Genomic DNA, 57,671 nt, shown 5'->3' on the forward strand with positions numbered 1-57,671 from the left:
GCAGGGAGGCATGGCTGCGGGAGTAGTTTCTCTCATGATTGCGATCGCTTTAAATAATAATGCTCAAGTCTCTTAACTAAAGCATTCTACCTTATTTTTAACGTCAAAATTGTTTAAGTCCCGTTAAAAACACTTCTGACTTCTGACTTCTGACTTCTGACTTCTTGAACTGTGTAGTGGGCAAGATGAGAAATATGGGAGAGTAATACTGATGTTTTTTTCTTTCTGCTTCCCACCTCCCCTGTGCAACGAAATAAAATTTATTTCTTCATTGATTCTTCATTTTTGCTCTCTAGCTTAAAGATAGAGATAAATTAATGAAGGATAAAAAAATGAATTCCCAGTTTGTACCAGATCTGCATCAAACTACCACAGAGCAATTTGAGTTGCAGCGTAGGCAAATGGTAGAATATCAAATACGCGATCGCGAGATTAAAGATGAACGAGTTTTAGCAGCTATGTCTCAAGTACCTCGTCATCAATTTGTTGATTCATGTTGCAGAGATTTAGCCTACAGCGATCGCCCATTAACCATCGGTCATCATCAAACTATCTCGCAACCTTACATCGTGGCTTACATGACCCAAGCTGCCGAGATTGATTCTAATGATAAGGTGTTAGAAATTGGAACTGGCTGTGGGTATCAAGCAGCAATACTAGGAGAGATAGCTAAACAAGTCTATTCCATCGAGATTATCCCCCAACTGGCGGAAAGAGCGAATCGAACCCTCAATCAACTGGGTTACGAAAACATTGAAGTAAAAACTGGTGATGGCTATCAAGGCTGGACAGAACACGCTCCTTACGATGCAATTATCGTCACTGCTGCTCCAGAAAACATTCCTCACGCCTTAATCGAACAGCTAGCAATTAAGGGAAAAATGGTGATTCCTGTGGGTACATGGCATCAAGACATAGTTGTGCTGACTAAAACAGAAGAGACAATAATCAAGAAAAAAACTATTCCCGTTCGTTTTGTCCCGATGACAAGAAAATCCTAGGGATTTGTCTAGATGAGTTTAATTCATGCCAAACTGAACCGACACAACTGCGGTAATATCTTTCTCTAAAGAAGATGTGTCATAAATGCCATAATTGCTCACATCCGTTGAGTTGCGAGACGTAATTTGAAATACCCCCGTCTTGGCACTTCGTACCGCACCGACCTGATTTTCCGCGCTACTGGCGATCGCTTCAGCCCTGGCTTTGGCATCTTTGGTTGCTTCGGCTACCATCTCGACTCGTAGTTTATTTAGTTGGGTGTAAAGATATTCAGGGGGTTCAGAAACCAAGTTAATTCCTTCGTTGATTAGTTCGGTCGATTGCTGAGATAGTTCTGCATATTGCTCTACCTCATCTGAGCGAATTTCTATGGTTTGACTCAAACGATAGGCTAATATTTGACCAGTCTCACGTCCATTGGCAGTCACCTCTGGGAGCGCATTAGTTCGGATGGCACTCAAAGTGATGGCATCATCAGGCACTTGTTTTTCTGCCAAATAGTCTTGTACTAACTCTATCTGACGTTCCAGGTTTTGGTAAGCAGTTTTAGCGGTTGCTTCTTGGCTAGATACAGAGAGACGTAAAATGATGTAGTCTGACTTAATGGGTCGTTTGGCAGAGCCAGTTACTACAAGAACATCATTGGCTTGTTTGAATTCACTAATTGCCTTGGCGAAAATGAAAGAACTAGCAACCAAGGAAAGAGATAGTACAGTTAATCCAGCAAATAGAGACGGAGTACGCTCCAATGAAGAAGGATCTTTCATCTGTTTTTTCTTCTATAAAAGGTTATCTAAATTTAATGACCCTTGCTCCACGAGCTAAGTTCCTCTTCTCTAAATACTTGGTAACAATACTTGGTAAAATTATCTAAAAATTTCTGTTATGGCTGTTTATCAAAATCGAGAAGCATTTATCCCTCATACTCGACAAGCTTTAATCGCTCTTTGTTTATCCGAGAATAAATTAACTGTTAAAGAAAAAAAGCAATTTGAAGAGTTTTGTCAAATTTTAGCTGCTTATTATCATTTTAAATTTCATAGCTACCTAGAAAATATTAAGCATAATTATACTCTTTTTAATCCCGATCGCAGTGGGGAAGTTGCCACTCAATATGATTTAGCCAGCCAAAAAAGTATGACAGAAAATCTCATCCAAGATTTTACTACTATTCTGCAAAAAGCTAACTATTATCCATTGTCTAAAGGAGTTTTAAGAAGGGCATTAACAGATGATTCTTTATTTGATTTAAAAACAGAAGTAGATTTTACTGACTTTGAGGAAATGCTTTGTTACTGTCAGGGAGATATTTACAAAAATATTAAAATTAAAAAATTTTGGCGAACCCAAGAAAAAAGAGTCGATATTTTTGAACGAGTTGTTTTGCTAATTAAGTTTAAAGAAGAAAAACATTTTAGAAATAAGCCTACTCCTCAAGAAAAACTCGATTTCAAGCCTGGATCTGTTTATATTTATCTCTACAAAAATTTATCTAAACTAGATATTGAATTTATTTTTCCTAATGTGCAAATGAGTATGAACTGGAAAGATAGGTTACTTTTTGGGATTCCAGCTATTGGTGCAAGTATTTCTTTAATATTCAGAGTTTTACCACAACTGTTATTAATTGCTGCTGTATTTTTTTATGTATTTCTAGGAGATATCCCCACTTCAGTCATACCAGTAAAAGAAGAAGAAGTTAGAGAAATAACCCCTTTACTCGTAACGACACTTTCTTTATTGGTTACCTTGGGCGGATTTGCTTTTAAACAATATACTCGCTATAAAAGTAAGCAAATCAAATTTCAAAAAAATATTACCGAAACTCTCTTTTTTCGGAATATAGCAAATAATGTAGGAGTATTTCAGTATCTCATTGATGCAGCAGAAGAAGAGGAATGCAAAGAGATTATTTTAGTATACTATCATTTATTAACTAGCAATACATTACTGAATTCAGAACAATTAGACAGTAGTATTGAGTTATGGATGGAAGAAAGAATCGGTAAGAAAATCAATTTTGATATAAATGAGACTATTAAAAATATGGAAGAAATCCGAGGTAAAATCAATATAAATTCAGAGGATAACCCAGAAACAACAGAGGTTTATTTACTCAAACAAGATGAGCATAACTATTTACAAGTATTACCTTTAGAGTTAGCAATGAAGGTCATCGATTATGTTTGGGATAATGCTTTTAGATATGTCTAGATATTAAGTAATCTCAATCTGATAAATGTTTGCTACACATAAATTAGCTCTAAAGGGAGGGTGGGCAATGCACTAAAGTACTAGCTTTGCGTCGCCCACCCTACAATTCATCTGTTGCATTCTTTCTTCCAATTGATATAAGCGGATTTAATTAAATAGACAATGGTTGGGTTAGGTAATAGCGGTGCGACACTGCTGCATCATCAAAGTGAAGTTTTTTGCCAAATAACTGAATATCGCCAGAACAAATGTTTGGTAATTTTCGCGCCCTTGAAATAACTTGTATAAATTTGTTTGACTTGAGATAAAGTCAAATACTCATCCGTATGCAGATGCTCTTTCATTGCTTTGATCGCTTCAGGAGACTGCTTAATGCGACCATTTTTTGTCAATGAAAATATCCAGTTTAGCGGAACAGCAATAATATCGCTTGAGCTATCTTGTAGATTTTCGTGCTTGAGTAAGTCCAAAATCGCAAGAGTTCCCCCAGGTTTTAAACTAGCTTTCAAATTAGCTAGTAATTCTGGTTCTGGGACATGATGAAGGGTTGCAATAGAAACAATTGCATCAAAATACTCTCTAGGAAATTCATAATTTAAAATGTTAGCAATCTGAAAATTTATGTTTTTATACTCTTGGGAATTTGCAAGTGCAATTTCAATTGTTTTGGGTGATAAATCGATCACAACCACCTTTTGAGTCTGTTTAGCTAAAAGACGAGAAAATTCTCCTGTTCCACAGCCAATATCGAGAACATTTTCGCAGTGGGATGGTAATTGTTTGAGTAAGAATTGATGATAGTGATTGTTGTGATTCCATTTTGGTTGTTCGTATAAAGCAATGCGATCAAAATCATGCTTAATTTTTTGAATCACGCTCTTATCCATATAATTTTCAACCTAATCTTATTGATTTGGGTAGTAGTTAGTAGTTAATAGTTTAAGAAATATTACAAAAAGCCAAAATTTTGCGTAGCCTTCGTGTTTGACTCTGAGAGGTTAATAGGAAATTAATCAAATAAACCTCTTAAAAGGAGATCGAACAATGGCTGAAACAATTAATGTTTCCACTTACGAACTTTTAGTTAAGCCTATAATCACCCGTGATCAATCCCCCAATCGTACTGTTATTCAGGGTTACTTTTTGACAATCGCCAATCCTAGTTTTAGCAATCTAGAAATACGACTGACTTTTACAGCTTTAACACCCAGTTTTGATTCTAGTTCTTTTGCTGCTTTTTGGGATGTCAATGGTGACAATAATCCACTAGCACCAATACCAGTATTAATAGGCGAGTCAGAATTTTTACGAAGTTATGAAGTTAATCTTCCAGCATTAGATACAGGTTTATTTTTACTGCTACCAGATGTTCGAGAAGAAGAGGTTGTCGTTGGCAGAGACACAGAAATTCGTGGCTATGTCACATTGTCAATACCATCTGCTTCATTTACTGATGGAGATAATATGAGAACACTATTGCTTTCTGCTCAACAGCGAGGCACTTTCTTACCTCAAGGCGATATAGAACCCCCAGATATGGGTGATTTCGATCAGCTTTCCTATAGCTTACCACTGGCAAATGGAGGCTCCGAAGTGACTCTAGAAGCAGATGTTTTTGCCGTTCTTCCCCCTAGACAAGTAATATTAGATGCCATTGAAAAGAACCCTAGCTTGCTTAGTAGCATCAGCAGCGATCCTTTTGTTCAACAAATAAGCAAATTTAATGCTGATGAGCAACGTCAAATACTCAAAGTCTTATTAAAAAGAGTTGATGCTAGACAAGAGCAAATACAGTCAAGCTAAAAGCTTAATCAAGCCGATAAATCGCATTTTTTGATTGCTTGAAAAGCGAGTGTTTATAAGTCAAATTATGGCACTCGCCTTACTAAAGAAAAAACCTGGATTGAGACAAACGTGATTGTTAACTAATACCATTTTTCATCTATTAACAAGAGACGAATGTTTGGAAGCTCAAAGTCTTGATGTCACTGAGTTAGTATCAACAATAGTTTTAGTTTTTTTTTAAGAAAAAATAATGTACTATCTATCCAGTGCGCAAGAATTGGGATCAATAAGTAATTAAATTGTATTTAAAATGATTATCTTGAAAAAGACAGAAAAATACTTTCGTTTTCAACCTTTTCCCCATAGTTGGGTCGCTATTCATCCTAATCCTAAAGGAGTCATTCAGTTTGTTGGTAGCTTTTTCGTATTTGGTGCTTTGCCAACCGTATTTTATGATTCCCTTTTATAGATAAAATTTTTGATGAGCTTAAACAACGAATCTCTTAATCGAGTATACACAGGAGCGAGTTCCATGGGCTTTAGATGCTGCTGTGGATATTCGAGAATTTTGTATTTTCTCTGGTGTAAATTTGGATTCACGTCTACCAATTCGCCGTAAGTTAAGAGTTCATCAGACAGAAGATATATCTCAAGATTAAGAGCTAGCCTATCGACCAAACATCTTAGAGATTGGTGTTCAAAAATTTGCTTTCAAAATTGAGATTTTAAGTAAACTTATGTATCATTTTCTAGGTCTTGGAAAAGAAAGTGTTAAATTAGTAATTGAAGTTCAAAAGACTTCCCTGACAGAAACCACAGGTTTGTTCACATTCGATTAAGGAGAATAAAAAATCTGTTTGATTTAAGATCTGTCTCGTTAAATAAAAACACTAACACTCAACTAAAAAACTGATATTTCCTTAAATAGAAATGAGGGAGTTAATTTGCTGAAATACCCAACAGTAAAACTCCAGATTAAACTAATTTAAAGAGGAAGTCTCTCGGTAGTTTTAGCTTGAGTGTTTTTGTTTTGAGAAAAATACTTATAGCAGCACATCAATGGGTTAGAACATTTATGAAATTGACTTTCAAGATAATAGAAAACAGAAAATGTCTTAACCTCTACTGGTATTGCTATAATTAAAACCTATCCAGTTAGAGAAATAAAACGCAGATTACGAATTTCGCTCTCAAGGGAATGCATTACTTACCTTCAATATAAATGCGATACAAGTTCAGTTTCCGCTACCAGCGCAACCATACTCGCTCAGAATTACAATTACAGTGAACCTACCAGCAACAGCAAATCCTCCACATCTTCTCAATTTTGAATTGGGGACAATTACTTTTACCAGAATTGCCAGTCATATTTACGATCTGTCGCTGTCGAATCGCGATCGCAATTTTCACTTCTTAGGGCGCATTGAGCAAAAAAGCGATCGCCTTTGGGCAGTAACTTATATTGATTGCCAAACCTGTATGCCTGAATATTTTGATAACTGGCAGCAAGCCACTTTATTCTTGGCTAAGCTGGTGTTGAATTGCTAAAACCCATTTTATCTGCGACTAAATAACGTCAGTTCGGGTTAAGAAAATTAAACGGTTAGGGTAGCTATAAGCTATAAGCTATAAGCTATAAGCCCCTCAAAGATTTCGAGAGCGGATCGATTAAAAATTTAACTAGAAAAAGGAATTTTTAAGTTAACTAGTTAACTGCCTAACAAGGAGTTCAGCTGATCCCGAACTCAGGTTAAATAGCTCCACCTTGTCTTTGATTGACAATCTAGAATAATGCCTCAACCGGAAAAAGCAACTGCCTTTATTTCCTTCCTGCTGAATATTGCAACTGATAACTAAAGCTGAGCAACTTTAACCATAAACTGGGATATTTTTCTTCTAGCCAAGATTGAGAATCTTTAAGCCAAGCAGGAAACCAACTAATAAATAGTGATTTACGGGCAGAATCTAAAGTAAATGCCCAATAAGAGCCTAACCACTGCAATAAATCCCTGCTACCTGCCATTTGCCAGATCCACCATAGTAAAGTGGGGTTTTTTCTCGCAGCAACTAATGCAAGTCTGGTAAACATCCACCAGTTTGTACGATCTTTAATAAAGGTGTTGGCAACTTCGGGGGGTTGTTCTTCCAATAAACCGAAGAAGGTATTTAACATTGAGTTAACACGCTGAGGCGGTAGTACTTGATGGGTAGGTACCATCATTCCTTTAGAAAAGAGCCAAGTAACCGAAATATTACTTTGATAAGCACGAATTTGACTGAGATGTTCGGAGGTTAAAAGATCGTGTTTTAAAGCTGTATCCAGTAGAGTAGTGAGACGATCTAAGTTGCGTACTAATGAGCCAAAACCAGTAAAAATAAGGGGAGATTGTAAGGAAGCTGCATCCCCAATAGCTAGTATGCGATCGTAAGCTACATTGCGATCGCTACTACTGGTGCTAAAATGTCCTGGTATATAACCGAAGGTAGCTTTTTTCCAAACTAACTCATCCATATTACAACGACGGTATTCTGGCACTATAGTAAAAAAGTCTTCGTACATCTCTAATAGTGAACCAGGGTTGTCAGGATGGACTTGATGGTAGTGGAAGAGATAAAAAGTTAATTCTCCATTACCTGCGGGAAACAATTCCCATATTAGCTGTCTTCCTCTAGAGATATCACCGTGGGAGTTCAAGACATCCCCGTATTGTTCATCCCATACTTCGGGTGCAATCCCGCTTTCGATAACTGCGCCTACGGTGGGACATACGCTATCAAAGGCTCGTTTTCCGTTCAATTGCCAAGCTATAGGAGACGCTGTACCCATTGCATCCAATAATAGTCTTCCTGTGGCTTGTTTATGCTCTTTTGTAGGTAGATGAGTTAATTCCAAGCTAACTCCGTTGTGGGCAATATCAGCTTTGATAAATTCGGTTTCGTCCCAAATTTCCCCTCCAGCCGATAATAGTTTATCTCCGCAAAATTCAAGTAGTTTTTCGGCATCAATGGCAATATTTAATACTTCAGGAGTGTGTAAAACTTTTGCTTTGAGGTGTTCGGGATTGTAAGCATCAAAAAACTTATTAAAGCCATCTACGTATTCTGCTGCAATAACATTTTCAAATTCTTTAGGGGTAAACAAACCTAAGTTGATTAAACTTTGAAATTCATCACGAGAAATATTCCATTCTCGATTCATTCTGCCAAAAGGTAATCTTTCTAACAATAAAACACGATAACCTTTTTGTGCCATTACCGCAGCGTGTATTACTCCCAATGCACCACCAATATAAATTAAATCGTAATCTGGGGTAATACTTTGTTTTTCCTGATTGCTAAAAATAACCTTTTTGGGTTGCTGCGGGTTGTTAACACTTTCGCGCCATCTTTGTTCCCACCAATAAACCCGATTCAGATCGTATTCTCCGTTAGGAAATTTTTGGAAATATTTAACTGTCTGAGGATACTCCGCTACTAAAGCTTCAAATATTGATTGTTGAGATAGCTCTATTTTTGGAGGTACGGGATAGTTAGGAGGAAATGCTTGGCGAATATCGGCAACTAATCGATTTTTAATTTGAGAAATTGTATTTTTCGGTAGAGTATTTTTTTCTTCACAAGAATCCCACAAAAATATCTTAAGGTATGTTGTACGTTGTAATTGCCAAACAAAAATTGATAGTTCACCACTATGCTGTGGTGTAAATTGTAAGCGAATACCGTCAGGAGTTACTACTTTAGTGGTAGTGGGTTGCCATGTTTGCTGTAACCAGTCACGAACTCGATTGATGTGGGGAGTAGGAACTTCTAGATAGAAAATCTCTTGCATTGGGAATTATTAATATAACCTTAAGAAAAATCGATATTTGTGGAAATCAAGTTTAAGTCTACTGACTTAACTGATATTAATGTCAAGTCCTTTGATCTTAATCTACCAATATTCATGCAGCAGAAGATAAACATTGTTAATTTTAGAGTAAGAGCCAGTTTAAGATGAATTATCCCATCCCAGATAATCCAGAAGCAATTTCAGCTTTAGGGAAAAAGTCAATTACAGAAGAAATTATTGCAGTTGCAATTGCAGGAGTAGTCAAGATTGCTCGTCAACAAGGGCAATCTCTAGAAGATTTACAAGCTGAAATTTTACAGGATGACCGCATTTTAGATATTGTACAACGGCGTTGGTTAAAAGATTTAATTATAAAAGCCTGGGATATAGTATAATTGGACAGATATGAGTAGAAGAAACACTATCTATACGAGATATAGATAAAAATCTATACAAAATCCAAGAAAAATAGATATAATAGAATGTATAGTAAAGTTTTCTTCTACTGGGAAAATTTTACTTATGACCATAAAGACTTCTACAAAGAAGTTCTGGTTGCAATTTTATTCCTTCATAACAAGCCTACAGTTACCCGTATTACGGGTAACTTTATTTTTGGAAATTAGCTAGTTAAATTACCTACCTCAAAGCTTTACTTCTCAAAGTAGAAGAATAGAAGTTACGCAGTGAAACGAAAAATCGAGGTTTGAGGGAACGGAAAATAAGGAAATACGGACTTTTTAAAATTTTGGGTGCGTAAGTCTTAAAGAATTGCAAGGACTGTATTCTGGAAGTATGGCGATCGCAAATTGCCGAACATTTCGAGATCGCTATTTTTTAGTTGAACCTTTGTTGCTCAAGAAAAAACGAGCCAGATCTAACACCAGTAATTGAAAGAAGTAACTCTTGGATGGAAAGATGCAAAAGTTTGGTCAAGAATTTTGAGCGCGAGATCTGCGGAGGTTTCCGACTCTTGTATAATCGCGCTGTTAAAAGAACTCTTGACCATGCAAATACCAAGCTAAACTTTTATTTTGTGAGACTAATACTTAAAAGACTGGCTAATGCTTAGAAAGCTTCCACATAGGTTTTATACTACAAATTAGCTTCGGTTTTGGGCAACAGAACCAAATTTTATTCACTCTCTGGTTGGGATTGCTGCCTAAAAATTTAGTTATTTACAGAGTTTTTCTGTCGGTTAAAACTGTTTGCAACAGAACCCTTTAGCTGGTCATACTTCTGTTTTCTACTGAACTCATTTTTTTACCTGGGCAGTCACGATCGACTTAAGAAAAGGGATTGATTTCTTTCTGCAATATGGGAACAGTGCCGTTAGCCACTTTACCCTCGTCTGATGCTAGCCAAGCAATATATTTGCCAATCTCATCAGCAGTTAACCAACTAGGTTGTGCTTTATCTTGAGATGCGCGAGTATTAACGAAGCCATTTGCGATCGCCTGATTAATTCGTACTCCACTATCTGCCATCTCCTGCATGATCACTTTTGCCATCATTAATTGAGCAGCAGCAGGTATGCCAACGAGACTATAGTTAGGAATGGGAGTATTCGCTGCACCACCACCGAGAAAGGTATAGCTACTACCTTCAGTTTGAGCCAAAACTGGTAAGAAGGTTTTAGCCGTTACAAAATGAGTAGTGAGATTGGTAAAGAGGAACTTTTGCCATTCTTCCATTGATACTTCTGTCATGGGTACATTTCTATCCCAAGTACCACCAAGAGAAGCTACTACTGCATCAAGGCGGTCATATTTATCTAAAATTTTATCCCGCAACTTTTCTGCACTGGCAAGATCTCCCAAATCCGCCGTCATTGTCACCAGTTTCTCTGTTGAAGTATCTTTTAACAAATCTCGAAGCTGTTCGAGTTGATCGGCTTTACGAGAAGAGGTAATTACTGTCGCGCCTTCTTGAAGAAAAGCTCTAACAATTCCCTCGCCTACGTTTCCTGCTCCTCCAGCAATGTAGGCAATTTTTCCTTTTAATTTGTTCATAGTAAATTCTCCATACTATAGTTTTCTATTTTTGGCGTTGTGTATCTGCGTAGGAAATTTCTAAACTCCCTACTTGCTAATAGCTACGTCGTTTGATTCAGCAGTGGTTATTAAAGTAGAGTTATTATCAGTCCCCCAATAAACACCATCTTGAATTTTTTCAAGTGCATATCCCTTAAACGAATCGATTTAACTCCACGCTTTTGGACGTTTTGTTAAGCAATCTCCGATGGTTTTATAGCGAAACTATAGACATAGACTTAAATCATTTTTTGATTGCAAATACCGCTAATTCAGAATTTATCAAGAAGTGATTTGCTTTGGCTTCTCTATTATTGCTTTATTTTGTCTAAAATTGACTTATCTTAGACATATGAATTAGCTGAAATGTTTAGAATAGGCAATCTCAAAGGTTCTGTTGCAAAAAACTGAAGCGAATTTGTCGTATAAATTAAGTATAAATACTACAATCTTATTGCCAGTATTAGCAGAAGTCTTTTAATGTCAGTGCTCATTCTGGGCCTTTACTTCCACAAGACTACTTTCCCAAGAATATTGGTTCCCAATTCTTTGTATTAAATTATTTACTCTAATACTGTAAAGACTTTAATACTGTATATTTTGTGACATTGTGCAAATTCTAGCATCACTAACCATAAAATACCCTGACATTCAACAATACCTAAAATAACCTGAAGAATATTAACACCATAGAAAGATGGCACTAGTATTGCATAAGAAATAAACTGACTAAAAATCGCCTTCACCAGCAACGCATATATGACATTACAGTAACAAATCGCGATCTATTAGGAAAAACCTCAGATAATTGTGATTACTGCAACTGTGTTTGTCATTAGATAGTTGAGATATCCTGGTAAGGCGATTTCTAGTTTTTGTAGTCATATAGGGAGAATACATGACAGCAACCATTACAAAAGAAGCGGAATCCAATCAACCGCACTATCCATCCAATAAAATTGGTGTTCCTAAAGAAATATATGAAAATGAAGCCCGTGTTGCAGCAACCCCAGAAACAGTTAAAAAGCTGCAAAAATTAGGTTTTGAAATCTTAATTCAGTCTGGAGCAGGAGAATCCGCCAATTTTTCAGATGAAGCTTATGAAAAAGTTGGATGTAACATTATTACTGATGCCCGCAGTTTATGGGAACAGGCTAATATAATTCTTAAAGTGCGTGCGCCCCAAGGAGAAGAATTAGAAAATTTACCAGTCGGTAAAACTATTATTAGCTTTATTTGGCCTGCGCAAAACGAAGAATTATTAAATAAATTGGCTTCTCGTAACGCTACAGTATTAGCGATGGATGCGATTCCCCGTATTAGTCGCGCGCAAAAAATGGATGCGTTATCCTCAATGGCGAATATTGCAGGATATCGCTCTGTAATTGAGGCTGCTAACAACTTTGGGCGTTTCTTTACTGGGCAAATCACCGCAGCAGGTAAAGTACCCCCCGCTAAAGTAATGGTAATAGGTGCTGGGGTAGCTGGGTTGGCTGCTATTGGTGCTGCTAAAAGCTTAGGCGCAGTAGTGCGGGCTTTTGATACTCGCCCTGTGGTAAAAGAACAAGTAGAAAGCCTCGGTGCAGAATTCCTCGAATTAGAATTTGCCGAAGATGGTACTGGTGCTGGTGGTTACGCCAAGATAATGAGTAAAGAATTTATCGATGCGGAAATGGCATTGTTTAGAGAACAAGCTAAAGAAATTGATATTATTATTACTACCGCTTTGATTCCAGGAAGACCCGCACCCAAGTTAATCTTGACTGATATGGTGGAATCGATGAAAGAAGGTTCTGTCATTGTGGATTTAGCAGCCGAACAAGGTGGTAACTGCGAAGTTACTAAACCTAATGAGATTTATAATTATAAAGGTATTACTGTAATTGGTTTAACTGACTTACCTTCCCGTATGGCAGCCCAGTCTAGTCAACTCTATGGTACAAATCTCTGGCATTTACTCAAAGATATGGGTGGTGCAGAAGATTATAAAGTAGACTACGAAGATCAAGTAGTTAGAGGTGCGCTAGTCTTACATGAAGGTAAGATAACATGGCCTCCACCAAAAATTGAAAATCCTTCTCCTACTCCTCCACCGAAAAAAGCTGCGGTAGCTACTGCTGTTGTCGAAGAGAAAAAATCCTCTAATAGTGGTTTAGCTTGGATACTTTTAGCAGTTGGTGCATTAGTTGGTATTGGTGTGGGTGCGCCCGAATCTTTCCTATCTCACTTCACTGTTTTTGTACTCGCTTGCTTTGTGGGTTGGCAAGTTATCTGGAATGTCAGCCCCGCACTACATACACCATTAATGAGCGTTACCAATGCCATTAGCGGAATCATCATCTTAGGGGGAATGTTGCAAATATCGAGCGATCTTACCTCACCTACTGTTATTTTAGGCGCGATCGCGATTCTTGTGGGAACTATTAATATTTCTGGTGGTTTTTTGGTAACGCAACGGATGTTAAAGATGTTCCAAAAATAGCTTTCTGCTCTTAGCTCGTGGCAGGTAGGACGCTTCGCTGTAGGATGTGTTCTTTGTTAGTTATTAAATATTACTAAATCACGAACGATAACCTAAAAGAAGACACACAAAGAGCTACCAGCCACCTGCTACCTGCTCGTATATTCATCCCTCATAATTCATAATTCATCGTTTCAAATCTATGTCCAATAATCTCTTAACAGTAGCCTATATAGCTGCTAGTGCTTTATTTATCCTTAGCCTGGGAGGATTATCAAACCAGGAAACAGCCCGTCGCGGTAATATGTTTGGTATTGCAGGAATGGCAATTGCCTTTGTTGCCACAGCATTGAGTACCCAAGTTACAGGATACACTACTTTAGTAGCTGCGATCGTTCCTGGTGCCATTATCGGCTCAATCTTAGCTGCGAGAGTCGCCATGACTTCTATGCCCGAATTAGTGGCAATTTTGCATAGTTTTGTGGGTTTAGCTGCGGTATTAGTTGGTTTTGCTAACTATTTACAGCCCGAATCGGGTTTAGTTGGTGCAGAAGCCACCATCCACGAAATCGAAATCTACATCGGTATCTTTATCGGTGCTGTTACCTTTACAGGTTCAATTATTGCTTTTGGTAAGTTGAGTGCGATGATTGGTAGTAAGCCTTTGATGCTTCCTGCGCGTCATTTGCTCAATATCAGTATGTTAGTTGCTACCTTTGTCTTCGGCTGGCAATTCATGACAGTAGAGAATGGCTTACAACCCTTGCTTATCATGACAGGTATTGCTTGTGTGTTAGGGGTGCATTTAGTAATGGCGATCGGTGGTGCAGATATGCCTGTGGTAATATCTATGCTGAACAGCTATTCTGGTTGGGCTGCTGCTGCTGCTGGTTTTATGCTTTCTAATGATGTACTGATTATCACTGGTGCGTTAGTAGGAAGTAGTGGCGCAATCCTCAGCTACATTATGTGTGCTGCGATGAATCGCTCTTTCATCAGCGTTATCTTAGGTGGTTTTGGTGAAGGTAGTAGTAAAAAAGCTGCTAGTGGTGAGAAAAAATCCTACGGCGAAGCTACTACAACTACGGTGGAAGAAACTGTGGAGTTACTAAATGATGCGAAGTCTGTAGTCATCGTACCTGGTTACGGTATGGCAGTGGCTCAAGCACAGCACATGGTTTCTGACGTGACTAAAATCCTTCGTAAGCGTGGTAAAGAGGTACGTTTCGGGATTCACCCTGTAGCGGGAAGAATGCCTGGTCACATGAATGTATTACTTGCAGAGGCTAATGTACCCTACGACATCGTGTTAGAGATGGATGAAATTAACGACGATTTATCTAATACTGATGTGGTGTTGGTAGTAGGAGCTAATGATACTGTTAATCCTAGCGCATTAGACGATCCTGATAGCCCCATTGCAGGTATGCCAGTTATGGAAGTCTGGAATGCTCAAAATGTGGTGGTTATGAAGCGCAGTCTTGGTATTGGTTATGCAGGTGTGGATAATCCTTTGTTTTATAACGATAATACTTTGATGTTGTTGGGTGATGCGAAGACTAATGTTAGTGCGGTTTTGAATGAGTTATCGGCTAGCGAGAAGAAGGAGTTGGTGGCTGCTTAATTAATGTTTAATCCTCCTTTTTTTAGGGGGATTTTTTTTGTCTCGCGCAAAGTCGTTTGCCCAGAACACGAAGCTGGGTAAACGACTTTGCGCGATATTCAATCAGTTTTAGGTAAAATATAAAAATATTTCTATTGACAATAAAAATAGAGGCACATCAATTGATTGAAATTGAATACATTGATAGCAAACCACAAGTCATTATAAACAAAAAGAAAATTAAAACTTGGGATACCTTAGAAGAAGGTTGTGTTTATGCAGAAGTCGGAAATCAAAAAATTACAGTTCTCGATTTTGAACATATAAGATTAAATGCTATACCAAACAAACTAATAGCATTGATTTTCTTTACAGAAAAACGTAATCAAAATTATCATTTTAATTCTTTAATTATAAAAAAAAGAAATGATAATGATTTTTCTTTGACATTTTCTGGAGATATTAAATCAAGACAATGGAATATAAAATATTTTTATTCAATATTTAAGCAGCAGTTTGAAAAATTATCGGACAGAAGAACTAAAGCTTATTGTACTTATGATGATGATGACAATGTCTATCTTCACTTTTTGTTGTCTATCGATCAATACTGGAAATCTAAAACTATAAAAGAAGTTCTAGAACATTACAACAAAAAAACTGATTTAGTATATCAACAAACATTTGAAGAACTAAACTCACAAATCATAGATAAAATTTTATTGTCTGAAACAGTTTCTTTAAAGTTTAACTTTCCTAAGCATCTTAGAGATATCTGTAAACAATATCTATCTTACTTTGGTAAATTTTTATTCGATCAAAATATTGAATGTAACCTCAACTTAATTGATAGAGATGATATTACATATATGACAATCGATGTTGATGAATCACAGATAGATATTGAAGAATTAAAGCAAGCATTAGTTGGTTATTTTGCTTTGCCAATTGTTGCACAAGAAAATGTTAACTTTGATACTTATAACATTGCAACTCAACAACTGATTGCAAATATCGAACATCTTAAATCACAATTACGTCTAGCTAACCTGACAATTGCTCAGTACGAACATAACTCTTTAGCTAATTCTCAAAAACCTGTTGAGTATGTTTTAGTTGATTCATTGGAAGAAGATAGCAAATTAAAGCTGTATGATGGATTAATTCAAATTAGCAAGACTTTAAAAATAAAGTTTTTTGGTGTTGAAATAGAATTTAATATTCCTTTATTGATTGATAAGTTTACAAACAACTCAGAAGATATGGAAGATTTAGCGGTAGTCGCTGAAAGAAGAGACGAGCCAACTACTAGCCATGAAGATTTACTTGCTGAGTTAAAACAAGATGGCATCTTATAAAATTGAATGGAAAAAATCAGCTAAAAAAGAGCTTAAGAAGTTAGATAAGCAAATTATTATCAGAATTTTACAAGTAGTAGAAAAGCTAGCAACTAATCCTCATCCTTCAGGAAGTAAAAAACTGATGGGGAGTGAGTCCATTTATCGTATTCGCGTTGGAGATTACCGAGTTATTTATAATATTCAATCTTCAATTTTGACTATAGAAATAATCAAAGTTGGTCATCGTAGAGAAATTTATCGCAAATAGGTAATTTGTTGAATTTTAATTTTAAAAAAGCGACCGCTTTCTATCATAAAATCTGCGATCGCATTTTATAACCCAACTGACAAATATATATCAGCTTTTATTTTTTCAAAATTTATATCAAGTAGTACTATCAAGACGATCTATAACATAACAAATAATTAACCAGATACCTGCGCTAATAAAAATAGTGAGTAAAATTCTTAATATAAAGAGTTTAATATCAGATATATCTTGACTGAAATTATAGATTAAGGTAGCGTCTATTGCTGCTGTAAAAAAACCTAAGCCTTGTTTTAAGTTTTTATTAGAATTTTTTTTCATTGTTTTTTAAATTCTCTGTGTTAATTGCTTACTTATAATGCTGTAATATTATTGATTAAGTATTTTTGAATTAAATATTTTCAATTTGAGAAGTTAGTTAAACATTTGCTGACTTTACTAAATTTATTTCTTCCTAAGTTTTTAAAATTTAAAAATATTAATCGATCAAGTCGATCGGACTATTTTAAGACTAATGATAAAAGACTTATTTTATACTAGATTATTGACTATAACATCACCAAAATTAAGTTATGCGCCCTCAACCTATTAAACCCCAACCAGATCAAGAATCAGTGTGGGATTATCCCCGTCCTCCTCGTTTAGAGCGATCGCAAAAACAGGTCAAAATCATTTTTAATGGTGTTACTCTAGCAGATACTAATCGCGCTTATCGAGTACTAGAAACCAGTCATCCCCCTGTATATTACCTTCCTCCAGAAGATATTCAGATGCAGTATTTACAAGCTACAATTTCTGGAAGGTCTTTTTGTGAATGGAAAGGAGTTGCAAGCTATTACAGCGTCATAGTAGGTGATAAACAGGCTAATAATGCGGGTTGGTTTTATAGTAATCCCACACCTGATTTTGCGGATATTAAAGATTATGTGGCGTTTTATCCTGCTATGATGGACGCTTGCTATGTGGATGATGAGTTAGTACAACCACAGCCAGGAGAGTTTTACGGCGGTTGGGTTACTTCGGATATTGTAGGCCCATTTAAGGGTGAGGCTGGTAGTTGGGGATGGTGATTCTATAAAGATGAGGTTTATTAAGTAGCCAGTAGCAAGTATTTTTATTTTCTACACCCTGGCTTTTAAAGGATGAGGGATGAATTATGAATTATGAAGGATGAGCAAGTATTTTTATTCCTACACCCTGGCTTCTAATTGATTACTGAAAATATTAAATCTGGGTTATTTAGTGTTGCAGTTTTGTTTATTTTTATGGAGTTAAATTATGAAACTTGGATACATAGTTATCTATGTTGAAGATGTCCCACAGGTAATCAATTTTTATAAAAGTGCCTTTGGTTTTGAAACCAGATTTATCTACGAACAACAAGGAAATATTGATTATGGAGAACTAGAAACAGGAGATACTGTATTGGCTTTTGCTTCTCATCAATTGGGTGAAATGAATTTGCAGGGAAAATATGAGAAGGTATCGGCAAAGGGTAATCCTTTTGGCTATGAGTTGGCTTTTGTCTCTGATGATGTGAATGCAGCATATCAAAAAGCCATAGAAGCTGGTGCAATTTCCGTATCTGAACCGACAGAAAAACCTTGGGGACAAACTGTAGCTTATGTCAGAGCGCAAGAAGGAACTTTAATTGAAATTTGTAATCCTATTCCAAAATAAATCGGATAAAGAAATATGAAATCTTGGTTATTTAGTGTTGTAGTATTGTTTATTTTGGCGAAAACTTTTTTATGGTTCAGAGGATTTATCTTACCAGTACCGATTTATGTATTAGCAGGAGCATTTTTAGCGATCGCATCTAACTATGATAAGGGTATCATGAATTTGTTTCGACCAGAAGCAACAGAAACCAATGACGTAATTTCTCAAACCGCATCTTTAGTAGAAGAAGTAGCGATGTTGGAATCTAAAGATTAATGGTTAGTTGTTATGAGATTATCAATTATAAAAAATAAGCCTGAATTAATTTTTACTTGAAAAAAAGAGCAGCTAAAAGTTATTTTTTCTGAGTAAATCTGCTAAATGCCAAGTTGGAGATACTCGATTTACTACCTCTGGATTAATTAAAACTGCACGTCGGAAAGCTTCAATTGCTTGCTTGGGATCGGACTCGGCAAATGCTTTGGCGTAAAATAACCAATATTCTTCTGGTGTCGGTACTCGCTCAAAAACAGCAGAATCGATTTCCAGAGCTTTCAGAATGCCTTCTCGTGCTTTTTCTAAAAAACCAATCTCAGCATAAGCAAGTGCCGAACGAAGTTCTTTTAAAGCATCATCTTGTGTGATTTCAATGCCGACAAGCTTGGCGCATTCTTCTTTCATTGACGATAATCCGTAGGCGCGAAAAGTCCAGAACAAATTACCAATTGACCAAAGTTCATCCGTCATTAACATCTGACTCAAAACAAGATTTTGTAAATCTGTAAGTTCGGTTAATGGTTCGTTACGCTCCTCAAATGTTGCAGATAAAAGAGTGCGAACCAATGGCATGGTATCAAGAGAGCGTGCTTGTCTAAGACGCTGGCAAATTGCGGGAATCGCTTTTTGTTGAATCTGACGGGGTAAATAAGAAATAGAAAAAGCTGCATCATCTGTAGACTTACCACCAGCACCAAAAACATCCTGATATCCACTAATGGGTTGACTGACAAATTCCAACAGCGGTTCGATTAAACTCTCTTGAGGATTGATGCGTGCGAGTTGACAAACCGCCATACATTTAGCTGCGGAAAATTGTTCTCGATCTAGTATTTTAAGTAATTGAGTAGATGCACTAAGCTCTCCCAGAGCAAAAGCAATCCCAGCACGTACCCCACCAGATATTTCTCGGTCTAGTTGCGCTTCTAGTTTTGGCACGGTTGATTCTGCTATAGTGGGCAAACAGGCAAGTACCCATGCTGCACCTGCTCTGATACTAGAGTCATTATCGTTTAAAAGATTGACCAGTAACTCTTTTCCTTTCAGCGATTCTCGATAAATTTGATGCAACGCCTCACCATAAGTATTTTCTTCTTCTATTTTGTAAATCTCACCATATTCATGAATTTTTTCCCCGTCTCCCCAACAAGGGCGTTCTTGAATACTAAAATATCCAGTAATTAAGCTTCCCCAAAAGCCGAGTAGATCGCTGCGATTAGAAACTGATGGACTGGCACACATTTCGATTAAAAAAGGTACAACATAAGGCGTTGCTGGATACCGCGTGCCTTGGTGAAAGACATTACCGTATAGTTCGTCTAAAACACGAGAGCGTTCTTTCGAATTGGGATCGAGCAATCGACGCAAAAGATCGGGAACATCACTAGCCGAACCATAGGCGTGTTCTAAATCTTCCCAAGGAACAGCATCAAGACTATCTAACATAAGTAGAACTTTTATACTCTATATAAAGTTCTATATTACAAAAAACTCAACTAAAATCAAAAATTCTTTTCTTGGACAATTGTCATAATTAGAGTGGGGCATCGCCCCGCCCTAAAAAAAAATCCCACGTCGATTAAAACGCAGGATTAATATTATTACTAAAAAGTTAAAAGTTACTAAGCTTCTGTTTTCTTAGTGAAGTAATCATTTAAAGCTTCCGCGATAATCTGATTCATTGGTCTACCCTCGGTTTGGGCTGCTTCTTTTAAGCGAGGGAATAATTCATCAGGTACACTGACACGCTTTTGATTTTTGCGGAATTTGCGTTTGGGAGTAGTTTCTTCCATATAGCTACCTAGTTTGTAATCTGCGGAAAATTTACGAATAGCATCAAAGCCGACACGATTGCAGAAAACACCAAAGCTTTCTTTAGCTTTGCGATCGCGTTTGAAATAGACGAAAATAGGCTCAAAGAAGCTTTCTAGTTCATCTATAGGCATTTTTTGCTCGTAGGGTTGCGCTAACTCTGTCTGATCGGGCGTTCCTCCTAGCCATATTTGATATTTGCCAGGCGCACTACCAACAAAGCCTAATTCTGCCATATAAGGGCGAGCGCAACCATTAGGACAGCCAGTCATCCGAATCACAAAGTATTCGTCTGGCATTCCTAGTGTAATCAATAATTGACGAATGCGATCGCTTATTTTTGGTAATGCCCTCTCTGACTCGGTTATAGCTAATCCACAGGTAGGCATTGCGGGGCAAGCCATTGAGTAGCGAGTTAGGGTGTCAATGGCATCGGGATTGGTTTCAATACCCCGTTCGACTAAAATGTTTTCGATTGCTTCTTTATTAGCAGGATCGATTTCATAGAGAATGACGTTGTGATTAGCAGTTAACCGCATGGGAATCTCAAACTGAGACACAATTTCTTTAAGGGCGGTTTTTAATTGAAATTTTCCCTCGTCTTTAATCCGTCCATTTTCCACGGAGATACCGAAAAAGAGTTTGCCGTCTCCTTGTTCGTGCCAGCCGAGAAAATCTTTATATTGCCACTGGGGTAATTTACGATATTTCGCTATTTTCTTGCCAAAATATTCTTCCACTTGGGCTTTAAATTTTTTTACACCCCAGTCATTAATAAGATACTTCATTCTGGCATGACGACGGCTAACGCGATCGCCATAATCTCTCTGAGTAGCCACGATCGCTTTAACTAAGTCATAAATATCATCTTTTGCCACAAAACCAATTTCATCGGACATCCGTGCAAAAGTTTCTTCTTTATTATGGGTACGTCCTAAACCGCCTCCAGCGAGTACGTTAAACCCTTCTAGTTCTCCTGATTCGTCAGTGATAACTACTAAACTGATATCGTGGGTATAAACATCGATGGAGTTATCACCTGGTACGGTAACAGAAATCTTGAATTTACGAGGCATATAGTGAGTGCCGTAAATTGGCTCTACACTGTCTTGGAAAATTGTACCGTTATCGTTACGCTGTCTGGCTGCTTTTACTTCTGGGGCTTCTGAACCACTAATGGCTTTTTCCCCATCCAGCCAAATTTCATAATAAGCTCCTGTTTGGGGGGTTAATAAATCTGCTATCTTCTCCGCATATTCCCAAGCATACTGATACTCAGGCTTATCTTTATAGGGTGCAGGAGGTGCCATAACATTGCGGTTTAAATCTCCACAAGCACCAAGGGTAGAACCCATATTTTTAATCAAGGCAGAAATTGTTTCTTGCAGATTCTTTTTCAAAATGCCGTGAAGCTGCATACCTTGACGAGTAGTAATTCTCAGGGTATGGTTGCCGTATTCTTCAGAAAGTCGATCTAAAGTTAAATACAACTGTGAGGGAACAAATCCCCCAGGAGAACGAGTCCGCAACATCATACCATAGTCTTTTTCTTGACCCTTGACGCGATTATCGCGGTTGTCCTGTTGATAAGACCCATGAAATTTGAGAATTTGTATTGCTTCTTCGCTAAAATGGGTCGTATCCTGGGCTAATTCCGTAGCTAATGGTTCTCGTAAAAAATTGCTACGTTCTTTGATTCCTTCTAATTTTGACGGTTTTTTGGCTTTTTTTTCTGGGGAAACCGGTGTTTGTACCATTTTTTCCTATAAAATGTATTTCAAGCAGAACTTTCTCGATGGTTTTTCGATTGCGACAATCACAAGTTACTATTTATTTTAGCGCGTAATACCATCTATGCGATCGCGGGATTTTCTCAGGGATTTCTATCATCGCATTTTTAGTAGCAATCAACACTGTTTTTTTGAAGGCGATCGCAAAAATTATTATTTGGTTGAATTTATAGTAATTCCCAATAGAAAACATAAGTTACTTAGTACTACTTTTCAGCCCTCATCCTTTTATCGAGTCCTCTCAACGATGACTAAGATTGAGGTTTGATACTATTTGTAGTCTGTTAAATAGAGAATTATTGTTTTAGCGGTTTTGTAATAGAACATTATTAGCGGAAGAAATAAGCCAATACTACAAGAACTATATTCACTAAATAAAACATTCCCACAACCTGGGTTTCTTTCCAGCCACTAAGCTCAAAATGGTGATGAATGGGTGCCATCTTAAATAACCGTTTTCCTTTGCCATCTGCTCCTTTTGTGGCTTTGTAGTAGCTAACTTGGGCAATTACCGATAGAGACTCGATAAAGAAAATACCACTGACAATAAACAATGCCCACAGATTACCGCTAAGTAAGCCTACTGCTGCTAGCGCACCTCCCAAAGCAAGAGAGCCTGTATCCCCCATAAAAACCCTGGCAGGGTTGTGATTATGAACTAAAAAGCCCCAACAGCAGCCACTCATAGCAGCGCAGAAAGCAGTCAATTCTGGGTGAGTACTGGCAATAATGATACCTAAGCCCAAAAAAGCGATCGCACTTGTTCCTGCTGCTAAACCATCCACCCCATCGGTAAGATTTGTGGCATTAGTCTCTGCTGTCAAGACAAATCCTGCTAGGGGTAAAAATAGCAAACCCAGAGATAAAGTAATTCCTCCTGGTAAAGCAATTTGAGTAATTTCAGGAAATTTTTGCCCCCATAACCAAACACAAAATAGAATTGCCACAGCTATTTGCCAAGTAAGCTTCATTCGTGGGGAAATACCTTTATTCGATTGTTGGCGTAATACTTGCCAATCATCAATCCAACCAATAAAACCATAGCTCAGGGTTACCAAACAAACAGCGATCGCATTAGGCGAAAATTTAGTTATTATTAAAGCGATGGCTACTGCTACAGGAATAAAAAAAATACCCCCCATGGTAGGAGTTCCTGCTTTTTTGAGATGGGTTTGAGGGCCATCTTCTTGAACTACCTGTCCTGTTTTGAGTCGCTGTAAAATAGGTATGACCACATAACCCAAAACACTACTAATTAAAGCACCAATTAATAGGGGTAAAGTCAGGGTTGTCGCCAAATTATGCCATCCCTGTATCACCCCATCAAAAATAATAGCTGTCACAGTCAAGACACAAGCCAAGGCAATTATCAGACTTGTGCCAGAAAGATCGATCGGTTTAATGGTCAAGATCGATTTAGTATCCACGATAGGCTTATTAAGATAAAAGATTCGTGTTTATTGTGGCACAAACAAATTCAGATTTAACAAATAATCGAATTTGAAGCAACGACTACATTTAATCATCATCATCATCATCAAAATCGTCTTCCTCTTCATAATCATCACTTAAGAGTTCGCTGACATCATCTTGGGCTGCATCCCGATTTTCTTGCTCTGCTGGCTCTCTAGGAATTAAGCGATTGTGGGATTTTAACCAATCTATTAAAGAAGATTCCTGCTTTAGTGGGATGACAATGGCAGGTTCGTATCGTGGCTCTTGAGATAAGGCAGGATTTTTTTCCATAATTGAATTGAATCAAATTTTAGTAATGCGATCTGGACTATTTAGATTACACCATCGACTATTGTAAACAAAAAAATAGGGGGTAGTCTCACCCCCTACTCTACAATCGGTATGATATTTGGTTTGATTATTCTAGATCTTGGCGACCAGGGTTACGAGAAGGATCGCTAGATAGAAAACCAAAGATAAATAAACCAACAAAGAAAAATACAATAATATTCACAACTATTTTGAGTGTCAGCATTTTTTATGTTCTCCTGATATTAAGCCTATTAAAAATCTTAGCAAAGAGAGGGCATTTAAGGAATGAGGAGTCAGGAATAAGGATGAAGTGAGATACGTTTTCACAGGTTCTTGGAACTAGCAAAATGGCGAATGTAATTAGCAATTAACTCCAAATCTTCCTCTAGGGCAAAATGCCTTGTGTCTAGAATGTGTAATTCAAGATTATTGAGATACCTCAATTCAGCAACTCCTTATCAGATTGTGTTGCCAAAAGTTTTCAGAGTGGCTCTCAATGATTGATTAGTAAAAAAGGGCGAAACCGCGTTACTCTAGGATCTAACAAAATGGTTCAAAGGGGATAGCATGACACAGGCTACCGTAAGCAAGAAATTAACTCAAGATGCAGATACCGTAACTATGTTTTATCGAGTGGGAATGTCGCAACCTGCTTCCCATTTGTTTGAAGTGACGTTACAAGTTGCCAATTGGCAGCAGGATGTCTTAGAGTTGAAAATGCCTGTCTGGACTCCTGGTTCTTATTTAGTGAGAGAATATGCTCGGCACGTTCAAGATTTTACCGCGCAAGATAGCAATGCTCGACAGTCTTTAAAAAGCAACAAGGTTGGTAAAAATCATTGGAAGATATTTACAGGAAATTCTGAAACCATTACGGTAAAGTATCGTGTATTTGCTAACGATTTGACTGTACGCACCAATCATCTAGATCGTACTCATGGTTATTTTAATGGTGCTGCATTGTTTATGTTTATCCCTGGTTTGCAGCAACAACCGATTACAGTGGCAATTTTACCTCCCAGTACAGATTGGCAAATTAGCACTACTCTAAATCCTGTGGAGGGAAAGCCAAATACTTTTGTCGCAGCAGATTTTGATACCTTAGTAGATACTCCTGTGGAAGTAGGGATACAGCAAGTATATGATTTTGAGGCTCTAGGAAAACCCCATCAGTATGTAGTGTGGGGAGAAGGTAATTTAAAACCCGAACAGCTAATACAAGATACGCAAAAAGTCATCGAAGTCGAAGCCAAGATTTTTGGCGGTTTACCCTATGATAAATATTTATTCTTATTGCACCTATCTGGTAGTGGTTACGGTGGCTTAGAACACAAAGATTGTTGTACTTTAAACTATCCCCGTTTAGGATTTCGCGATCGCGATAAGTATAACCGATTTATGCAATTGGTGGCGCATGAATTTTTCCATCTTTGGAATGTCAAGCGGATTCGCCCTAAAGCGTTAGAAACTTTTGATTACGAACAAGAAAATTACACTACTTCATTGTGGTTTTGTGAGGGTGCGACGAGTTATTACGATATCTTAATTCCTTTACGGGCTGGTATTTATAATCGCAAGCAGTTTTTAAAAAATCTCAGCAAAGATCTCACTCGTTATTTAACTATTCCTGGGCGTAACGTACAACCTCTAGGAGAGTCTAGTTTTGATGCTTGGATAAAACTGTATCGTCGGGAGGCAAATAGCGATAATAATCAGATATCCTATTACCTAAAAGGGCAATGGGTTTCTCTGTTACTAGATTTAATTATTCGAGAGAAACATCACAATCAAAAATCCCTAGATGATGTGATGCGTCTGTTATGGCATCGTTATGGCAAAGACGAAATTGGTTTTACTCCCGAAGATTTAAAACAGACTATTGCAGAAGTCGCAGAGACAGATTTAACTGATTTCTTCTATCGTTATTTAAACACCACCGAAGAAATACCTTTCGATAAATATTTTGCACCCTTCGGCTTAAAAGTAAAATCCATCAAAGAATCTGAGCCAGTACCTTATTTTGGTGCCAAGATACAATCAGAAAATGGCAAGGAAGTAATTAAATTTGTGGAAGTAGATTCTCCCGCAGCTATTGCAGGTATCGACCCAGGAGATGAAGTACTAGCTATTGACGGTATTAGGGTAACTGCTCAAAATATTAGCGATCGCTTAAAAGACTACAAAGAGAATGATACCATTGTTGTCTCTATTTTTCATCAAGACGAATTAATTACGGTTAATGCTACTTTGGCACAACCTAAACCCAGTGGTTACGAAGTAGTGCAAATAAAGAACCTATCCGATACCCAGAAACACAATTTATCTGGATGGTTAGGGTAATTAAAATCGCGCTCGCGATTAGCTGTAAGCTATAGGCTATTAGCTATAAGCTTTAACTTGCAAGCGAGCTTTAAGCTTATAGCTGGTTAAAAAAGAAGAAACGAGGAATCAGAAATGGGATTAAAACAATTAGATGAAGTAGTAAGAATGCATTAATCGATTGATAACAGTAATTCCTTAGTCAATCTTTCTAGTTCGCTATTAATTTCATCGAGTCGATTCAATATTTCCAAATCTGAGAGCTGCGAATATTCAATGGCAATTTTGAAATCTTTAATGCGGTTGACAAAACCAAGAAAGTTGCTTTCCGCAGTTTTTCTTCTGATTTCTCGTTTAGTAGGGTTGAAAAAAGTAAGGCTTCCTGTTGATAATGCTGCCAAGAAAGTCATCACCGCAACCAATAGAGGTTGATGGTAAAAAGCAAGCAGCGTACTAACAATGGAAAAAAATACGGAAATCAATCCCAAAGAGACATGAGTTTTTTCCCACCTACTAGCCAGTTTAGAATTCTCTTGACAAGCCTTTTCACCTATCCGAATATATTCATCGCATCTGACAATTGCTAAGGCTTTTAAGCTGTTGTTTCTTTTAAATGGCATTTTTGAATGAGATCGAGCAATCGGTCATAGTAGTAACCAAGCTTCTCTGTTGCTTCTTTATCTAAACTAATGTTGTTTTTAAGCGCAACAATTCCTTGGATGAGGTATTGTCGCTCTTGAGAATTAAGTTTTAATATTAGTTCATCCTCAAGGTTTTCTAAAGACTCTTCGTTGTCAGCAATTGAATCTAACTCTATTGCTTTAAGGCACATATATAGAACTTGAGGCTCGATCTTGAGTATTTGATATGCTGTTATCTGAGTAATTAGAGAATCGATATTCTCTGCTATATAACGAGCCACTTTCACTGCTACACCCACGCGATTAGTGTATTGAAGAACCTCGCGTAAGTCTTTTTTGGTAAGAAAATGATTGACTGGCGCAGAAGTTATTTTTACGGTGGATGATTCCATTATTGCTCCCAAGGAAAGGTAGTTTTGCGCTTATTAAGTACCCGTGCAAAATAGATTACGAGCGTGGAAATAGGCAAGAGGCAAGAGGCAAGAGTCAAGAGTCGTGCGTTCCTTGGCTGAGGAAACCTCAGCAGGTTCACTCGTCAATTATGAGTGTGTAAATAATTATGCTCAAATACTTATTCTCAATTTATCATCTGGAGTCAGAAAAAATATGCAATTAAAATTTTGTCTAACTAACTATAGGTAACACAGACTTGGCAATGCGTGAGAAGGGATAAGAGTTTATTGTTCTTTTCTCTAAGCCTATTGAAATTGCTAATTTTCCCTTATTTATACAATATTAGTTGGTTATTATGCCAGTATTTGATGTGTATTCATTTTTAAGTAAGCCGTAAACCACATGGTCTACATATTTGTCTGAAAGTTTTTCAGCTTGTCGAATAATGCCCTCTTTTCTAAAGCTTAATCGTTCGGGAATAGCACGACTACGACTATTTTCTACAGCACATCTAATATCAATTCGCTCAATACAATAATAGTTAAACCCTACTTCTATTAAGTCCCGAACGCTTTTAGTCATAATACCTTTACCATTATATTCTTGCCCTAGCCAGTAGCCTATATGACCTATATTATTGGCTCGATCTATTTGGTTATATCCCAGTACTCCTGCAATTTGATTTTGATAAAAGATAGTGGTGTGTAATGCTTCTAATCGTTGAAATCTAAGTAATTGACGCTCTAAAAACTTTTTAGTGTCCAAAGGCTCTTTGATTCCATCTAACCAAGGTAGCCATTGCTTAAGAAAAGTTCTATTGTTATCTGTTAGTTCAAATAGCTCTATTGCATACTGCGGTATGGATAAACTGAGCTTGATGTCGTCATCAATCGGTCTGAAAAACATAATTATTGATAGGCTTGTAGGAACTCTTAATTACTGATGTTACGCAAAAGCTATCATATTAGGATGGATATAAAGCTTTTGGAGCTAAGAGCGCGATTATATTATTAGCTCGTTTGGACAAATCACGGCAACGGGATTATCCAGAGCATTATCTGTAAATATCAGTAACTACTTATGATTTTGTGAACGGATTATTCCCAATAAGCTTCCCAATCGTCTTGAAAAGCTTGTTTTAATTTTGACCTGTAGGCATAGGTTTTAATCTTCACCATCCACAAATTATTAGTTTTACTTACACCTTTACACACCACACCCTCGCCTACATCATATTTTCCTTGACGAACATCATCGATAAACTTACCAGTGAGTTTACCGCGATAAATTACTTGGGCAATTTTTAAGTGACTAAAATCTTCTGTAAATTGCTCTGGAATAACAATACCGCGATCTGTTTCTACATCAAAGAGAACTAGTTCTTTAGGATCGTCTTGTTTGTGCATCCCTGCAAATGAATTAACCCCAAAAAACTCTGTAAATACAGTAATTTCAGGAGATTGATATTTTTGATGTTTGCGAAAGATTGTTTCTAGGGGACGAGCAAAATCCCTCAGAAAGATTTTAGGAGCTTCTTCTAAACCTAGATGAGCAGCATTAAACTCTGCAATACCCATTTCATCTAGATCGTATCTATTACGACGAGTGCCAAAACCATACCATCCTAGTTCAACTTCCCAAATCCAATGAAGATTTGTTCCGTCATATTTTTTAAAAACCAGACACTTTTCTAGGGGACAGTTTTTGCTGTCAGAAATTTTAGGATAAGCAAGTTTAACTCGCACCATGGCAATGTAGTATTTTAATACCAATTAGAAGCAAGAATGCAACAGATACGGCGGTCTATCACTACTTTCAATATACAAGGGTGGGCGACCGAAGGAAGTCCTTTAGGGCATATACTTTAGTGCATTACCCACCCTACTATAAAATTAATAAATTTGGCGTTGGTGAATCAAGGTATGATTTCTGAAATTTATGTCTTTTCTATTATTAAAAAGGCTTAGAGCTTAGAGCTTATAGCTTATAGCTACGAGCAAAAACATTTTGTACGTCATACATCAAATCACCAACGCCATAAATTTAATCAACATCAAACATTTTTTGTTTATGCAGTAATGAAAATATCTGTGTTGCTTATTGTCGGAGCATCTTCTAACCTAGTAATCAAGATTTTATTTTCTGAACCATTACCATCGGCATCGTAGAAGAGACGACCATCACCATTATTATAAATAAAACGATCGCTTTCATCATTTGCAGATATGCCTATGGTAAACCGATCGGCACTCAAGAAATTATCTGGAGTTAAGTCACTGCCAAAACCAGCAGCAGAGAAGTTAAGGGTGTCGCTACCAGATTGAAAATCAACTATGCGATCGTTGCGATCGCTTATGCTATTATAGGTAAAGAGATCGTTCCCTGCTCCTCCTACTATAGTGTCTGCACCACTACCACCAGTAAGCACATCATCACTACTACCTCCCAACAAAATATCTGGCCCTCCAGCACCAAATAAAGTAACTTCCAAGCTAGTGTTAGCAGCATTTAAGGTATTACCACTACCACCACCAGTCAAGCTAACTTGCTCAATCTCACTCAGAGTATCTGTTCCACGAGCTACTAATCGATCGTTAGTTAAGGTAAAGTCAACATTTCCTGATTCGGTAACAATATCAGTACCACTACCACCAGTAATAGTATCATCTCCATTACCACCATTAAGGGTATCGTTACCTTCTCCACCCTCTAAAATATCAGAGCCACCTTCACCATCTAATAGATCGTTACCAGCTTCGCCAACTAGGGTATCTCCACCTTCTCCACCTTCTAAAATATCGTCATCATTACCACCGTTGAGACTATCATTATTACCCCCACCATCAAGGCTATCGTTGCCATTGTCTCCATTGAGGGTATCGGGCCCTTTTAAACCAATCACCGTATCATTACCATCACCACCAGATAAAAAATCACCCACATCAGTACCAGTCAAAGAATCATCCCCAGCACTGGGGTCAGGTCCTCCAGGTTCGCCGATATCTCCATCTTCTGTAATGCTAATTACTCGATTAAGATCGCTAATATTATTAAATTCTTGTCTAGTACCAGAAGGCCATTCAATTACCAAACTCTCAATTGAGGAATTATCACCCAAACCAAAATGAATTCGTTGGCTACTTTGAGCAAAATGATGAATACCGCTATTTTGTTCTCGCAGTTGAGTTTGACCATCAGGAGTAGTTAAGAAAACTCTGGCTCCAATACCATCCCGATTGGATTCTGTTCCTTCGAGATCGACGATCAGCCAATTATTATCATTACCACTGTTACTAAATAGTTGGGAAGGACTACCTAAATAGGTTGTTCCCGCAGAGGAACGATCTGTAGTAGAACCTGCAAAAATATCTAAAAAGCCATTATTGTCATAATCAGCCACAGCGATTCTTTGACCCACTTCAAAATCTAAGCGATGGGGTCCTACGGTTTCTCCTGCTGCTCCTCCTGCTTGAGGTACGGTCACAAAAGTTCCGTCTCCCTGATTATCGTAAAGAATATTCGGCTCATTGAACGTAGGATTGGCATTGGCAAGGTAGAGGTCTAAATCGCCATCGTTATCAAAATCCCCTGACACTGTAGATTGAGCCATCGTGTTATTGTTAACCCCCGCAGCAGCAGAACGATCTTCGTAGCGACCAGTATCGGGATTATAGATCCAAAGCACGTCAGGAACACCGTTAAGGTCGGCAAAATCTTCAGGAGTATCAAAACCAGTAGAATTTAAGTTAAAAATACTTTGCGTTGAATCTATTGCTACCTGGATATTTTCATTATTAGGAGAAGAAAGTAAAACTTCCCAGGTTTGGCTTCCAGGCTCGTAACCAATATATAGTCCCTTTTGACTTCTATCTTCGGTGATGCCTATGGTACTGTTGTCATCAGGAGATAAAACAAAATTAGGAACATCAGTATTCACAACATTAGCTGTTTCTTTTAAAGCTCCTTCTGTATCGGTAAAGGCTGCTAATTCAGCATTACTAGGATTGCGTCCTGATGAACCAATAAACACTTCAGAAGGATCGAGATTGGCTGCTGTCCCCACAAAGTTAAAGACATCTACAGCAATATCACCACCAGTCTGAAAACTAAAACCGATTTCGGATTCGCCTTGCAAAAGTAAATCTGCGGAGACAATACTATCTGAGCCTTGAAAAACATTAGATGCTAGAACATCAGTACGCGATCGCACGACAAAGATATCATTAAAACCATCATTGTTAAAATCACCAATTACAGAATCTCTTGGTGCAGTAGTATCTATAAAATCTTCAGTGGTGTCGCTGGGTGCATCTTCCAGTGCAGCTTGTAAATTGTCAAAATCGCTGGTGATATCCTGCCAAGTACTATTACTAGAAATGTCATAAACTTTTAGTGGAAAATTATAAGTACCTTGAATCAGTAGCTCGACACCACCATCACCGTTTAAGTCTGCTAGTTGAGCATAGCGGGAAGGTTCAGTTACATCCAGTCCTACCTGAGCCGAAGCATTAAAAAAAGTTCCATTAGGTCTTTGCTGAAAGAAAGCTGTTCCACCCTCTCCATCGGCTCTAGTGGCATTTAAGAACAAAACATCTAGTAGTCCATCCCCATTACCATCAAACCAGAGAGAAGAACGACCTCTACCAATGGTGTATTCGAGTCCACGGGAATTTGCTTGGTTTTGCAAGTTACCACCGTTGTTAACGAAGAACAGATTAGGCTGTCCTCCTCCTGCTCCTAACTGACCTCCAGCAGAACTAAAAACATCCTGGTCGCCATCGTTATCAAAATCGATAATAGTTGAAGCATGAATATCACCCCCACTACCGCGACGAAAATCGGAATTATCCAAGGTAAATGTGCCATCACCATTATTGAGATAGCGATAGGGTACTTTGCCATCAGGAAAAGCTTGGGAAGAACCATTGTAGCCGTGACCACCTACCCACAAGTCGGGATTGCCATCGTTGTTTAAATCTGTCCAGTTAACGGTAAAAGCTTCGTCTCCTCGTTGTCTTGACCAAACTATTCCCGCACTATCACTAACTTCTCGAAAAGTATTTTGATTTAATGCCATTTTTAATTAGAAAATTGATAGATATCTTTAAGTACAAAGATTATCATTGGCTTCTAATTTTGATCGTAGTCAAACGGCAAAATTTTCAAGATTACGTCATACGACGTAGTTGACACGTAATTTGTACGTGATTTTACGTATAAAACAAAAATACTATGTGATTTCACCGAGTCAGTTATAGTAATTTCAAATAGAAACCACAAGTTACTCAGTACTACTTTTCATCCTTTATGCCCTAAAGGGAAGCCGAGTCCTAAGGCGGAAGCGGTATCCGTGATAGGCATCCTTCATCCTTTTACCAGTGTTTAACAACGTAAGGAAATTAATTGGAACGACTATAGTTGCTCGTTGCTCGTGAGTATACCGTTTATTAAAAAATCAACTCAGGCGTGATTGTCTAGTCGCCTATTACCTAGCAATAAAAATATCTGTGTTGCTTAGTGTAGGAGCATTTTCTAACCTAGTAATCAAGATTTTATTTTCAGAACCATTACCATCAGCATCGTAGAAGAGACTACCATCATCACTATTGTAAATAAAGCGATCGCTTTCATCCCTAGCCGATGTGCCTATGGTAAACTGATCGGCACTCAAGAAATTATTTGAAGTTAAATCACCACCAAAACCAGCAGCAGAGAAGTTAAGGGTGTCGCTACCAGGCTGAAAATCAACTATGGTATCATTGCGATCGCTTATGCTATTATAGGTAAAGCGATCGTTCCCTGCTCCTCCCGTAAGAGTATCTGCACCACTACCACCAGTAAGAACATCATCACTACTACCTCCCAACAAAATATCTGCTCCTCCAGCACCAAACAAAGTAACTTCCAACCCAGCATCAGAAGCATCTAGGATGTTGCTACTACCACCACCAGTTAAATTAGCTTGTTCTACTTCACTAAAAATATCAGTACCACGGGCGACCAACTGACCATCAGTCAGAGTAAAGTTAAGATCTCCCGATTCCAGTAAAATATCAGTACCACTACCACCAGTAATAGTATCTTCACCATTACCACCAACAAGAGTATCATTACCCTCTCCGCCTTCTAAAATATCGAAACCCCCTTGACCTGTGAGCGCATCATTTCCCGAACCCCCCACAAGAGTATCTCGACCTTCTCCAGCAATTACAATATCATCACTATTACCACCATTAAGACTATCATTATTGCCCCCACCATAGAGGCGATCGCTACCATTGTCTCCATTGAGAATATCAGAACCTTCTAAACCAACAATAGTATCGTTACCACCTCTACCAAACAACAGATCGCCTCGATCTGTTCCCATCAAGGAATCATCACCCACACCAGGGGAATTTCCTCCAGAATCGTCGATATCACGGGGCATACAAGCAGAGGGGTCGTGGGCTGAATCGCATTCAGCCCCTAGAGAACCCCGTCCGCCCTCGAAGGGCGGTGTCAGACCCTCACCTTCTTCAGTAATACTGATAACGCGGTTAAGATCGCTAATATTATTAAACTCTTGTCTAGTGCCAGAAGACCATTCAATCACTAAATTACTGATACGGTCGTTACTACCCAAGCCAAAATGGATTCGTTGACTATTTTGAGCAAAATGATGAATACCGCTATTTTGTTCTCGTAGTTGAGTTTGACCATCAGGAGTAGTTACCAAGACTCTAGCACCAATACCATCACGGTTGGATTCGGTTCCTTTAAGGTCAATTTCTAGCCAATTGTTATCATTACCATTGTTGCGAAATAATTGAGAGGGAGAGCCTAAATAGGTTGTTCCCACCGCAGTTACATTAGTAGTAGAACCTGCAAAAATATCTAAGAAACCATTATTGTCATAATCAGCTACAGCGATTCTTTGACCCACTTCAAAATCCAAGTGATGAGAGCCAACGGTTTCTCCTGCTGCTCCTCCTGCTTGGGGTACAGTTACAAAAGTGCCGTCTCCCTGATTATCGTAAAGAATATTCGGCTCATTGAACGTAGGATTGGCATTGGCAAGATAGAGGTCTAAATCGCCATCGTTATCAAAATCCCCTGAAACTACTGATTGAGCCATCGTGTCATTGTCAACCCCCGCAGCAGCAGAACGATCTTCGTAACGACCAGTATTGGGATTATAGATCCACAGCACGTCAGGAACACCGTTAAGATCTGCAAAATTGTCGGGAGTTGTAAAACCAAGAGAATTTAAGTTTGAGATATTTTGAGTGGAATCTACTATGACTTGAGTATCTTTGTCACTGGGGGAAGATAGCTGCATTTCCCAGGTTTGACTACTGGGATCGTAACCGATGTATAGTCCTTGCTGAGTTCTGTTTTCGGGAATTCCCACCACACTACTGTCATTAGGAGATAAGACAAAGTTAAGAGCATCGGTATTGACCATATTGGGTGTCTCTTTCAAAGCCCCTTCTGTATCAATAAAGGCTGCTAATTCTTGAGTCGTGGGGTTACGTCCTGAAGAACCAATAAACACTTCTGATAAGTTGATGGTTGCTTCTGTTCTGACAAATCTCGCATCGATTGCAACATCTCCACCAGTTTGGAACTCAAAACCTAATTCTGGCTCACCTTGTAAAAACAAATCGGCGGAGATAATATTATCAGAACCTTGAAAAACACTATATGCTAGAACATCAGTACGCGATCGCACAACAAAAATATCGTTGAAACCATCATTATTAAAATCACCAATCACCGAATCTCTGGGTGCAGTAGTGTCTACAAAATCTTTTGTCGTATCATCGGGAGCATCTTCTAGTGCAGCTTGCAAATTAGCAAAATCGTTGGTGATATCCTGCCAAGTATCCTCTTCTGAAAAACTGTATACTTTGAGAGGAAAATTGTAACTACCATGAATCAATAAATCTACATTGCCATCACCGTTTAAGTCTCCTAATTGAGCATAGCGAGAAGGTTCTGTTACATCTAATCCTACTTGTTCTGAAGCATCGAAAAAAGTCCCATCAGATCTTTGTTGAAAAAAAGCTGTTCCCCCTTCTCCATCGGGTCTAGTTGCTTCTGAAAGCAAAACATCTAGTAGTCCATCTCCATTCCCATCAAACCAAAGAGAAGAACGACCTCTACCAATGGTATATTGCAATCCTCTTGAGTCTGCTTGTTCTTGTAAATTTCCGTTGTTATTAACAAAGAACAGATTAGGCTGTCCTCCTCCTGCTCCTAACTGACCTCCAGCAGAACTAAAAACATCCTGGTCGCCATCGTTATCAAAATCAATAATAGTTGAACCGTGAACATCACCTCCACTACCGCGACGAAAATCAGAATTATCTAGAGTGAATGTGCCATCACCATTATTGATATAGCGATAAGGAACTTTGCCGTCAGGATAAGCCAGGGAAGAGCCATTATAGCCGTGACCACCTACCCACAAGTCGAGGTTGCCATCGTTGTTTAAATCTGTCCAATTAACGGTAAAAGCTTCGTTCCCTCTTTGTCTAGACCAAACTATACCTGTACTATTACTAACTTCTTGAAATGTATTTTGATTTAATGCCATCTTTATTGAAAATTTATATATGTGAAAATTTATATACATTTTTCACTATAAAGACTATCATCGGCTCCCAGTATTGGTGGTAATTAGACCACAAAATCTTCAACATTAAGTCATAAGACGTAGTTTATACTTGATTTGACTTATGAAACGGAAATACTAACTGAAGTCACCGAGTCAGGAGTCGGGATCTCAGAAGGCAATAGTAAGAAAGGAGACTATGTCTCTTAGTCTCCTTTCGGTGTTTGTTTTTAATAGTTTGTTTTTAATAATTGAATGATTAGTTGAACAAGCTTATAGCTGTTAGCTAGTTAAAATCAAACCCTTGCAAGCTTTCATCACTATCACATCATGCTTCCTCACTCCCTAGGAGCTTGACATTTCCCTCCCAAGCCATCCACTATCGCACAAGTATTATGAATCATCATTTTGCTATAGGTGTCTGTATCTGTTCCTGCTTCTGTTAAGCCATCGACGATTAATTTGCGATCGCTAATTTTGACTCCAGCTTCACGAGCAACACTATTGATCACACGATTATTGGCTGTGGCTTCAGCAAAAATAGTCGGGACTTGGGTTTGTCTAATTTCTGTAACTAAATTTCGTAAATCAGAAGCGGAAGGAGAATCATCGGGACTTAAGCCCTGAAGAGTTTTATAATCTTCTAGTTCATAAGTTTGAACGTAGTAGTTTAAAGCGTCGTGGGTAGTTACGAGAACTCTTTGTCCTTCGGGGATGGTTGCAATTTGCTCTTGTATCCAAACGTGCAGTTGTGTTAATTCTTCTGTTAGCTTGGCGGAATTTTCCAGATATAAAGTAGCTTGAGAGGGATTAAGTTGTAAGAGTAAAGATTGTAGATATTCGATTATGGCGATCGCATTATAAACGTCATGCCAAATATGGGGGTCTGCTTCTAATTCTTCGGCTTGTTTTGCTTCTCCTTCATGTTCATGGTCATGTTCATGGTCATGTTCATGGTCATGTTCTTCTCGATCGTGTTCTTCTTCACCATGATGATGTTCTGCCATAATGGGGTCTGTCACTACTGCTTCATGAACTGCTATTTTCGGCACATTTTCATCTACAGCTTCAACCAAAGAAATAATTTGGGGTTCAAAATCATAACCACCATAAAAAATTACCCGTGCTTGTTCTAAGGCTTTACGTTGAGAAGGAGTCGGACGATAAGTATGGGGGTCTTGTCCACCATCTATTAAACAAGTTAAATCAATAGTATCTTGGGCAATAGTGTCGAGAAAATGACACAAAACACTGTAAGAGCCAATTATCTGGGGTTTTTCCTCTGCTAATACTTTTAAACTACTATTTTGAGCTTTGCACCCTGTAAGAATTATGATTGCTGCTGCAATAGCACTTTTAAATAGATTATTACCAACTAACATAGATAAGTCTAACGATAAATCCTGATGACAATGATAACGGTTTTCGTTACAGAATGATAATCATACTCATTTATTTTTTTAGTTATTAATGTGAGAAGTCTGTTCTAGAAGCAGCTTGAGAGGAATTAGTACCAATTCTCGAAAATAAGTACCTCAACCAATTACGCTATGGAAAATGTTTCTTCTGTATTGTTGATTACTGCACCTAAAAAGGGAATCTCCGTTTCCATCAACCGATCGATAGTTTCTCCTAAAATCGCTCCGCGAGAAATACCTGGTTGAGTGACTAAGACAACACCATCAGCTAAAGATTCCATTGATAATATATCTTGACACTCCGACAAAGAAAGAGTGTCGATAATCACGAGATCGAAACAATTTCTATAATGTTTAATCGCTCTTTCTAATTCAGAATAAGAACCAGAATTGTTTCCCAAATACAAATTAGGGATCTCTGGTAAAAAACGAATTACCCGATCGCTTTCGATGAAATATTGTAGTGGCTCTCGGCTAGCATTTTCATCTGCTTGTGCTTGTGTCCATTCACTATCGGGAAGAGAATATGAATCTGTTTCAATAACTAAAGTTCGTTTTCCTGCGCGAGCATAAGCGATCGCTAAATTATAAGCAGTAACACTTTTCCCTTCTCGGTCGATGATGCTAGCAACTAGAATTACTTTGATCGCAGAGGAGCTATTACGGCTCAGGTTATGGCAAATTTGTGCATAAAAAGTTGCGCAACCAGAATTATTATCAATAATCATTGGCAGCTTTTGACTGTGTAAATCAAAATCGTCAATCCGAGGAACATTACCTAGTACGGGAACTTCTCTATTTAAAAATAATTCTTGTATCTCTTGAAATGTATGCAGACGATCGTCCAACAAAGCCCAGATAAAGATTCCCCCCACAGCTAAGAGATAACCAATTCCTGCACCAGTAGATAAAAGGAGAAAACGATTAGTCGCTTCTAAATTGGTAGATGGCACTTCTAATACTATAGGAGTAAATGCGATCTCATAGCTACGGGAAGTGCTAATTAAACTACTCTGCTCGATTATTTCTGCCATAATAACCCTCAGAGTTGTGATGGCTTCCTCTGGATTAGCTGCATTGACATATTCCAAGTCAACGATCTGAGTGCTGCCATTTTCTAGAAAATTAATCTTGAGTTGGCGAGTGATAATTTCTTTTAGCTGATGGTTTGTCAATTGCAATTGGTTGCGGATTTTTTTTTGAACAGGAGACGCGAGAAGAAAATCCACATTAACCAACATATCTTGCTGCCGCAATTGTTCTTTTGTACTGGCAGATAAAACTGAAGGTTTATTGTAAGAAAGCTGTCCTTTAGCTATAAACTTTGTTTTTTGTATTGTTGATTTTGGTTGCAGAGTACACAATACTATGGACACAACCAGACAGAAAAGAAAAATAGTTGCTGCGAATAACTTATGCTCTTCAAAAGAAATCAAAAAACGTTTGACATTCGGTGGAATCATTTTGATTGGTTTGAAAGACTATAATGGCAATTGACTAAGAACGAGGGCAAAATTAGACATGATCGTTACTACTTATAAATAGTTATTTTAACCGTTTAATTTAGAATTAATATTATCTTGGCAGAGCATTTTACTTAAAGAAGATTCAACCAATTTATGCTTCTAGGCTTCTTGCAAGTGCTGTGGAGTAACTTTATTATTTTAGTATCTCTTCGGTTTCGAGGTCTGTTTGAATCTTATAGATACTCTGCTCTATACCCACTAGCCTTGTAATATGTTTCTAATCCATTCTCAGTTAACGATCCTCCATGAATTGCTGTTTTCTCTTCAAGTTGTACTAAGATTTTAGTATTTGATGCTTCAACAAGTTTAATTTTAGACATTAGTTTTCTTTAACTAAACAATTTATTTTTGTTTTACACTAATCTTTTATCATCAAATTAACTTTAACTAAAAATATCACTAAACTCAAGTAGGTTTTACTCTCAAATTAGGCTTTAATCATAACTTTATGTCTTTGATTTATATTTATTAACACCAGTGACACATTAACAAAAGTTAAATTATATTTTATGAAGCTCGCTGAAAATTTGCCTAAAGTCTTTTAACACTAAAATTTTTATTTTTAGATTCAGAACTTTTTTACCACAATTAAACGAATCAAGATTAAAACAAAAATAACCCATTTGCCCAAAAAGTTTTACCTTAAATATAGATGCATTTTTTTTGGGTAACTACGTGACTGTCTCTCAAGCAAGCCAACCTTTCCTACGACAACCAGAAAAACTAGAAACTCGCCTGAAGGAAATTCCGACATCTCCAGGAGTATACTTTATGCGGGGTAGTAATGGGGATATTCTTTATATTGGAAAATCGAAAAAACTACGATCGCGGGTTCGGTCTTATTTTCGGGATTCTCAAAAACTGAGTGACAGAATTGCGATGATGGTGCGTCAGGTAGCAGAAATTGAGTTTATTGTTACTGACACCGAAGCGGAAGCTCTAGCTTTAGAGGCTAATTTAGTTAAAAAGCATCAGCCTTACTATAATGTGCTGTTGAAAGATGATAAAAAGTATCCTTATGTTTGCATAACTTGGTCTGATGATTATCCTCGTATTTTTATTACGCGCAAAAGAAGGGCTAACAAAGCAAAAGATCGTTATTATGGCCCTTATGTAGATACTAGCTTGCTACGCTACACCATGCATATTATTAAGCGGGCTTTTCCGATGCGTCAACGGCGCAAACCTTTGTTTAAAGATCGTCCCTGTCTCAACTACGATCTGGGGAAATGTCCAGGGGTATGTCAGGGATTAATTAGTCCTGAAGATTATCATACAATGATGCAAAAGGTAGCGATGATCTTTCAGGGTCGTACTGATGAATTAGTAAAGAGCTTGCATTCGCAAATGGAAAAAGCTGCGGAGAATTTAGAATTTGAAAAAGCAGCCCAATTGCGCGATCGCGCTTTAGCTTTACAGAGATTAAATGCCGATCAAAAAGTATCTCTACCTGATGATACTATTTCCCGTGACGCGATCGCTTTAGCAGCCGATGATAAACACTGTTGCATTCAGTTATTTCAAATTCGTGCGGGTAAGTTAGTGGGTAGGTTGGGTTTCTTTGCTGATGCTCAATCTGGGACTTTAGGGGCTATTTTACAGCAAGTCTTAGAACAGCACTATACTACTGTCGAACCTGTAGAAATTCCCACGGAAATTGTAGTGCAGCACGATCTACCCCAAGGAGAGATACTTACTGAATGGTTAACTCAACAGAAGGGAAGAAAAGTTACCTTAGTTGTTCCCCAAAGACAGACTAAAGCAGAATTGATCGAAATGGTGGAACGCAACGCCCAATATGAATTGGAAAGAACGCAAAAAGTAAGCGATCGCAATAACCAATCTTTATTGGATTTAGCCACCATTTTAGATTTACCAGAAGTCCCCAAGCGCATTGAAGGTTATGATATTTCCCATATTCAGGGTTCTAATGCGGTAGCTTCTCAAGTTGTTTTTATTGATGGTGTTCCTGCAAAGCAGCATTACCGCCACTATAAGATTAAAAACCCCACTGTAACCATTGGTCATTCTGATGATTTTGCTAGTATGGCGGAAGTGATTGGGCGTAGATTTCGCAAGTATCAAACTTCTTCCCCCTTAGAAAGTCGATCCCCCCTCGATTCTTCCTTAGAAAGGGGGGTAGATCGGGATTTTCCTGACTTAGTAATGATTGATGGTGGAAAAGGGCAATTATCGGCGGTAGTAGCAGTCTTACAAGAGATGAACCTGTTAGATGTCGTAAAAGTAGTTAGTTTAGCCAAAAAACGCGAAGAAATCTTTTTACCAGGGGAATCTGAACCTTTATCAACGGAAGCCGAACAACCAGGAGTACAACTATTACGCAGAGTTAGGGATGAATCTCACCGTTTTGCTGTAAGTTTTCATCGTCAGCAGAGACTTAAAAGTAATCGGCGATCGCGTTTAGAAGAAATACCAGGATTGGGTTTTCAGCGTCAAAAGCAATTATTAGCTCATTTTCATTCTATAGATTACATTCGCGAAGCATCGGTTAAACAGTTAACAGAAGTGTCTGGTATTGGTGAAAGTTTGGCACAGGAAATTTATAATTATTTTCATCCAAACTAACAATATACAATTCAATAATTACCCTGCCACTAAATCTATGTTTACTAATAATTTGAATCTGCCTATAGATAGCGATCGCGCAATGCAATCAGATCAAACATTGAGTTTAGCTGGTATGACTTGGGTTGATTACGAAAAGTTCGATTCTGAAGATTATTCTGGCTATCTTGTATCTTATTTTAATGGAGTAATTAGTATTGTGTCGCCAGGGAGGAATCACGAAAATATTGGGCAAACTTTTATTGTTTTAATCAATGCTTATTGTCGCCATTACAATTTAATTTATTATCCTATGGGTTCAACTCGACTGAAAAATCCACCCTTAGCAGGCAAAGAACCAGATGTTTCTTATGCTTTTGCGATCGATAAAACTATTCCTGATTTGGCAATAGAAGTAGTATTTAGTAGTGGTGGTATTATTGAGCTAGAAAAATACAGACTATTAGGAGTCAAAGAAGTTTGGTTCTGGCAGAATAGAGAAATTAAAATTTTTCAGTTAATAGGCGATCGATATCAAGAAGTTTCTGTTAGTAATTGCTTGCCTCAACTTAACTCTAAATCCCTAGCTGAATTCGTTAATAGGGGCTTATCAGAAACTCCTTTATCTATTGAAGCAGACTTCATTGCTCAATTACCAATTTCATAGCTGATTTGGCACATTTTTTTTACTTTAAATTTTAAATTAATGAAGATTTTAATTACAGGTGCAAGTGGATTTTTAGGTTGGAATTTATGTCAGCAAGCTCAATCAAATTGGCAAGTTTATGGTACTTATTTTAGCCAAGCTGTTACTATACCTCAAACAAGTTTATCTAAAATCGACTTGAGAGATTACGAACAGCTAAAACAGCTATTTAATAGTATTAAACCTGATGCAGTTATTCATACCGCAGCAGCTTCTAAACCCAATTTTTGTCAAACAAATCCAGAAGAATCTTACAGTATAAATGTTACTGCATCTTTAAACATTGCTCGACTTTGTGCAGAACAAAATATTCCTCTTGCTTTTACTTCGACAGATTTAGTTTTTGATGGGGAAAACCCACCTTATAAAGAAAGCGATCCTGTATCTCCTATCTGTTATTACGGAGAGCAAAAAGTAACCGCCGAACAAGAAATCTTAAAAATATATCCTGCAACAGCTATTTGCAGAATGCCTTTAATGTTTGGTTTACCTTCTCCTGTGGCTAATAGTTTTTTACAAGGATTTATTACTAGCTTACAAGCAGGAAAAGAACTTAATTTATTCGTAGATGAATTTCGTACTCCCGCTAGTGCTACCACCGCAGCTAAAGGATTATTATTAGCTATCGAAAAAAGAGTTCATGGTGTTATCCATCTCGGAGGAAAAGAAAGAATTTCTCGTTATAATTTTGGCTTATTACTAGCAAAAATTTTAAACTATGACCCATCTTTAATTAAACCAGGAAAACAAAAAGATGTCGTAATGGCAGCACCTCGTTCTCCTGACACTTCTTTAGATAGTAGTAAAGCTTTTGCTATAGGTTATCAACCTCAATCAATCGAGAAAGAGTTAATGAGTATTTTGAACTCAGTTCAAGTTTAATCAACTAAATAAACAGGCGTTGCTGAATCGGAGGATGATTCAGCAAAATTATACTTTTTTATTAATATTCAAGAGGCTTAAAGCTTAGAGCTACGAACAGTATTACTATCGGTTTCATCCCTTCAATCAGCAACGCCAATAAACATTAACAAAATCAAGATTTGGGAATGGAAATAACAAAAGTAGTTCCTTTTCCTAATTCAGATTGCACTGTAATTTTTCCTCCATGAGCATGAATGATTTGCTGACAAAGATACAATCCCAATCCTTTTCCAGATCGTCGATGGTTTCCTTGATGGTATCGTTGAAAAATAGCCTGTTGTTCTCGAGCAGATATGCCAATTCCTGAATCTGTAACTTGCAGTACAACTTCAGAATCATTTTGAGATAAAGACACTTGAACGCTGCCAATATCGGTAAACTTAATTGCATTACCCACTAAATTAGTAATCACCCGACGTAATTCTAAGCGATCGCCTTTAATCTCGTCAATACCATCGGCAATGTTAGATTTTAGTTCGATACCCTTTTCAATTGCTAAAGACTGAAGTTCGGTAACGACTTCTTTAATTAACGGCTGAAGAGCCACAGGGATAAAACTGAGAATTTTTTGCCCTAATTCGTAATGATGAGTTTCCAGCAATGTATTGAGCATTTCTAGCATATTATCATTGCTACTGACAATATTAGCGACCGCCTCTTGTTGTTCGCAGGTAACATCACCAAAAGCCTCTTGGTTAATTAAATCCAGCATTCGGTTAGCAGCTACTAAGGGGGTGCGTAAATCGTGAGTTAAACTAAATCGTGAGTTAAACAAGAAACAAAATTTTCTCTTTGATCGATAGTTTCTTTAAGGCGCAGCATTGAACGCACTCTTGCCTGTAACTCGTCGATTTGGAAGGGTTTACGGACAAATTCATCTGCTCCTGCATCTAATCCTTCTACTAGGCTAGATTCTTCTCTTGCAGTGACTAAGAGTATTGGAATAAAGGGTATAGACTTATCTTGACGGATATGCCTTGTCACCTCATAACCATCCATCCCTGGCATCATGACATCCAATAAAACAAGACTAGGAGCAGCTTGTTTGATTTGGTTTAACGCTGTTTCTCCATTATGAGCCAAAACAACGTGATGACCTTCTTGTTCCAGAGCTAATTGAACCAACAAAAGATTGTCAGGAATATCATCTACCGCTAGAATATAATTGCTTTTCACAGTTTCCGTAAGAGACATTACGCAATAAAAAAGATTGTTAAATATAATTCATATTAAGTAACTTTGATGACGTTAAACATCATACCTGCGAGGTATTTCTACCGTAAAAGTTGAACCTTTATCTAATTCACTTTCCAGAAAAATTTTTCCGCCCATCATGGTCACTAGAGATTTAGTAATTGCTAAACCTAAACCTGTTCCTGAATGTTGGCGGGTAAAAGTTTGATCTACTTGTCGAAAAGCTTGCCATATTTTGTCACAATTTTCTGGGGCGATTCCCATACCTGTATCGATGACAGAGAAAGCAACTGTAGTATCGTTAATTTCACAAGCTTTTACTTTTATTTCTCCCGATTCGGTAAATTTAATAGCGTTAGAAAGTAAGTTAATTAAAATACGTTTAATAAAGTTAGAATCTTGGACTAAAAACTGATTCCTGAGATCGATATCCGTAACTAAATTGAGTTGTTTTTGTACTGCTAAAGAACGTAGCTCTTCTACAGTTAGTTTAATTAAATAGTTAAGATCGAATTTTTGTGGATTTAAGTCTATATTTCCCGATTCAATTTTCGAGAAATCTAACATTTCATTAATCATATTCAACAAATTTTTACTATTACTAAAAATACGCTGAATGAGATTTTCTTGCTGAGGAGATAGGGGATCGGGGTACTGACGCAGTAATAGTTGAGAAAATCCCATAATAGCATTCATCGGGGTTCTCAGTTCATGGGACATGGTTGCGAGAAACTCCGATTTGAGTTTGTAGGCTTTTTTTAATTGAATATTTTGTAATTTAATTTTTTGTTTTTGCTTTTCTAATTCTCGATTTTTCAACACTAACAACTCGTTGCTAGCACGTAAACGCTGATTAACTAGTTCAACTTCTTTTTCTGCCTGATAAATCCGAACGGCATTATCGATCGCTTTACTTAAATTACTGGCTTCAATTTTAGACTTTTGTAAGTAATCTGAGGCTCCCGCTTTCATAATTTCGACAGCTATTTCTTCATCTCCTTGTCCTGTCAAAACAATGATCGGTAAATCTAAATTTAAGGCATTAATTTCCGCGATTAGATGTAAGCCATCAATATCGGGTAAACGATAATCAAGCAACACCAAATCAAAAATATTATTAGTCGGACTGGTTGGTCGGGAAGAAAAAGTAAATTCTGAAGCTCCAACTAAATCGTTACTTCTCGCTTGAAGTTCTGCAATCGCACCTTGACCATTGTTAACTTCTACGAGTAAAGCAGGAAAACCTGCTTTTTTCAAGGCTCGTTTTATTATCAAGCGATCGACTTCATCATCATCCACCAATAATATCGAAAACTGTTCCTCACTCATTGTTCTACATAAAATTAATTTTTTTTATTTACTTTTTCTAACTAAGGCATTTCACACAAAGTCCAATACTTATTCAAGGCAATCATTACCTCTGCAAAATTAACAAAGGTAACAGGTTTTAAAATGTATCCTGCAACATTCAAATTGTAGGCTTCTATGCGATCCTTGTCTTCGTCTGAGGTAGTGAGAACGATTACGGGAGTACGTTTTAAGTTTTCATCTTCTCTCAATTGATTAAGAAACTCCAGACCATTCATTTTAGGCATATTAAGGTCTAACAAAATCAAGCGTCTATTTTCTGGTACTTGAGGAAGCTGTCCATTTTGCCCCTGCAACATAGCCAAAGCTTCTAAGCCATTGCCTGCTGTATACAAAGGATTGCCTATTTTATACTTTTTAAACGCTCGTTTCACGTTCATTACATCAACTTCATCATCCTCTACCAATAAAATATTAATCACTCTATTTTCCATAATTATTTTGCTATGAACTTCAAATTAACTACTGTATTGTAATTTGCTATTTACCAAATAGAAATGAAAGACAGAGAAAATAAAGATGTTTTGGGTTGATAGTCATATCGATCCAATTTTTTTTAGCCACAAATCTATGTTAATATCCCTGGCTATTTTAAGTCTCCGCTAAAAGTTGTAGATTTTTTAATTTAAAAAGATGTTTTTAAAGTTTGTTTAAAGTTACGTAACTTTACTTAAAAAATAAAGAAAATCTAAAGCTAATTATTGATTCAAAATGGCTTTTGCCATATAGAAACTAGCTATAGATTTGGCATCTACGGGTTCGCCATTTAAAATAGCTGCTTCTAATTCTTCTGCTGTCATTAAAACCACTTCAATATCTTCATCTTCATCTTGTTGAGGCGGGTTTTCCAATTTCTCTAAATCTTGAGCTAAAAAAGCGTAAATGTATTCATCAGAGTAGCCAGGTGCGAGAATAAATTTGCCCAAAGATTGCCAACTTTTTGCAGTATAACCAGTTTCTTCTTCGATTTCTCGTTTAATAGTTTCTGCGGGGTCTTCGTCAGGTTCAACTGTACCAGCAGGGAATTCTAATAGCCTTCCTTCTACGGTGAAACGATATTGTTTTACCAGCACAAATTTACCATCGTTGGTTACTGGTACAGCCAACGCACCCCCTGGATGGCGAACACATTCCCAATTACCTTCAACTCCATTGGGTAAGCGTAATTTAATGACTTCGTAGTCGAATTTACGACCTTTATAAAAAAGACGCTGTTCTAAAATCTTTGAGGGTTCGTTGCCTACTGACATATTATTTATTGATAGTGGTCACAGATTATTCAAAGAGTACCATATTTTCTGTTTTTTCCTTTCTATACTACTTGCCTAACAACTGACGCAAAAATTTTATTTTTCCTAAAGTATGTCTCCAAGTGTAAGGTTTAAAAACAATACACTTTTTCAAATGAGGAATCCAGACTCTACTAGATTTAGGAGCAGAATTAATCGCTTGAGCAATCTTTTCAATGTTACTAGAATAGCCATGAAGAATTTTTACAGGCTCACAAAAGGCATTAATAAAGCAAAACCGAGCATTCCATTCTGGAGGTAAGGGATAAACTCTTGATTTACTCTGCATTAAAGCTTCAACAAAAGAGGTTTGATCGCTTTGTTTTAATTTACTATTTACTGTAAGCTTTTTCGTATAGGTATCTAACCAACAACTAAATAATGAATCGTTATTTTCATTTTTATTGTATAAAATCACTCCTGTGTTTAGAGGCTTACATTCTATTTTTTTTCCAGAATCTAGTTGGGGGTAATGGGTATCTACGGGAGCGGGAACTAAAGCAAGATCGAAATAATTTAAAATATCAAAACCACTGGCACAGTCATCGGTAAAATAAGTGTCTGTGTCCACAAATAAGGTTTTTTGATAAGGAGAAGAAAAATATAAATGTTTGACTTTAAATAAAAGTCCTTCGTTTCTACAGGTTACTTTTTCCTCAACTAAAATAACCTTTTCAAATAAATCTTGTTCTGGAAGTTCTCGATCGGATAATAAAGATATTTTTAAAGAAGGATTGATTTTTTTTAAGCTGGTAGCTGACTTACAGGCTTCATCAACATACTTTTGCCCTGCTGCCACATAAAAGACCCCAAAATCAGAAATAGTCATGGTTTGTTTGGAAAAATTTTAATTCTAATTTTAACTCTAGATAGCGTTAATGACGAATTCTAAAACCATTTATCATTTATTATTGTTCATTTATTAATATAATAGTTTAAGTGAGCTATTGTATTAAATACTTTGATGCTAAGATTTGATGCCAAACAAAAGTCATTTATAAAATATAATTTTTATTTGGTAAAAGTAAAAAAAATGCTAAATTACTCAAATTTTTATTATATTTTTTTGATAGATAAAAATACTCTTGAAATACTCATAGAAAATACTCTTAATTTTTAAGCATAAAGTGTAACTCCAGAACGATCTATTTCTGAGACTAATTGCGCGATCGCTTTTCCCGATACTGGCTCTTGCCAATCTGCTGCAATTTCAGCTAAAGGTACTAAAACAAATGCTCTTTCTCTCATTCTGGGATGGGGAATAATTAGGTTATTAGTATTGAGAATCAAATCATCATACAAAATAAGATCTAAATCTAAGGTTCTTGCTCCCCATTTTTCGTTTCTTACTCTACCAAATTGTAATTCAATAGCTTGTAATAATGTAAGTAATTCTTCAGGAGTTTGCTGGACATTAAAAGTTGCACAACCGTTTAGGTAATCAGGCTGTGGAGGACCTATTGGTTTGGTTTGATACCAACTAGAAACAGCTAACAAATTAATCCCAGGAGTACTATTTAAAACTGTAAGAGAACTTTCTAATGTTTTGAGGGAATCCCCTAAATTACTGCCAAAAGCGATCGCACATTGATTCATTTTTTGCTCTCTACAAACCAGGACTAGATTCTAATGGTAAAGTTATTTGTTGGTAGGCAGTTTTTAAATTACTAGAATACAATTGCTGAAACTTATAGTCTTGATATGCATCAGGAATATCGGAAGCACTTGCGGTGGCTGCTTCTTCTGAAAGTGAGTTTGCTTTCCATTTTAGAGCCAGAGCTTCTAACTCGTTTAAATACTTTTTAAGATTTGCCAAAGTACCGCGATCGCCTATCGCGCCATGCCCTGGTACGATTTTAGTGTTGGGATATTCTTGAATCAAATTATCCAGGGTTTTTTGCCATTTTTTAATACTACCATCAGCGATATAGGGAAATCTTTGATTGAATAAAATATCCCCTGTAAATAATACATCGGCATCGGGAATATAAGCGATCATATCTGTTCCCCCAGAATGACCTTCAACTGCTTTTAATTGGATTTCTCTGTCTCCTAACCAGATACTACTATCACTGTTTAAAATAACTTCAGGAGGTATGGGATTGGGATCGTATTCTAAATTTTTTGTCAGCATATCCTCACGAATTGTACCCCTACCCATTAAAATAATTTCTTGGGCTTTAATAGCTTTATTCCCCCCAGTATGATCGAAATGAAAATGAGTATTAATAACATACTTAACAGGTAAATCTGTTAGTTTTTGAACTTCAGATAACAACAAGTTTCCCAAAGCTTCTGATTGAAAAGGATCGATTACTAAAACGCCATCATCGCCGATAATAATTCCTGCATTACAGATTGCTACATTTTCGTTAGCAGGAGGGTAATCAGTATCAGAAATTAAAGAGTATACTCCTGTTCCTAATTGTTCTAACTTTAAAGATGCTGTCGCCAAATTTAAAGGAGCTTGTCGAGCAACAGTAGCATTAGGTAAATTGATAACTAACGCGAAACCAATAACAATTCCGAAGGCTAATACAATCCATTGACGCAAACGATTTTGAATCATGCTCTTATTACTTTTTGACCAACGGTCAGAGCAGGCTCCGTCGTCTCACGGCGGAGTAATCTCTGACTGCAACAATTATCTTGTAAAGACAAACTAACATCATTAGATTCTCTTACAGTAATTTTCGATCTGTATTCAATTTTCCAGCTAAATTTAGATAATAAACTATTTAGTCAAAATCTCATTCTTTTATTAAGCAAAGTTTATTCAGCTTATTCTTTGACAACAATTTGCAATCAAAATAATTGGGCTTAACATCTTCTTCTTTCTTTCCTCATCCCTTATCAATTGACGTGTTTACCGAAACCAGAGAATGAGGTTATCACCACTACGCCCTTTAGAATAATCTGCCAAAATGAAAGTAGTTAAGTTACCAAATGGTTAAATATGCAGGTATCAATGACATCGATCTATAACTGGTATCGTAATACTCTTCGTCATCCTAAATATCGCTGGTGGTTGGTTCTGGGAACACTAGCCTATCTTATCAGTCCCATTGATATATCTCCTGATTTTATTCCTATTGTGGGACAAATTGACGACGTGATGTTAGCAACATTACTAGTTACAGAGGTATCTCAATTATTTATAGAGAAATTTAAGTCTCGTAAAGAAACCGTCGAGCAAGATACCGCCACAAATTCTACCGTAGAAGTTGAAGCGGAAACAGTAGTTACAGAAAAAGTTTAAGCTAAGCGATCAATTGTTAATCAATACAATTAAATATTAAATAATTATCTGGTTTTCAACCTCTTCTGTGTCGGGAGAGGTATATTGCTATGTTTGTTTCTAACTTTTAAAATCGCGCTCGCGATTAGCTACAAGCTATAAGATGGTAAAGTAAAAATTGTTCCTCCAGAAGAAATTACCTCCCTGGTAGATAAGCTCAAACAAAGAACAAATAATGAGTAATGAACAATCATCTGTAAATTATCAAGACATTGAAGCAGCAGCCCAACGTCTTCAAGTTCAAGCTCATATTACTCCAGTTCTAACTTCCACTACAGTAGATAGTCTGACTAAGGCTCAGGTATTTTTTAAATGTGAGAACTTTCAGCGCACGGGTTCGTTTAAATTTCGTGGTGCTTATAATGCTCTGTCTCAACTATCAACAGCACAAAAACAACAAGGAGTCATTACTTATTCTTCAGGAAATCACGCTCAAGCGATCGCACTATCTGGTAAATTACTTAATATCCCCACTACTATTGTGATGCCCAGCAATGCGCCACAGGTAAAACTGGCAGCTACTCGTGGCTATGGTGCGGAAGTCATCCCCTATGAACCTTCAGAAAACATCAGGGAAGAATTAGCCAAAAAACTCGCACAAGAAAAAAATCTCACTGTGATACCTCCCTACGATCATCAAGATATCATTGCGGGACAGGGTACAGTGGCTAAAGAACTAATTGAAGAAGTGGGCGAATTGGATTTATTACTCGTATGTTGTGGAGGAGGGGGATTAATCTCAGGATGTGCCATAGCTGCTAAGAACTTAATTCCCAATTGCCAGGTAATCGGAGTCGAACCAGAGAGAGCCGATGATGCTACCCGCTCGTTTTACAGTAAAACCCTCCAAACTATCGAGAATCCCGATACTATTGCCGATGGAGCGCGTACTCCTTATCTTGGGAAGTTAAATTTTCCCCTAGTATTAAAATATGTAGATCGAATGGTCACAGTATCAGAAGATGGGATTCGACGTACCATGACATTTTTGTTGTCTCGCTTAAAAATTGTGGTCGAACCTACTGGAACTCTTGCAGCAGCAGCCCTCTTAGAAAATGTAATTACCGCACCTAACAAAAGAATCGGCGTAATTATTAGTGGTGGTAATGTAGACCTCAAACAATTTTCTCATTATCTGGTGTAATGCTATATGGAGCTTACTTCTTCCAAGTAAAGCGAAAAGTAGCTCCTGCACCGATTTGTGATTCTACCCAAACTTTTCCCCCTTGATTTTCCACTGCTTTTTTGACAATTGCTAAACCAATTCCCGTGCTTTCTTTGGTGTCTCGCGCTTCTAGAGTCTGGAAAATAGTAAAAATGCGATCGCAATATTGAGGGTCGATCCCTTTACCGTTATCAGCTACAGCAAACTGATAAAAATCATCTAACTCTTCAACTGAGATGGTAATCCTACCATTATCGCAGTCACTATGTTTAATCGCATTACCAATTAAGTTATTAAATACCTGCTGCAAGGGTATTTCTTCAGTAATAAAAGTAGGCATTTCTCCTCTAACTTCCACGGTAAAATCAGCAGGGACATCCAAAGAATCAATAATCTCTGCTAACATTTGCCCCACTGCTACTAATTTGGGTTTATGTTTTAATCTGCCGACGCGAGAATAATCCAGTAAGCCATTAATCAGATTTTCTAGGCGATGCACTCTACCCCTTAAGAGATTCATGTGGTATCTGGTATCATCATCTAGTTTGTCTGCTAAGTCTTCTTCGATCCATTCAGAAAGATTTGCGATCGCTCTTAAGGGGGCTTTAAGATCGTGGGAAGTTACATAGGCAAACTGTTCTAATTCCTGATTACTTTTTCTGAGTTGTTCGGTGGTAGCAAATAATATAGTGTTAACCTTTTCTAGTTGAGAGGTACGTTTTTTGACCCTTTGTTCTAATTCGTTGTTTAATTTTGTTAGGGTTTGATTCAAATCTGCTAATACTTGTTCTGTTTGTTTGCGTTCGGTAATGTCTCTTATGACAACAACTGCTCCTAGTTTTACTCCTTGAGCATCAACAATAGGGCTACCATTAGCTAAAAGAGTCCGCGCTTTTCCCTCTTGCGGTATTGCCATCAGTTCAGCATTAACAAATGATTCTCCTGAAAATGCTCTAAATAAGGGAATGTCTTCTTGTTTTAAATAGGTTTTGCCATCAGGGTAATAAAGGCTGTAATGTTCTGCGCATTCTTCAGGGGGAAGAGGTTCTTGAGGAACTCCAAAAAATTCTTGACTGGCTTGATTAAACAAAGCTAAAATGCCATTCTCATCACAGGCAACAATTCCATCGGAAAGATTATTCAGCAGTGCTTTAATAAATACTCTCTCTTTTTTTAATTCCGTTTCTGCAAGTCGGCGATCGGTAATATCTCGCATAGCTGCGATCGCACCTATTGTTGACCCGTGACGATCGATAATCGGATCGCTATTCACCAATACAATACGAGGTTTTCCTTGTTTGGGAATAATCATCATTTCCACATCCCTCACCGATTCACCCTGTAAAGCCCGAAATAAGGGTATTTCTTCTGGGGACATCCTAGTTTTACCATCTGCTAAGTAAAGATCGTAATACTCTGCCCATCCCTCGGCGGGAATCGCTTGTTGAGGTAGTCCGTGAAATTCTCTAGTAGCTTGATTAAATAGGGTTAGTATCCCATTGCGATCGCAAGTAACAATGCCGTCAGATAAGTTATCCAGCAGTGCTTGTAAAAAATTCTTATCTCGATCTAATTCGGTTTCTGTTTGTTTGCGTTTTGTAATATTGAGACTTGTACCGATGATACGGTTGATAGTTCCTGTTTCATCTTGTATCGGATTAAGGGTAGTCAACCACCAAGTATCTTCTCCTCTAAAGGGTAAGCATTCTTCATAAGAAATAGTGGCTGCTGTTTCGACACATTTACGATAGCGTTTTTCTACGGCGGTTGCTGCTTCGAGAGGCAAAAGTTGAGCGGGGGTTTTACCTATAACATCTTCAATTCCTGTTAATCTCTTAGCAGCATAATTAAAACCTTGGTAGTAAAACTCCCCATCTGCTGTAACATCCACCACGAAAATCGCTTCTTGGACATTGTCATAAATACTGCGAAGAAATTTTTCTTGTTGGCGAATAGTCGCTTTTTGCTGCTCTAATTCGGCAATTTTGGCTTCTAGCTGTCGCTCGATCTCGTTCATGAGAGTTCTGAAAGTGTAAGTAGATATTTTAATAATCTTTATATTGATTGGCAATAGCGATCGCTAATATCTAATTTAATATACATCCTAAGTATGATGAAATCGAATGCCTGATATTGGATAGTCTAAAGCAAATAGATAATCAGTCTAGTTAATAAATTAATAAATAGCTTTTATTGTTAAAAATGAGTAGGATTAGCGTCGTTTTAATAAGAAGATCATAATCTCAGTCGGATTGGTTTATGTGCTGCTCTCAAACAGTATGAAGATGTAGATATATTCGTAAGCTGATTTTATTACAAGTCACGAAGTAACAGTCTAAACTTAAAGTCTGCTTTTACTTAAAATAGCTTGAGCAACTTCAAATTTTATTTCTGTTTCAACAAATTGCATTATGCTTTTAAACAAAAATGTTTCTAATTTTTTTTGATTATGCTGTTAATCTAACAGTTAAGATATCAAGTTAATATCTACCAAAAGACATAATAACTTAAAATACTAAGTTATCAAGATATCTATGCTTTTTTGTCTTTGATATATGGTCTGTAACTTGACAACTTTTCCTATCTTTTATTTTTTCTCTGTAATTAAAAACACTTCGTAAAAATAGGAATAAGCAACGAGCAACAAAACCGTATTGTTATTTATTTATTTCATACTTAAAACAACCAAAGTTCTTTTTCTTTTTTTGAATCTATCTTTAGACAGATTGCTTATCTATAATAAGAAAGATGTCAAAGTAATAGTCTAAGACATAAATTTATAAGTAGTTTAGAAACGAAGTCAAATAAATTTATGAATATTTTATTACAAGTCGCTAGCAACGAACCTCATTTCCCTTATGCCGCAACAGCAGTTTTAGGGTTAGGCTTTATCGCAGCAGTTACCATTGGTTCAGTCGCTTGGTATAATTCTAAACGTCCTCCTGGCTGGGAAAACAAAGAGCGTCCTGATATTGTTCCTAAAGTTGATAAGTAAGTAATAAGCTATTTGCGATTGAGAAAAACTATTTATTGTTTATACATAGTCAAATATTGGAGGTAATAAAATATGGAAAATAAAACGCCCAAGGATGCTAATTACGATCGCGCAATCACCTCAGCCGAAACAGCAGCCAGAATGGAAAGAGAAGGTGATAATTTTAAAACAACTCCCGAGAAAGAAGGGGATATTGATACAACCTCTGGCTATACAGTAGATCGAGAAGGTTTAGCGAATAACTATGCTATCGAGCCAGAAATGTATTATGAAGAGCCAGGAGATTTAGAAGAGAAGAAGGAAGCAGAAAAACAAGAAAGGGCTGAAGAAATAAAGGATGTAAATACTCCTGGTGGAAAAGGTGTCGGCATTATTTAACAATAAGCAATCACAGTTTCTTTCTTATCTAAAACTTGTTAAGTGTTAATTAAGCAGTGATAGTCTCAGAGATTATAATTTCTGGGACTTTTATTATTTGTAGTGGTAGTTAATTAGATATTTTGCTCTTTGATAAAATTCACAGTTTGTTGAACAACCTGCTCGTCCCGAAGAATTCTGTTGTGTCCCAGTCCTTCAGTCACAATTAATTGAGAATTTTGCCAAGCTTGAGAGATCGCCTCACTTTCACGTAGAGAACAGTCTCGATCGGCGCGATCGTGAAATAATAATGCTGGAATAGACAAGTTAGCAACTCTTTTATCGACTGAAACTATGTCCCAAACATCTTTACCAAATTTATTCTCCATCAAGCGGTATAGTTCATCTTCTGCCTGTTGTGAAAGTTTTGCTAGTTTTGCAAACCTCTTTACCGAACTAGATAGCCAACAAAGACTTGCCAAACATACTACTTTACGAGCAAAAACCTCTTTACTTAGGGCAAGGGCAGTACTTGTAGCTCCTAATGAATGAGCGATAATAGTATCAATGGGACTTTCTTTAGCTGCTATAGTGGCGATCGCTTCAGCAAGCTCAAATCCATTAGTTTGCTTACCTACTGTTTTTCCGTGTGCGGGTGCATCAAAAGCGAGAACACGATATCCAGAATCTACTAATGGCTTAACAAAAGAACCAAATTGCGTACCTCTTCCTCCCCAACCATGAACGATTAACACTGTTGCCCCCTCTCCCCAAGAATATGCGGTAAGATCGGCTATTTTACTGGGAATAGAGAAAATTTCGGCTTGTTCTATTAACTTTTGCTCTTTGGCTGATGGTGACTTTCTTGGTGGCGTAAGAAATTGCTCAAAAACTTGACTTACTGAGGTAGTTTGTTCTGATTCGATCATCTTTTAGGTTGAATAAACAATAAATTTAGCTTTTAACAACGTTAGATTTACTTTGCTGTAGTTCACCAAGTTTTGTCTTGCAGATAACGATAATTTTTTTGCGGATTCCCGTTATCGATCGCGAAATTGTCCAGGCGTTACTCCAACTAAACGTTTAAAGTGGTGATTGAGATGACTTTGATGAGCAAAACCTACTCTCTGGGAGATTTCTGCAATAGTAAGTTCTCGCTCCTGAAGTAGCATTTTCGACTTTTCGACACGACATTGAATAATATATTTATATGGCGTAATTCCCATCGATTGTTTAAATAGTCGCCCAAAATAATGAGGACTCATTTGTAATAATTCAGCTAGTTCAGCTATGCTCAAATTTTGCTCTAGATTTTCTTGGATATAGTCAATAATTTGTCTTAACTTATGTTTGGGTAAACCGTCTGTGTAATTTTGTAGCGTAAACTTACGAGTAGAATAGTATTGCAAAAGATGGACTGATAGGGCATTTGCCATAGTTTCAGCATAAAGAGAACTGGCAAATTTGTTAGTCAAGAGTGCTGTTTTGAGTGCTATGGCAATTTGATAGATCAGTGGATCTGGTTGAGGAAAAATCGGTAAAATTTCTACTTTTTCTGGATCGACCGATTCGTAGGCGATACGTTGGACAAGCTTTGGCTCAATTCCTAATAAAATAAATTCTATTAAATTGTTCCATTGTCCTTGGTAAGAAATATTTTCAGGAACAATTAAAACATCGCCGTGTGCCATACACCTACTTTGAAATTTATCATCTAACCATCTTTCTGATTTACCCCGATCGCCATCAGTTTTGATACATAGAGAGTGTTTTTGGCAGTAGATTTTAGGAATTTCTCCAGCAGGTTGACGATGAAATTCAAGATAGATATTATTCCATCCAGCTTCATTACTCGAAAGAATAAGCGGAAGAGAACAGTGCATAGTTGCGGTATGAATTGGAGTTACAGAGTAAAAATAGTTTTTACTCTTCTCATTTTCGTAATTCACATCTAGGTTTTTGTAATTATCGCTACAGTTGGCATTCATGACTTAAAGTTAGCCAAAATTGCGCTTTCATCTTTATAATCTAACAATTGAGAATCATCATATCGAGCGATCGCTTCAGGTGGATGTTCTCTTTTCCAGATAATCAATAGTTTGTCTTAGAGAGCGTGTTTGAAAAATTGTAGAATGAGTCAAACAACTCAAAGTATGTTAAAAATCCTCATTTGGGATAATGTTAATTTTGCCGATAAATATTACCAAAATACTACCAAACCCAACAGTGATTTTGAACAGAAACAATGCATCCATTGAGTAGCGACTTCCTTACATTAAGGGTGTCCGACGGGAGTTGAACCCGCTATGATTGGCTTCACAAACCAATGTCTCCACCGCTTCGACATCAGACACCAAGACCAATCCCTTGACTGTTTATTTTGAGCTACAGAGGATTATCGGAATGGTAGGAATCAAACCTATATGCCCTAAAGGACTTCCTTCAGTAGCGGAGCGGTATCCTTTAAGACGACTTTCGCTCCCAAAACAGACGCGCTACCACTGCGCTACATTCCGATATCAGTACCCTCGGTGGGAGTCGAACCCACAAAATCTAGTTTCTAAGACTAGCACGTATGCCAGTTCCGTCACGAGGGCATATATTTGGTACTATTTGGTACTATTGGTGGGAGTCGAACCCACACATGAACAGATTTTAAGGAGGACACGGTTGGCGAGGTTTCCTCGTCAATTCAAGATGTCCGTTCTGTCCCCTTTTCCAACCGATGCTCCAGGAGCATAACTGGGAAGGAGGGAATCGAACCCCCAAACTTCGCATCTCTTCGTGCGACGGCTTTGCCTATTTGCCTACTTCCCAATAACCCCCTATTCTTCATATAAATCGAAGCAGGGGATAGCGAGAGTGGAGGGATTTGAACCCCCAAATCTTCACGGACATCTCGGTTGTGCTTTCTAGCCGAAAGCACCCGTGTCCTCACTTTCGTAGACTGATGTGTTATCCAGTTACACCACACTCTCAAGGTGGGTTGGGAGGGACTCGAACCCCCATGTTTAGCATTAAGCACTTGATTTACAGTCAAGCTCCTTCACCAATTTGGATACCAACCCATAT

The 57,671-nt window shown here is 37.4% G+C and carries 50 protein-coding genes, 6 tRNA genes and 2 pseudogenes; 22 read left to right on the top strand and 36 right to left on the bottom strand.

Annotation, left to right across the window (positions count from 1 at the left end; all coding sequences use genetic code 11):
• The first annotated feature begins 332 nt into the window (after nt 1–332).
• A complete protein-coding gene (locus tag H1P_RS02375; RefSeq protein WP_144863779.1) occupies nt 333–1,001 on the top strand; it encodes a protein-L-isoaspartate(D-aspartate) O-methyltransferase in 669 nt (222 codons plus the stop codon).
• A gap of 18 nt (nt 1,002–1,019) precedes the next feature.
• On the opposite strand, the gene H1P_RS02380 is transcribed toward H1P_RS02375, so the two are convergent.
• Complete coding sequence (locus tag H1P_RS02380) at nt 1,020–1,769, bottom strand: SIMPL domain-containing protein (protein WP_144863781.1); 750 nt, start codon at nt 1,767–1,769, stop codon at nt 1,020–1,022.
• A 118-nt stretch (nt 1,770–1,887) separates the two neighbouring features.
• On the opposite strand from H1P_RS02380, the gene H1P_RS02385 reads away from it, so the two are divergent.
• On the top strand, nt 1,888–3,216 hold the full coding sequence (locus H1P_RS02385) for a TMEM143 family protein (protein WP_144863784.1): 1,329 nt from the start codon (nt 1,888–1,890) through the stop codon (nt 3,214–3,216).
• Between the two features lie 203 nt (nt 3,217–3,419).
• Here H1P_RS02385 and H1P_RS02390 read toward each other — a convergent pair whose 3' ends face one another.
• Entirely contained in the window at nt 3,420–4,103 is a 684-nt protein-coding gene (locus H1P_RS02390; protein ID WP_144863786.1) for a class I SAM-dependent methyltransferase, read from the bottom strand.
• Between the two features lie 157 nt (nt 4,104–4,260).
• On the opposite strand from H1P_RS02390, the gene H1P_RS02395 reads away from it, so the two are divergent.
• From H1P_RS02395 to H1P_RS02400, 3 genes are all read left to right on the top strand, one after another.
• Complete coding sequence (locus H1P_RS02395) at nt 4,261–5,019, top strand: hypothetical protein (protein ID WP_144863788.1); 759 nt, start codon at nt 4,261–4,263, stop codon at nt 5,017–5,019.
• A 292-nt stretch (nt 5,020–5,311) separates the two neighbouring features.
• The gene (locus tag H1P_RS35650; RefSeq protein ID WP_186375799.1) at nt 5,312–5,470 is read left to right on the top strand and encodes a hypothetical protein; all 159 of its coding nucleotides are present in this window, start codon (nt 5,312–5,314) and stop codon (nt 5,468–5,470) included.
• 815 nt (nt 5,471–6,285) lie between these two features.
• Nucleotides 6,286–6,549, top strand: coding sequence for a hypothetical protein (locus H1P_RS02400; protein WP_144863790.1), 264 nt, complete (start codon nt 6,286–6,288; stop codon nt 6,547–6,549).
• Between the two features lie 271 nt (nt 6,550–6,820).
• Here the strand turns inward: H1P_RS02400 and H1P_RS02405 are convergent, their stop codons facing one another.
• Nucleotides 6,821–8,830: an NAD(P)/FAD-dependent oxidoreductase gene (locus H1P_RS02405; RefSeq protein WP_144863792.1), complete on the bottom strand. Its 2,010-nt coding sequence runs from the start codon at nt 8,828–8,830 to the stop codon at nt 6,821–6,823.
• A gap of 164 nt (nt 8,831–8,994) precedes the next feature.
• On the opposite strand from H1P_RS02405, the gene H1P_RS02410 reads away from it, so the two are divergent.
• Entirely contained in the window at nt 8,995–9,225 is a 231-nt protein-coding gene (locus tag H1P_RS02410) for a hypothetical protein (protein WP_144863794.1), read from the top strand.
• 491 nt (nt 9,226–9,716) lie between these two features.
• Nucleotides 9,717–9,902, top strand: a pseudogene (locus tag H1P_RS39220) (hypothetical protein); the annotation flags it as partial.
• A 214-nt stretch (nt 9,903–10,116) separates the two neighbouring features.
• Here the strand turns inward: H1P_RS39220 and H1P_RS02420 are convergent.
• Together H1P_RS02420 and H1P_RS35655 are read right to left on the bottom strand one after the other, a co-directional pair.
• Complete coding sequence (locus tag H1P_RS02420) at nt 10,117–10,842, bottom strand: SDR family NAD(P)-dependent oxidoreductase (protein ID WP_144863796.1); 726 nt, start codon at nt 10,840–10,842, stop codon at nt 10,117–10,119.
• 584 nt (nt 10,843–11,426) lie between these two features.
• Nucleotides 11,427–11,567, bottom strand: coding sequence for a hypothetical protein (locus tag H1P_RS35655; protein ID WP_186375800.1), 141 nt, complete (start codon nt 11,565–11,567; stop codon nt 11,427–11,429).
• Nucleotides 11,568–11,761: 194 nt separating this feature from the next.
• Between H1P_RS35655 and pntA the strand changes: the two genes are divergently transcribed.
• The 4 genes from pntA to H1P_RS02440 all read left to right on the top strand — a co-directional run bounded on the left by pntA (nt 11,762) and on the right by H1P_RS02440 (nt 16,535).
• Nucleotides 11,762–13,345, top strand: a complete 1,584-nt coding sequence (gene pntA / locus H1P_RS02425; protein ID WP_144863798.1) for a Re/Si-specific NAD(P)(+) transhydrogenase subunit alpha — start codon at nt 11,762–11,764, stop codon at nt 13,343–13,345.
• Between the two features lie 181 nt (nt 13,346–13,526).
• Nucleotides 13,527–14,948: a Re/Si-specific NAD(P)(+) transhydrogenase subunit beta gene (pntB, locus tag H1P_RS02430; RefSeq protein WP_144863800.1), complete on the top strand. Its 1,422-nt coding sequence runs from the start codon at nt 13,527–13,529 to the stop codon at nt 14,946–14,948.
• 134 nt (nt 14,949–15,082) lie between these two features.
• Nucleotides 15,083–16,285, top strand: coding sequence for a hypothetical protein (locus tag H1P_RS02435; RefSeq protein WP_144863802.1), 1,203 nt, complete (start codon nt 15,083–15,085; stop codon nt 16,283–16,285).
• Nucleotides 16,272–16,535, top strand: coding sequence for a type II toxin-antitoxin system RelE family toxin (locus H1P_RS02440; protein WP_144863804.1), 264 nt, complete (start codon nt 16,272–16,274; stop codon nt 16,533–16,535). The genes H1P_RS02435 and H1P_RS02440 overlap by 14 nt, the downstream gene beginning before the upstream one ends.
• 117 nt (nt 16,536–16,652) lie before the next feature.
• Here the strand turns inward: H1P_RS02440 and H1P_RS02445 are convergent, their stop codons facing one another.
• Nucleotides 16,653–16,856: a hypothetical protein gene (locus H1P_RS02445; RefSeq protein WP_144863806.1), complete on the bottom strand. Its 204-nt coding sequence runs from the start codon at nt 16,854–16,856 to the stop codon at nt 16,653–16,655.
• A gap of 251 nt (nt 16,857–17,107) precedes the next feature.
• On the opposite strand from H1P_RS02445, the gene H1P_RS02450 reads away from it, so the two are divergent.
• The 3 genes from H1P_RS02450 (at nt 17,108) to H1P_RS02460 (ending at nt 18,473) form a co-directional block, all read left to right on the top strand.
• Nucleotides 17,108–17,605: a DUF427 domain-containing protein gene (locus H1P_RS02450; protein WP_144863808.1), complete on the top strand. Its 498-nt coding sequence runs from the start codon at nt 17,108–17,110 to the stop codon at nt 17,603–17,605.
• Between the two features lie 208 nt (nt 17,606–17,813).
• Nucleotides 17,814–18,215: a VOC family protein gene (locus tag H1P_RS02455; protein WP_144863810.1), complete on the top strand. Its 402-nt coding sequence runs from the start codon at nt 17,814–17,816 to the stop codon at nt 18,213–18,215.
• 15 nt (nt 18,216–18,230) lie between these two features.
• Nucleotides 18,231–18,473, top strand: a complete 243-nt coding sequence (locus H1P_RS02460; protein WP_144863813.1) for a hypothetical protein — start codon at nt 18,231–18,233, stop codon at nt 18,471–18,473.
• 72 nt (nt 18,474–18,545) lie between these two features.
• On the opposite strand, the gene H1P_RS02465 is transcribed toward H1P_RS02460, so the two are convergent.
• From H1P_RS02465 to H1P_RS02485, 5 genes are all read right to left on the bottom strand, one after another.
• Nucleotides 18,546–19,919: a HEAT repeat domain-containing protein gene (locus tag H1P_RS02465; RefSeq protein WP_144863815.1), complete on the bottom strand. Its 1,374-nt coding sequence runs from the start codon at nt 19,917–19,919 to the stop codon at nt 18,546–18,548.
• Between the two features lie 176 nt (nt 19,920–20,095).
• Nucleotides 20,096–22,042 (bottom strand): sulfite reductase, ferredoxin dependent, encoded by a 1,947-nt coding sequence (gene sir / locus H1P_RS02470; protein WP_144863817.1) that lies wholly within the window; start codon nt 22,040–22,042, stop codon nt 20,096–20,098.
• 362 nt (nt 22,043–22,404) lie between these two features.
• Nucleotides 22,405–23,502: a phospho-N-acetylmuramoyl-pentapeptide-transferase gene (gene mraY / locus H1P_RS02475; RefSeq protein ID WP_144863819.1), complete on the bottom strand. Its 1,098-nt coding sequence runs from the start codon at nt 23,500–23,502 to the stop codon at nt 22,405–22,407.
• 91 nt (nt 23,503–23,593) lie between these two features.
• A complete protein-coding gene (locus tag H1P_RS02480) occupies nt 23,594–23,821 on the bottom strand; it encodes a DUF3134 domain-containing protein (protein ID WP_144863820.1) in 228 nt (75 codons plus the stop codon).
• A gap of 127 nt (nt 23,822–23,948) precedes the next feature.
• Nucleotides 23,949–24,065, bottom strand: a complete 117-nt coding sequence (locus H1P_RS02485) for a photosystem II reaction center protein I (protein ID WP_144863821.1) — start codon at nt 24,063–24,065, stop codon at nt 23,949–23,951.
• Nucleotides 24,066–24,409: 344 nt separating this feature from the next.
• Between H1P_RS02485 and H1P_RS02495 the strand changes: the two genes are divergently transcribed.
• Nucleotides 24,410–26,182 (top strand): M61 family metallopeptidase, encoded by a 1,773-nt coding sequence (locus tag H1P_RS02495; RefSeq protein ID WP_144863822.1) that lies wholly within the window; start codon nt 24,410–24,412, stop codon nt 26,180–26,182.
• Between the two features lie 152 nt (nt 26,183–26,334).
• On the opposite strand, the gene H1P_RS02500 is transcribed toward H1P_RS02495, so the two are convergent.
• The 9 genes from H1P_RS02500 to H1P_RS35660 all read right to left on the bottom strand — a co-directional run bounded on the left by H1P_RS02500 (nt 26,335) and on the right by H1P_RS35660 (nt 39,058).
• Nucleotides 26,335–26,781 carry an SLATT domain-containing protein gene (locus H1P_RS02500; protein ID WP_144863823.1) on the bottom strand — a complete coding sequence of 149 codons (447 nt, stop codon included), beginning with the start codon at nt 26,779–26,781 and terminating at the stop codon, nt 26,335–26,337.
• A complete protein-coding gene (locus H1P_RS02505; protein WP_144863825.1) occupies nt 26,754–27,194 on the bottom strand; it encodes a hypothetical protein in 441 nt (146 codons plus the stop codon). The genes H1P_RS02500 and H1P_RS02505 overlap by 28 nt, the downstream gene beginning before the upstream one ends.
• Nucleotides 27,195–27,537: 343 nt before the next feature.
• Entirely contained in the window at nt 27,538–28,101 is a 564-nt protein-coding gene (locus tag H1P_RS02510; protein ID WP_144863827.1) for a GNAT family N-acetyltransferase, read from the bottom strand.
• A 191-nt stretch (nt 28,102–28,292) separates the two neighbouring features.
• On the bottom strand, nt 28,293–28,943 hold the full coding sequence (locus H1P_RS02515) for an RNA ligase family protein (protein WP_144863829.1): 651 nt from the start codon (nt 28,941–28,943) through the stop codon (nt 28,293–28,295).
• A 320-nt stretch (nt 28,944–29,263) separates the two neighbouring features.
• Nucleotides 29,264–32,272: a CRTAC homolog protein gene (locus tag H1P_RS02520; protein ID WP_144863831.1), complete on the bottom strand. Its 3,009-nt coding sequence runs from the start codon at nt 32,270–32,272 to the stop codon at nt 29,264–29,266.
• A 408-nt stretch (nt 32,273–32,680) separates the two neighbouring features.
• The gene (locus H1P_RS02525) at nt 32,681–35,776 is read right to left on the bottom strand and encodes an FG-GAP-like repeat-containing protein (RefSeq protein ID WP_144863833.1); all 3,096 of its coding nucleotides are present in this window, start codon (nt 35,774–35,776) and stop codon (nt 32,681–32,683) included.
• Between the two features lie 356 nt (nt 35,777–36,132).
• Nucleotides 36,133–37,176 (bottom strand): metal ABC transporter solute-binding protein, Zn/Mn family, encoded by a 1,044-nt coding sequence (locus H1P_RS02530; RefSeq protein WP_144863835.1) that lies wholly within the window; start codon nt 37,174–37,176, stop codon nt 36,133–36,135.
• Between the two features lie 161 nt (nt 37,177–37,337).
• On the bottom strand, nt 37,338–38,675 hold the full coding sequence (locus tag H1P_RS02535) for a hypothetical protein (protein ID WP_144863836.1): 1,338 nt from the start codon (nt 38,673–38,675) through the stop codon (nt 37,338–37,340).
• Between the two features lie 236 nt (nt 38,676–38,911).
• Entirely contained in the window at nt 38,912–39,058 is a 147-nt protein-coding gene (locus H1P_RS35660) for a hypothetical protein (protein WP_186375801.1), read from the bottom strand.
• A 355-nt stretch (nt 39,059–39,413) separates the two neighbouring features.
• Between H1P_RS35660 and uvrC the strand changes: the two genes are divergently transcribed.
• The 3 genes from uvrC to H1P_RS02550 are packed head-to-tail and all read left to right on the top strand — an operon-like array spanning nt 39,414 to nt 42,891.
• A complete protein-coding gene (gene uvrC, locus H1P_RS02540) occupies nt 39,414–41,324 on the top strand; it encodes an excinuclease ABC subunit UvrC (RefSeq protein ID WP_144863837.1) in 1,911 nt (636 codons plus the stop codon).
• Between the two features lie 37 nt (nt 41,325–41,361).
• Entirely contained in the window at nt 41,362–41,970 is a 609-nt protein-coding gene (locus H1P_RS02545; RefSeq protein WP_144863838.1) for a Uma2 family endonuclease, read from the top strand.
• A gap of 39 nt (nt 41,971–42,009) precedes the next feature.
• Nucleotides 42,010–42,891 (top strand): SDR family oxidoreductase, encoded by an 882-nt coding sequence (locus H1P_RS02550; protein WP_144863839.1) that lies wholly within the window; start codon nt 42,010–42,012, stop codon nt 42,889–42,891.
• Nucleotides 42,892–43,045: 154 nt separating this feature from the next.
• On the opposite strand, the pseudogene H1P_RS39225 reads toward H1P_RS02550, so the two are convergent.
• The 7 genes and pseudogenes from H1P_RS39225 to H1P_RS02585 form a co-directional block, all read right to left on the bottom strand.
• A pseudogene (locus H1P_RS39225) lies at nt 43,046–44,127 on the bottom strand (hybrid sensor histidine kinase/response regulator).
• Nucleotides 44,128–44,181: 54 nt separating this feature from the next.
• Entirely contained in the window at nt 44,182–45,456 is a 1,275-nt protein-coding gene (locus H1P_RS02560) for an ATP-binding response regulator (RefSeq protein WP_144863841.1), read from the bottom strand.
• A gap of 41 nt (nt 45,457–45,497) precedes the next feature.
• A complete protein-coding gene (locus H1P_RS02565) occupies nt 45,498–45,929 on the bottom strand; it encodes a response regulator (protein WP_144863843.1) in 432 nt (143 codons plus the stop codon).
• Nucleotides 45,930–46,193: 264 nt separating this feature from the next.
• Nucleotides 46,194–46,745 carry an NUDIX hydrolase gene (locus H1P_RS02570; protein ID WP_144863845.1) on the bottom strand — a complete coding sequence of 184 codons (552 nt, stop codon included), beginning with the start codon at nt 46,743–46,745 and terminating at the stop codon, nt 46,194–46,196.
• A 67-nt stretch (nt 46,746–46,812) separates the two neighbouring features.
• Entirely contained in the window at nt 46,813–47,613 is an 801-nt protein-coding gene (locus H1P_RS02575; protein ID WP_144863847.1) for a glycosyltransferase family protein, read from the bottom strand.
• Between the two features lie 287 nt (nt 47,614–47,900).
• Complete coding sequence (gene folK / locus H1P_RS02580) at nt 47,901–48,380, bottom strand: 2-amino-4-hydroxy-6-hydroxymethyldihydropteridine diphosphokinase (RefSeq protein ID WP_144863849.1); 480 nt, start codon at nt 48,378–48,380, stop codon at nt 47,901–47,903.
• 10 nt (nt 48,381–48,390) lie between these two features.
• Complete coding sequence (locus H1P_RS02585; protein ID WP_144863851.1) at nt 48,391–49,353, bottom strand: MBL fold metallo-hydrolase; 963 nt, start codon at nt 49,351–49,353, stop codon at nt 48,391–48,393.
• A gap of 387 nt (nt 49,354–49,740) precedes the next feature.
• On the opposite strand from H1P_RS02585, the gene H1P_RS02590 reads away from it, so the two are divergent.
• Nucleotides 49,741–50,043, top strand: a complete 303-nt coding sequence (locus H1P_RS02590; RefSeq protein WP_144863853.1) for a YkvA family protein — start codon at nt 49,741–49,743, stop codon at nt 50,041–50,043.
• Between the two features lie 214 nt (nt 50,044–50,257).
• A complete protein-coding gene (locus tag H1P_RS02595) occupies nt 50,258–51,226 on the top strand; it encodes a threo-3-hydroxy-L-aspartate ammonia-lyase (RefSeq protein ID WP_144863855.1) in 969 nt (322 codons plus the stop codon).
• Nucleotides 51,227–51,239: 13 nt separating this feature from the next.
• On the opposite strand, the gene H1P_RS02600 is transcribed toward H1P_RS02595, so the two are convergent.
• Nucleotides 51,240–53,264 carry a PAS domain-containing sensor histidine kinase gene (locus tag H1P_RS02600; protein WP_144863857.1) on the bottom strand — a complete coding sequence of 675 codons (2,025 nt, stop codon included), beginning with the start codon at nt 53,262–53,264 and terminating at the stop codon, nt 51,240–51,242.
• A gap of 795 nt (nt 53,265–54,059) precedes the next feature.
• Between H1P_RS02600 and psb35 the strand changes: the two genes are divergently transcribed.
• Together psb35 and H1P_RS02615 are read left to right on the top strand one after the other, a co-directional pair.
• On the top strand, nt 54,060–54,242 hold the full coding sequence (gene psb35, locus H1P_RS02610; protein WP_144863859.1) for a photosystem II assembly protein Psb35: 183 nt from the start codon (nt 54,060–54,062) through the stop codon (nt 54,240–54,242).
• Nucleotides 54,243–54,314: 72 nt separating this feature from the next.
• A complete protein-coding gene (locus H1P_RS02615) occupies nt 54,315–54,620 on the top strand; it encodes a hypothetical protein (protein WP_144863861.1) in 306 nt (101 codons plus the stop codon).
• A 113-nt stretch (nt 54,621–54,733) separates the two neighbouring features.
• On the opposite strand, the gene H1P_RS02620 is transcribed toward H1P_RS02615, so the two are convergent.
• From H1P_RS02620 to H1P_RS02640, 8 genes are all read right to left on the bottom strand, one after another.
• Nucleotides 54,734–55,528, bottom strand: coding sequence for an alpha/beta hydrolase (locus H1P_RS02620; RefSeq protein WP_144863863.1), 795 nt, complete (start codon nt 55,526–55,528; stop codon nt 54,734–54,736).
• 111 nt (nt 55,529–55,639) lie between these two features.
• A complete protein-coding gene (locus H1P_RS02625) occupies nt 55,640–56,587 on the bottom strand; it encodes a helix-turn-helix transcriptional regulator (RefSeq protein ID WP_144863865.1) in 948 nt (315 codons plus the stop codon).
• A gap of 292 nt (nt 56,588–56,879) precedes the next feature.
• Nucleotides 56,880–56,953: transfer RNA gene (locus H1P_RS35665), tRNA-His, on the bottom strand.
• 44 nt (nt 56,954–56,997) lie between these two features.
• Nucleotides 56,998–57,115, bottom strand: a tRNA-OTHER gene (locus H1P_RS35670).
• Between the two features lie 7 nt (nt 57,116–57,122).
• Nucleotides 57,123–57,196, bottom strand: a tRNA-Leu gene (locus H1P_RS02630).
• Between the two features lie 145 nt (nt 57,197–57,341).
• Nucleotides 57,342–57,416: transfer RNA gene (locus H1P_RS02635), tRNA-Leu, on the bottom strand.
• Nucleotides 57,417–57,456: 40 nt separating this feature from the next.
• Nucleotides 57,457–57,577: transfer RNA gene (locus H1P_RS35675), tRNA-OTHER, on the bottom strand.
• Nucleotides 57,578–57,581: 4 nt separating this feature from the next.
• A tRNA-Tyr gene (locus H1P_RS02640) sits at nt 57,582–57,667 on the bottom strand.
• Between the last annotated feature and the right edge of the window lie 4 nt (nt 57,668–57,671).

This window comes from Hyella patelloides LEGE 07179 (genome assembly GCF_900659865.1).
Taxonomy (GTDB): Bacteria; Cyanobacteriota; Cyanobacteriia; order Cyanobacteriales; family Xenococcaceae; genus Hyella; species Hyella patelloides.

Bases quoted from the DNA above. Each gene is read 5' to 3' on its own strand.
- H1P_RS02445 (WP_144863806.1), bottom strand. From the start codon at position 16,856: ATGAAAAAAAATTCTAATAAAAACTTAAAACAAGGCTTAGGTTTTTTT.
- H1P_RS02380 (WP_144863781.1), bottom strand. From the start codon at position 1,769: ATGAAAGATCCTTCTTCATTGGAGCGTACTCCGTCTCTATTTGCTGGA.
- H1P_RS35660 (WP_186375801.1), bottom strand. From the start codon at position 39,058: ATGTCTAAAATTAAACTTGTTGAAGCATCAAATACTAAAATCTTAGTA.
- H1P_RS02385 (WP_144863784.1), top strand. From the start codon at position 1,888: ATGGCTGTTTATCAAAATCGAGAAGCATTTATCCCTCATACTCGACAA.
- H1P_RS02495 (WP_144863822.1), top strand. From the start codon at position 24,410: ATGACACAGGCTACCGTAAGCAAGAAATTAACTCAAGATGCAGATACC.
- H1P_RS02505 (WP_144863825.1), bottom strand. From the start codon at position 27,194: ATGGAATCATCCACCGTAAAAATAACTTCTGCGCCAGTCAATCATTTT.
- pntA (WP_144863798.1), top strand. From the start codon at position 11,762: ATGACAGCAACCATTACAAAAGAAGCGGAATCCAATCAACCGCACTAT.
- H1P_RS02480 (WP_144863820.1), bottom strand. From the start codon at position 23,821: ATGGAAAAAAATCCTGCCTTATCTCAAGAGCCACGATACGAACCTGCC.
- folK (WP_144863849.1), bottom strand. From the start codon at position 48,380: ATGAATCAATGTGCGATCGCTTTTGGCAGTAATTTAGGGGATTCCCTC.
- psb35 (WP_144863859.1), top strand. From the start codon at position 54,060: ATGAATATTTTATTACAAGTCGCTAGCAACGAACCTCATTTCCCTTAT.
- H1P_RS02375 (WP_144863779.1), top strand. From the start codon at position 333: ATGAATTCCCAGTTTGTACCAGATCTGCATCAAACTACCACAGAGCAA.
- H1P_RS02520 (WP_144863831.1), bottom strand. From the start codon at position 32,272: ATGGCATTAAATCAAAATACTTTTCGAGAAGTTAGTGATAGTGCGGGA.
- H1P_RS02485 (WP_144863821.1), bottom strand. From the start codon at position 24,065: ATGCTGACACTCAAAATAGTTGTGAATATTATTGTATTTTTCTTTGTT.
- H1P_RS02460 (WP_144863813.1), top strand. From the start codon at position 18,231: ATGAAATCTTGGTTATTTAGTGTTGTAGTATTGTTTATTTTGGCGAAA.
- H1P_RS02535 (WP_144863836.1), bottom strand. From the start codon at position 38,675: ATGATTCCACCGAATGTCAAACGTTTTTTGATTTCTTTTGAAGAGCAT.
- H1P_RS02585 (WP_144863851.1), bottom strand. From the start codon at position 49,353: ATGATTCAAAATCGTTTGCGTCAATGGATTGTATTAGCCTTCGGAATT.
- pntB (WP_144863800.1), top strand. From the start codon at position 13,527: ATGTCCAATAATCTCTTAACAGTAGCCTATATAGCTGCTAGTGCTTTA.
- H1P_RS02590 (WP_144863853.1), top strand. From the start codon at position 49,741: ATGCAGGTATCAATGACATCGATCTATAACTGGTATCGTAATACTCTT.
- H1P_RS02440 (WP_144863804.1), top strand. From the start codon at position 16,272: ATGGCATCTTATAAAATTGAATGGAAAAAATCAGCTAAAAAAGAGCTT.
- H1P_RS02545 (WP_144863838.1), top strand. From the start codon at position 41,362: ATGTTTACTAATAATTTGAATCTGCCTATAGATAGCGATCGCGCAATG.
- H1P_RS02565 (WP_144863843.1), bottom strand. From the start codon at position 45,929: ATGGAAAATAGAGTGATTAATATTTTATTGGTAGAGGATGATGAAGTT.
- H1P_RS02515 (WP_144863829.1), bottom strand. From the start codon at position 28,943: ATGGTGCGAGTTAAACTTGCTTATCCTAAAATTTCTGACAGCAAAAAC.
- H1P_RS02410 (WP_144863794.1), top strand. From the start codon at position 8,995: ATGAATTATCCCATCCCAGATAATCCAGAAGCAATTTCAGCTTTAGGG.
- H1P_RS02595 (WP_144863855.1), top strand. From the start codon at position 50,258: ATGAGTAATGAACAATCATCTGTAAATTATCAAGACATTGAAGCAGCA.
- H1P_RS02550 (WP_144863839.1), top strand. From the start codon at position 42,010: ATGAAGATTTTAATTACAGGTGCAAGTGGATTTTTAGGTTGGAATTTA.
- H1P_RS02465 (WP_144863815.1), bottom strand. From the start codon at position 19,919: ATGTTAGATAGTCTTGATGCTGTTCCTTGGGAAGATTTAGAACACGCC.
- H1P_RS02530 (WP_144863835.1), bottom strand. From the start codon at position 37,176: ATGTTAGTTGGTAATAATCTATTTAAAAGTGCTATTGCAGCAGCAATC.
- H1P_RS02395 (WP_144863788.1), top strand. From the start codon at position 4,261: ATGGCTGAAACAATTAATGTTTCCACTTACGAACTTTTAGTTAAGCCT.
- H1P_RS02525 (WP_144863833.1), bottom strand. From the start codon at position 35,776: ATGGCATTAAATCAAAATACATTTCAAGAAGTTAGTAATAGTACAGGT.
- H1P_RS02405 (WP_144863792.1), bottom strand. From the start codon at position 8,830: ATGCAAGAGATTTTCTATCTAGAAGTTCCTACTCCCCACATCAATCGA.
- H1P_RS02560 (WP_144863841.1), bottom strand. From the start codon at position 45,456: ATGAGTGAGGAACAGTTTTCGATATTATTGGTGGATGATGATGAAGTC.
- H1P_RS02420 (WP_144863796.1), bottom strand. From the start codon at position 10,842: ATGAACAAATTAAAAGGAAAAATTGCCTACATTGCTGGAGGAGCAGGA.
- H1P_RS02450 (WP_144863808.1), top strand. From the start codon at position 17,108: ATGCGCCCTCAACCTATTAAACCCCAACCAGATCAAGAATCAGTGTGG.
- H1P_RS02500 (WP_144863823.1), bottom strand. From the start codon at position 26,781: ATGCCATTTAAAAGAAACAACAGCTTAAAAGCCTTAGCAATTGTCAGA.
- H1P_RS35650 (WP_186375799.1), top strand. From the start codon at position 5,312: ATGATTATCTTGAAAAAGACAGAAAAATACTTTCGTTTTCAACCTTTT.
- H1P_RS02625 (WP_144863865.1), bottom strand. From the start codon at position 56,587: ATGAATGCCAACTGTAGCGATAATTACAAAAACCTAGATGTGAATTAC.
- H1P_RS02510 (WP_144863827.1), bottom strand. From the start codon at position 28,101: ATGTTTTTCAGACCGATTGATGACGACATCAAGCTCAGTTTATCCATA.
- H1P_RS02620 (WP_144863863.1), bottom strand. From the start codon at position 55,528: ATGATCGAATCAGAACAAACTACCTCAGTAAGTCAAGTTTTTGAGCAA.
- sir (WP_144863817.1), bottom strand. From the start codon at position 22,042: ATGGTACAAACACCGGTTTCCCCAGAAAAAAAAGCCAAAAAACCGTCA.
- H1P_RS02600 (WP_144863857.1), bottom strand. From the start codon at position 53,264: ATGAACGAGATCGAGCGACAGCTAGAAGCCAAAATTGCCGAATTAGAG.
- H1P_RS02615 (WP_144863861.1), top strand. From the start codon at position 54,315: ATGGAAAATAAAACGCCCAAGGATGCTAATTACGATCGCGCAATCACC.
- H1P_RS02455 (WP_144863810.1), top strand. From the start codon at position 17,814: ATGAAACTTGGATACATAGTTATCTATGTTGAAGATGTCCCACAGGTA.
- H1P_RS02390 (WP_144863786.1), bottom strand. From the start codon at position 4,103: ATGGATAAGAGCGTGATTCAAAAAATTAAGCATGATTTTGATCGCATT.
- H1P_RS02570 (WP_144863845.1), bottom strand. From the start codon at position 46,745: ATGTCAGTAGGCAACGAACCCTCAAAGATTTTAGAACAGCGTCTTTTT.
- H1P_RS02575 (WP_144863847.1), bottom strand. From the start codon at position 47,613: ATGACTATTTCTGATTTTGGGGTCTTTTATGTGGCAGCAGGGCAAAAG.